Annotated in this window: 41 protein-coding genes and 1 tRNA gene; 20 read left to right on the top strand and 22 right to left on the bottom strand. The window is 60.3% G+C overall.

All coding sequences use genetic code 11. The features are described from left to right. Positions 1-206: 206 nt before the first annotated feature. Entirely contained in the window at positions 207-1,496 is a 1,290-nt protein-coding gene (locus HYT87_16235) for an acyl-CoA dehydrogenase family protein (GenBank protein ID MBI2061288.1), read from the top strand. Between the two features lie 52 nt (positions 1,497-1,548). Beyond that, positions 1,549-1,986, top strand: coding sequence for a hypothetical protein (locus HYT87_16230; protein MBI2061287.1), 438 nt, complete (start codon positions 1,549-1,551; stop codon positions 1,984-1,986). Positions 1,987-2,205: 219 nt separating this feature from the next. On the opposite strand, the gene HYT87_16225 is transcribed toward HYT87_16230, so the two are convergent. After that, positions 2,206-4,044 carry a lipase maturation factor family protein gene (locus HYT87_16225; GenBank protein ID MBI2061286.1) on the bottom strand — a complete coding sequence of 613 codons (1,839 nt, stop codon included), beginning with the start codon at positions 4,042-4,044 and terminating at the stop codon, positions 2,206-2,208. A 51-nt stretch (positions 4,045-4,095) separates the two neighbouring features. Next, on the bottom strand, positions 4,096-5,409 hold the full coding sequence (locus tag HYT87_16220; protein ID MBI2061285.1) for a glycosyltransferase: 1,314 nt from the start codon (positions 5,407-5,409) through the stop codon (positions 4,096-4,098). A 107-nt stretch (positions 5,410-5,516) separates the two neighbouring features. On the opposite strand from HYT87_16220, the gene HYT87_16215 reads away from it, so the two are divergent. From HYT87_16215 to HYT87_16195, 5 genes are all read left to right on the top strand, one after another. Next, the gene (locus HYT87_16215) at positions 5,517-6,965 is read left to right on the top strand and encodes a GMC family oxidoreductase (protein MBI2061284.1); all 1,449 of its coding nucleotides are present in this window, start codon (positions 5,517-5,519) and stop codon (positions 6,963-6,965) included. Between the two features lie 106 nt (positions 6,966-7,071). Continuing rightward, entirely contained in the window at positions 7,072-7,704 is a 633-nt protein-coding gene (locus tag HYT87_16210; GenBank protein MBI2061283.1) for a hypothetical protein, read from the top strand. Next, positions 7,705-8,658 (top strand): hypothetical protein, encoded by a 954-nt coding sequence (locus HYT87_16205; GenBank protein MBI2061282.1) that lies wholly within the window; start codon positions 7,705-7,707, stop codon positions 8,656-8,658. It abuts the gene before it with no gap. Between the two features lie 27 nt (positions 8,659-8,685). Further along, the gene (locus tag HYT87_16200; protein MBI2061281.1) at positions 8,686-10,377 is read left to right on the top strand and encodes a hypothetical protein; all 1,692 of its coding nucleotides are present in this window, start codon (positions 8,686-8,688) and stop codon (positions 10,375-10,377) included. 25 nt (positions 10,378-10,402) lie between these two features. After that, positions 10,403-13,423: a carboxypeptidase regulatory-like domain-containing protein gene (locus HYT87_16195; GenBank protein ID MBI2061280.1), complete on the top strand. Its 3,021-nt coding sequence runs from the start codon at positions 10,403-10,405 to the stop codon at positions 13,421-13,423. 238 nt (positions 13,424-13,661) lie between these two features. Here HYT87_16195 and HYT87_16190 read toward each other — a convergent pair whose 3' ends face one another. From HYT87_16190 to HYT87_16095, 20 genes are all read right to left on the bottom strand, one after another. Further along, positions 13,662-14,567, bottom strand: coding sequence for an SMP-30/gluconolactonase/LRE family protein (locus tag HYT87_16190; GenBank protein MBI2061279.1), 906 nt, complete (start codon positions 14,565-14,567; stop codon positions 13,662-13,664). 32 nt (positions 14,568-14,599) lie between these two features. Continuing rightward, a complete protein-coding gene (locus HYT87_16185) occupies positions 14,600-15,436 on the bottom strand; it encodes a hypothetical protein (GenBank protein MBI2061278.1) in 837 nt (278 codons plus the stop codon). Between the two features lie 4 nt (positions 15,437-15,440). Next, positions 15,441-16,370 carry a thioredoxin-disulfide reductase gene (gene trxB, locus HYT87_16180; protein MBI2061277.1) on the bottom strand — a complete coding sequence of 310 codons (930 nt, stop codon included), beginning with the start codon at positions 16,368-16,370 and terminating at the stop codon, positions 15,441-15,443. A gap of 96 nt (positions 16,371-16,466) precedes the next feature. Next, positions 16,467-17,234 carry an HAD-IA family hydrolase gene (locus HYT87_16175; GenBank protein MBI2061276.1) on the bottom strand — a complete coding sequence of 256 codons (768 nt, stop codon included), beginning with the start codon at positions 17,232-17,234 and terminating at the stop codon, positions 16,467-16,469. Then, the gene (secG, locus tag HYT87_16170; protein MBI2061275.1) at positions 17,141-17,593 is read right to left on the bottom strand and encodes a preprotein translocase subunit SecG; all 453 of its coding nucleotides are present in this window, start codon (positions 17,591-17,593) and stop codon (positions 17,141-17,143) included. The genes HYT87_16175 and secG overlap by 94 nt, the downstream gene beginning before the upstream one ends. Then, on the bottom strand, positions 17,590-18,420 hold the full coding sequence (locus tag HYT87_16165; GenBank protein MBI2061274.1) for a triose-phosphate isomerase: 831 nt from the start codon (positions 18,418-18,420) through the stop codon (positions 17,590-17,592). Before HYT87_16165 ends, secG begins: the two co-directional genes overlap by 4 nt. Further along, entirely contained in the window at positions 18,362-19,603 is a 1,242-nt protein-coding gene (locus HYT87_16160; protein ID MBI2061273.1) for a phosphoglycerate kinase, read from the bottom strand. Before HYT87_16160 ends, HYT87_16165 begins: the two co-directional genes overlap by 59 nt. Next, a complete protein-coding gene (gene gap, locus HYT87_16155; protein ID MBI2061272.1) occupies positions 19,581-20,594 on the bottom strand; it encodes a type I glyceraldehyde-3-phosphate dehydrogenase in 1,014 nt (337 codons plus the stop codon). Before gap ends, HYT87_16160 begins: the two co-directional genes overlap by 23 nt. A 55-nt stretch (positions 20,595-20,649) precedes the next feature. Continuing rightward, positions 20,650-21,003 (bottom strand): MerR family transcriptional regulator, encoded by a 354-nt coding sequence (locus HYT87_16150; protein ID MBI2061271.1) that lies wholly within the window; start codon positions 21,001-21,003, stop codon positions 20,650-20,652. Continuing rightward, positions 20,990-21,271, bottom strand: a complete 282-nt coding sequence (locus tag HYT87_16145) for an integration host factor subunit alpha (protein ID MBI2061270.1) — start codon at positions 21,269-21,271, stop codon at positions 20,990-20,992. The genes HYT87_16150 and HYT87_16145 overlap by 14 nt, the downstream gene beginning before the upstream one ends. 65 nt (positions 21,272-21,336) lie before the next feature. After that, positions 21,337-23,427 (bottom strand): phenylalanine--tRNA ligase subunit beta, encoded by a 2,091-nt coding sequence (gene pheT / locus HYT87_16140; protein ID MBI2061269.1) that lies wholly within the window; start codon positions 23,425-23,427, stop codon positions 21,337-21,339. After that, on the bottom strand, positions 23,424-24,434 hold the full coding sequence (gene pheS, locus HYT87_16135) for a phenylalanine--tRNA ligase subunit alpha (GenBank protein ID MBI2061268.1): 1,011 nt from the start codon (positions 24,432-24,434) through the stop codon (positions 23,424-23,426). The genes pheT and pheS overlap by 4 nt, the downstream gene beginning before the upstream one ends. A 23-nt stretch (positions 24,435-24,457) precedes the next feature. Beyond that, on the bottom strand, positions 24,458-24,844 hold the full coding sequence (gene rplT, locus HYT87_16130) for a 50S ribosomal protein L20 (protein ID MBI2061267.1): 387 nt from the start codon (positions 24,842-24,844) through the stop codon (positions 24,458-24,460). 51 nt (positions 24,845-24,895) lie between these two features. After that, the gene (gene rpmI, locus HYT87_16125; GenBank protein MBI2061266.1) at positions 24,896-25,093 is read right to left on the bottom strand and encodes a 50S ribosomal protein L35; all 198 of its coding nucleotides are present in this window, start codon (positions 25,091-25,093) and stop codon (positions 24,896-24,898) included. 31 nt (positions 25,094-25,124) lie between these two features. Further along, complete coding sequence (locus HYT87_16120) at positions 25,125-25,646, bottom strand: translation initiation factor IF-3 (GenBank protein MBI2061265.1); 522 nt, start codon at positions 25,644-25,646, stop codon at positions 25,125-25,127. Between the two features lie 69 nt (positions 25,647-25,715). Continuing rightward, complete coding sequence (gene thrS / locus HYT87_16115; protein ID MBI2061264.1) at positions 25,716-27,479, bottom strand: threonine--tRNA ligase; 1,764 nt, start codon at positions 27,477-27,479, stop codon at positions 25,716-25,718. 81 nt (positions 27,480-27,560) lie between these two features. Then, positions 27,561-27,634 (bottom strand) — tRNA-Val (locus tag HYT87_16110). A 169-nt stretch (positions 27,635-27,803) separates the two neighbouring features. Then, positions 27,804-28,178, bottom strand: coding sequence for a DUF423 domain-containing protein (locus HYT87_16105; protein MBI2061263.1), 375 nt, complete (start codon positions 28,176-28,178; stop codon positions 27,804-27,806). 2 nt (positions 28,179-28,180) lie between these two features. Then, positions 28,181-29,074 (bottom strand): endonuclease/exonuclease/phosphatase family protein, encoded by an 894-nt coding sequence (locus HYT87_16100; GenBank protein ID MBI2061262.1) that lies wholly within the window; start codon positions 29,072-29,074, stop codon positions 28,181-28,183. 62 nt (positions 29,075-29,136) lie between these two features. Beyond that, complete coding sequence (locus tag HYT87_16095; protein MBI2061261.1) at positions 29,137-29,328, bottom strand: hypothetical protein; 192 nt, start codon at positions 29,326-29,328, stop codon at positions 29,137-29,139. Between the two features lie 66 nt (positions 29,329-29,394). On the opposite strand from HYT87_16095, the gene HYT87_16090 reads away from it, so the two are divergent. The 13 genes from HYT87_16090 to HYT87_16030 all read left to right on the top strand — a co-directional run bounded on the left by HYT87_16090 (position 29,395) and on the right by HYT87_16030 (position 41,066). After that, the gene (locus HYT87_16090) at positions 29,395-30,759 is read left to right on the top strand and encodes a M20/M25/M40 family metallo-hydrolase (GenBank protein MBI2061260.1); all 1,365 of its coding nucleotides are present in this window, start codon (positions 29,395-29,397) and stop codon (positions 30,757-30,759) included. Positions 30,760-30,774: 15 nt separating this feature from the next. Then, positions 30,775-31,728, top strand: coding sequence for a VIT1/CCC1 transporter family protein (locus tag HYT87_16085; GenBank protein ID MBI2061259.1), 954 nt, complete (start codon positions 30,775-30,777; stop codon positions 31,726-31,728). A gap of 46 nt (positions 31,729-31,774) precedes the next feature. Beyond that, positions 31,775-32,170: a hypothetical protein gene (locus tag HYT87_16080; GenBank protein MBI2061258.1), complete on the top strand. Its 396-nt coding sequence runs from the start codon at positions 31,775-31,777 to the stop codon at positions 32,168-32,170. Positions 32,171-32,480: 310 nt separating this feature from the next. After that, complete coding sequence (locus HYT87_16075; protein ID MBI2061257.1) at positions 32,481-32,609, top strand: type II toxin-antitoxin system RelE/ParE family toxin; 129 nt, start codon at positions 32,481-32,483, stop codon at positions 32,607-32,609. 41 nt (positions 32,610-32,650) lie between these two features. Beyond that, on the top strand, positions 32,651-33,604 hold the full coding sequence (locus HYT87_16070) for an alpha/beta hydrolase (GenBank protein MBI2061256.1): 954 nt from the start codon (positions 32,651-32,653) through the stop codon (positions 33,602-33,604). Beyond that, the gene (locus HYT87_16065; GenBank protein MBI2061255.1) at positions 33,586-35,445 is read left to right on the top strand and encodes a hypothetical protein; all 1,860 of its coding nucleotides are present in this window, start codon (positions 33,586-33,588) and stop codon (positions 35,443-35,445) included. The genes HYT87_16070 and HYT87_16065 overlap by 19 nt, the downstream gene beginning before the upstream one ends. Before the next feature lie 166 nt (positions 35,446-35,611). Then, positions 35,612-36,418: an SDR family oxidoreductase gene (locus HYT87_16060; protein ID MBI2061254.1), complete on the top strand. Its 807-nt coding sequence runs from the start codon at positions 35,612-35,614 to the stop codon at positions 36,416-36,418. A gap of 20 nt (positions 36,419-36,438) precedes the next feature. Beyond that, positions 36,439-37,686: a molybdopterin molybdotransferase MoeA gene (locus tag HYT87_16055; protein ID MBI2061253.1), complete on the top strand. Its 1,248-nt coding sequence runs from the start codon at positions 36,439-36,441 to the stop codon at positions 37,684-37,686. A gap of 63 nt (positions 37,687-37,749) precedes the next feature. Further along, on the top strand, positions 37,750-38,514 hold the full coding sequence (surE, locus tag HYT87_16050) for a 5'/3'-nucleotidase SurE (protein MBI2061252.1): 765 nt from the start codon (positions 37,750-37,752) through the stop codon (positions 38,512-38,514). Further along, positions 38,511-39,167: a protein-L-isoaspartate(D-aspartate) O-methyltransferase gene (locus tag HYT87_16045; GenBank protein ID MBI2061251.1), complete on the top strand. Its 657-nt coding sequence runs from the start codon at positions 38,511-38,513 to the stop codon at positions 39,165-39,167. The genes surE and HYT87_16045 overlap by 4 nt, the downstream gene beginning before the upstream one ends. A gap of 1 nt (position 39,168) precedes the next feature. After that, positions 39,169-39,372, top strand: coding sequence for a hypothetical protein (locus HYT87_16040; protein ID MBI2061250.1), 204 nt, complete (start codon positions 39,169-39,171; stop codon positions 39,370-39,372). 147 nt (positions 39,373-39,519) lie between these two features. After that, positions 39,520-40,110, top strand: coding sequence for a DedA family protein (locus HYT87_16035; protein MBI2061249.1), 591 nt, complete (start codon positions 39,520-39,522; stop codon positions 40,108-40,110). Positions 40,111-40,220: 110 nt separating this feature from the next. Then, positions 40,221-41,066 (top strand): transposase, encoded by an 846-nt coding sequence (locus tag HYT87_16030; protein ID MBI2061248.1) that lies wholly within the window; start codon positions 40,221-40,223, stop codon positions 41,064-41,066. The last annotated feature ends 153 nt before the right edge of the window (positions 41,067-41,219 follow it).

Below are 41,219 nucleotides of genomic sequence, written 5' to 3'. Positions count from 1 at the left end.
GGGCCGGAGCGCAATATCTAGTGGGCATGGCGCGACCCACCTCAAGAGGGCGCGCCCCATTTTCATCGTTCGCGGGTGGCCATTCGGCCATGACGACTGTCCCCAGTCTCCCTCACATGATTTGTGGAACGAAAAGGCGGCTCATTGAAATCCGCCGTGAGTCGTAGCAAACAACCGCTCGGTTGACTAGGCGGATCGGGTGGGACATGATCCCGGCCATGATCGATTTGACGCTCGACCCGGCGATGGAGACGTCGCGGGAGATGATCAAGTGGCTGGGGAAGGAAAAGCTCCGGCCGATCGGCATCGAATGCGATCGAAACGAAGCCCCCCCCCCGCCCGATCATCCTTTTTTCAAGGAGTTCATGGACATGGGGTTGGGCGCCGCGATGTCGCGCGAGTTTCTGAAGCCTGAAGATAAGGATGGAGAGAAGCCCAAAGCACCCTCCGCTGCCGTCCCTGGCGCTACGGGTACGACCAGCCATCCTGGCGTCGAGAAGAAGGTGAAGAACGCCGCCCGTCTCCGGATGATCATTCTCGAAGAGGCAGCGTACTGGGACCACGGGATGGCCGCGTCGTTTCCGGGTCCCGGCTTGGCCACGCCTCCGATCATGTCGATGGGCACGGACGAACAGAAGAAGCGTTTCCTGGCGACCTATGAAGATCAGACGACGCCCAAGTGGGGCGCCTTCGGCCTCACCGAAGCCGGAGCGGGATCGGACGTCGCTGCCATCAAGACGACGTGCCGGAAGGACGGGAAGGAATGGATCCTGAACGGCGAAAAAGTTTTCATCACGAACGGAGCGCGCGCGGAGTGGACAGTGGTTTTCGCCACGATCGATAAAACGAAGGGCCGCGAAGGCCACCGCGCGTTCATGGTCGAGAAGGGCCGGCCCGGATTTCGAGTCGGCAAGATCGAGAAGAAGATGGGCATCCGGTCATCCGAAACGGCGAGCCTCGTCCTTGAGGATTGCCGCGTGCCGGAGGAAAACCTGCTCGGCGGCGAGGGGTACTATCAAGGGAAGGCCGGCTTCAAAGGCGCGATGGGATTCTTCGATCTCACGCGCCCCGGAGTGGGCATCCTGGCCATCGGGGTGGGTCGTGCCGCCTACGAACATGCCCGCGATTTCGTGAAAGAGAATTACATGACGGGCCGGCCCCTCCCCCGCTACAGGAAAATCCAGGAGAAGCTGAACCACATGCGCCGGCGGCTCGACGTCGGCCGCCTCCTCTGCTGGAAAGCGAGTTGGATGGCGGACCACGGAAAGCCGAACAACGTGGAGGCTTCCACTGCGAAGGCCTCATGCGCCCCGATCTCGCTGGAAGTCACACGGATGGGATTGGAGATCATGGCCGATGCGGGAGTGCGACAGGATTATCTGGCCGAAAAGTTTTTCCGCGACATCAAGATTTTCGACATTTTCGAGGGAACGGGGCAGGTTCAGCGGATCGTGATCGCGAAACGCCTTTTGGGTCTGCCGAGCTCGCAAGGGTAGGAATCGCAAGTCGTAAGTCGTGAGTGGCAAGTCGAGAGGCGCGAGGAGTAATGTGAGAGGGGACCCGCTTCGATTCCTGCTCCTGCTACTCACCATTCACTACTCACTACTTGCCACCGCCGCCTGCGAGAATCCCCGCGTGGCCTCGCTGAAGCAGCGGGCCGACGAGTACCACCAGAAAATCATCGCGGGCGATCCAAAGAGCGGCGAGTTCAACCTCCCCGACCCCAACCTCGATCCCAAGCTGCGCGACACCATTCTTCAGATGACGTTTCAAGCGTTGAAAGTAGCGTTTCAGCTGACCGGCCGGCCGACCGCCGCGAGGATCCTATCAGCCGAAATCTCCAAGGACGATCCCACGCAGGCCAAGCTTCTTGTGGAATGGACCCACAAGAAAACCGACGGCACCACCTCCAACGTGAAGAGCCACGAGACGTGGAAACTCCTCGGCGGCACCTGGTACCTCGGCGACGTCCAAAACGAATCGTAGCCGAGGCCGCCAGCCCGTTTCCACCAAGCCGTCACCCATACTATACACCAAGAGCGTCTAACAGAATGCGTAGGGGAGGGTCTTCAGACCCTCCCGACAAGAGGGAGCATCTGAAGATGCTCCCCTACGAATCCGCATTCTGTTAGACGCTAAGGGGCGGCCGCCTCTTAGTGTCTACAAAGGATGGACGGCGGCCGGTGCGCTGTTCCCTGGCGTGCTTCAACGAAGCGATAGGACCGGCGAGTACGTGCCCATGTATTCGCGGTGCCACCAGTCGCCCGTGCGGTGATGATCGTCGGGGGTTGTGAACCGATAGCGATACAAGGTGGCCCTCACGAAGGCAGGTGGGCGATCGGGGAACGGATTCTTGCCCAGAAGCTCAAGGACCTCCGGCGACCCCTGAAGCAGCCGGAACATGAAATTCGCGAACCACGGCTCTCGATCGTAGGTTGAGAGCGCCGCAAACCACATCTGCCAATCCAAGCGGGGCTGGTGAGGCTGGACGAAGTCCGGTCGATGGTGAACGTCACCCGGCTTCCATTTGAACTCATATTCTTTCCACGACTCCTGGTCGTCGCTTCCCTCGATGATGATTTCGTCGCGCTGTGTGGTCATCACGGCAAAGAGGCCATAGCCGTTGATGGATCGAAAGGGCGCCGTGATTCCGTAGAGCGACCGAATCGACGCCGGTATTCGCCGCGGTCGCTCGAAGAGACTCCAGACCAGACTTCCACTCAGCACGAGGATGGCCATGGAGGCCGCGATCAGGACCATCCGATTCATCAGGCTCGGCCTGAGCGAAGCCGCCGCGCTCGTCCCCTTCTGGAAGTTCTCCTTCCACCGGCGAGGAACGAAGCGGTCAAGCCGGGCATCGTCCAGCAGAAGAACGGCCAGTGCAAACGACAGGAGATTGAAGAACGTGTAGTTCCCGGTGGCGCAGATGAGGATTTGGAGCGACGAGAACGCGAGAAACGCGAGCAGCCTCGGGCGTCTCGGAAGAAAAACCAGGAACGGCGCGCCCATTTCGACGACGAACATCGAAAAAACGGAGAACTTCTGGAAGCCCGAGGGAATCTGGTGGGCGAGCCAGCTCGTCCACGTGGGAAGCGGCTGCGTCTCGTAGTGGAAATGGAGGGCCGTGAGATCGCGCCATGTCGAATCTCCGCTCATGAGCTTCACGATCCCCGAAGAGAACATGAGCCGAAAGAGGAGCCATCGGAGGAGGAAAAGTACCCAGCGTGAAGGCGCGTGCTCGCGCCCCGGTTTTGGCCGCCACCCACCGGGGGCGAACAAGATGGCCAGAAAACCGGTTTCGAGAAGCAGGTTGTCCCATTGGAACGACAAGAAATCACCGCCGACTGAAACGAGCGAGAGATAGAAGACCCAGAGTGGAAGGAGGACCGTCGCAGGCGCCACGCCGATGATGAGAAGCGCGGAGAGACCCGATCCACCCCAGCACAGAAAGCGCAGGAACGCATCGTTCGGCCAGATCCAGAATAGGGTGGGGACAAGGTCAAACCGTGCCCCGCCATAGTGGCTCCGCACCGCTTCAAGATATCGTTCCGCGGGCAGGATGCCCTCGCGCCCCATGAGGCCGAGCACCTGATCAGCCAGTGAGAGGAATGCGATCAGGTAGACGATCCCGAGAAGCCGGAGAAACACCCATCGGGTCCAATGGTACGATGCCGGCTGCTCCATCCGGCCCCAGAGAATGCGCGTGAGCCTGCTGAAGAATGGGCGGTGGGCGGCGACGAATGCGTAGACAGCCTCCGATGCAGCCGCCACACCGGGAACGCCCTGATAGGCCCGGAGGGGCCACCCCTTTCCAGGTGAGTGAGCCAGCGCGCGAAAGACAGCTTCCGCGCCGCCGAAGGTTCTGCCGTCGGGCTCGATCAGGCGAACGGATGTCTCAAAGTCGCACTTCGGGATGTTCGGAAATCGTTCAGCCACCTGCTGGTAGGGCGCGTACTCAATGTGATCCTGCGTGAAATGCCTCCACCGCGCGATCCAGTGTCGGCAGAAGCCGCAATCGCCGTCGTAAACCAGCAGAGGCTTCACGCCGCCTCCCGCCCTATCGAGGCCAAGCCTCTATAGTTACCCGCCGGATCACTATAGAGGCTTAACCTCGATAGACGCCTGCCTATTGCATGGCCGGATCCGGAAGGCCCACCATTTGCACTGTAGCAGGAGGTCATCCCTGAAGTATCGCATAACAATCGAGTCGGGGGCCCGCAAGGCAGCCAGGGCCGAATCGGGATCATGAAAGAGCTTCAGGCCGAACGAGCCGCCGACTTCCGCTCCGTCCACGCGCGGACCCTCGTGTATCACCCGGTGATCGATAATCCGGCTCCCAGGACACGTAACGTTTCGCAATCCTTTCGAACGGGATTCAAGGGCGAGATCGTTGTCCCACACATGAACGTACCGCGGATCGAAGATGTTCAATCGGGCAAGCACGTTTCTCCGCAGGAACGGATAGGCCCCGCCTTCGGAATCGAATGGGCCTCCTGGAAGATTCGCCTGATCCGGGGGCACGCCTTGACGGTATGGCAGCGGGCCGTGTTTTCCGACCCACGGGTGTTTCCGGCTCGAATAGGGGACACACGAGCCGAGCCGGTCCACTGCACCGTCCGATTCCAATACAAGCGGGAAGGCCGTCCCGATTCGAGAATCCGATTGAAGCGCAGCGACGAGCGCTTCCGCCCAGCCGGGCGTGACCTCGGTGTCGTCCGCCAAGGCCCCGATGATGGAACCGCGCACGAGGCCGAACGCCAGCCGGTACGCATCGAGGGTCGATCGATGCCCGCGTGACAGAATCACGCCCAACTCCGGAAACCCATTCCGCATCGAGGCCAGGTACGGGAGGGTGCCATCCGTGCTGCCGTTGTCGACCACGAGAATTTCGAAAGGCACGTGTGTATGGAGTCGGACGCTATCGAGGAGTCTTCGGATTGAATCGACGCGATTCCACGTGGACACGCAAACAGAAAGGACCGGGTTCGACGAGCGCGAGAGTTGGTGGTCAAAGGGAACCGGCGGAGCCGTTCGATCCGAGACGACCGCGTGGACGAGCCGGTCTCGATGGGGGGAGTCTACGCCGAGAAGATTGCTGAGTTCGGTTTCCGCGTAGAGGAGGAAGAAATCGTCGGGCCATGCATCGAGGTACTTTCGAAGGACCGGTTGGAGCGATGCCGCTCGCACGGGATCGGTCGAAATCTCAAGGTGGCAGTAGAGGTACAGCCGCTCCAAAGGGGTCAGCCTGCTCCCCCCCTCCCCCTGGCGATTCGCCGATTCCCGGCCGAGCTGTTCCATCGCTCGTGCCCACTCCCGGGGGTCGCCTGCGCTCCGGTATACCGCCTCCATATGCGCATCATGGAGGGCTTGCATTTCGACCGCCGCCATCGCGGCATCCGGGTACACCATGGCTCTATCGTCTCCATCGGCAGTTTCCAGACCAACCTGAAGCCGAGGGCTTCGACCACACCCCCCAATCCTTGCGTGGATCGGAACCATGTTGTATTGCAGATGCCATGGGAGGATCACCCGACGCGGTCATCATCGGTTCCGGGTTTGGCGGTTCGATCACGGCGCTCCGGCTTGCCGAGGCAGGGCGAAAAGTGGTCGTCCTGGAATGGGGGGCTCGGAACACGGCCAAGGATTTCCGCCAAAGCTGGGACCCGCGGTACCTCCAAACCCTCTACAATGTGATTCCTTCCTCCGACTTCGAGGCGCTCTTCCGCTATGCGCGCACCCTCGGCGGCGGATCGGTCATGTTCTCGGGCATGATGCTCCGCTCGCCGAAAGAGGTCTTCGAATTCGTGGACGAGACCGGCTACAAGCCGTGGCCGGACGAGATCACTCGTTCCGTCATGAATCCCTACTATGAGAAAGTCGAGTCGATGATGTCCATCACGCAGGCCCGATGGGATGAAGTGCCTGCCGGTGGAACCTTTTTTGCCCGACTCATCCAAGCGGCCGGAAAGAAGGTGGACCGCGGGAGGTTTCCCTATGTGAACTGCGTGCAGTGCGGCTATTGCGAGGCCGGTTGCATCTACGACGCCAAGAGAAGTCTGACCCTGAACTACATTCCGGCCGCCGAGGCCCTCGGCGTTGAGTTCCGCGTGAATTGCAAGGCCACGCGGATCAATACCGCCGACCGCGGCTACCGCGTGGAATACCGCGACCCCTACGGAAGCCTTCAGGCAATCGACGCCCCGCTCGTGTGCATCGCCTGCAACGCCATTGAAGACGCCGCCCTCCTCCTCCGCTCGAACTCCGGTCTCGACAAGCTGTCCGATCAAGTCGGCCAGAACTTCTCGAGCAACGGCGACCTTGCGTGGCTGTGGCTCCTGCCCAAGCCCTATTACGACAACATGGCGATCTGGCGCGGGCGCAACAACGCCGTGATGCAAACCTTCGGCTGGTGGAATTCACACCTCATCCAAATGCACACCGGCTCCATCCCACCCGGCATCTTCGGCGGACTGGACCTCCGACGCGCGGGCGGCAGCCCCGAACTCGCTTGGGGGATCGACAGCAAGCACTTCGCCTACGACGTGTACCGAAACCGCCTGGTCCCCTGCGTGCTCACCGGGCTGGTCAAAGGTGAAGGAACGGTGCGAATCGACAACACAGGCAAAGCCATCGTCGACCTTCCGGTTACGCCCATCTTCCAGGCCTTCATGGACAAGGCGAGGGGCGTGGCGGAAGAAATCGCCCGCGCGGGCAACGCCGAGGTCTTGAACGCAGCGCCCCGCGGCTTCGAGCGGGGCGCCGCCCATCTGCTGTCCGCCTGTCGGATCGGGTATTCGCCGGAGACGGCCGTGTGCGACCCGAACGGCGAGGTGTTCGGCTACAAGGGACTTTTTGTGACGGACGGGGGAAGCGTCCCTTGCGGAACGGGCGTCAATTCCTCCCTGACGATCGCCGCGAACGCGGAGCGGATTGCCGAGTACATCGTACTGAACCACAAACTATGAGGGAAACGCTTCGTAGGGGAGGACCTTTAGGTCCTCCCAAGATGAGGGAGCAGCTAAAGCTGCTCCCCTACTCATCTCCGTCCTCAGTCCTCGGCACCTATCGAAGATGTTGACCTGGGACCGCCGCACTTGCCGCGTCATGCGGCCATCCGGGCCGCGCAACAAGGATGCAAGCACGGCGGTCTCTCCTGACCGCCGCAGTTTCCTGCTCGCCGTCGGCCAAGCCATGCTGCTTCCGCTGGTCGGCGCCTGCGCGAAAAGATCGGAGGATGAGCCGAACGTGTTCTTCGGTTCGTGCCAGAAACCGACGAACCACGAGGAGGAGACGCTTCTCGCCCTGGCGGACACCGTCATTCCGAGCGCAAAGGAGGACCCCCGCGGTCTGCCGGGCGCAGCCGAAGTCTGCCCGCTCGAACAGCTCTACGACCCCATGCTGCCTCTGGCGGCCGCCGCCCCCCTGATCGTCACATTCCTGGATGACCAGGCCAAGAAGAAATACGGAGCCGAGTACAAGACGCTAGGCCTTGAGGAACGCACCGAAGTCACGAAATCCATCGAGGCCACGTTGCCTCTCCTCGGCTACCTGTTCAAGTTCATCCGGGGAGTGTACTACACCAGTCCCGTCGCCTATGCCGCACTGGGCTTTCCCGGAAACAACCTCGGCTACATCAACCATCCGGACTTCAGCCTCCGCGAACCGCTCGGTGAGGAGATGACGCCGGACGGGAATATGCCGTGAATGGCAAATCGTGAGCCCGTGAATCGTGAACCCGTGAACCAGACGGAATCAGAGAACGGCCTGAAAACGAGTCTGATCGGGCTCACGGGCTCACGGGATCACGGGATCACGCGCTTGCTGCTCACTGCTTACTGCTTACTGTTCACCCTCGCCGGCTGCGCCGACGAGGACAAGCCCCGCGTGGGCGTCGAATGCTCGACGTGTCACGATTATGCCGCTCTCACGGCTGCCCGCGGCAGCGATGCGGATGGTCCGAGAGAATGGCTCGGTACTTCATCGAAGGGGCTGCTCGCCCGAACGTCACCTTTCACGGGATTGGAGGAGTATGTTCTCGATTGGCCGCGTCGCGGCCGGCACCCGGCCTTCACGCTGGAACCCGACACCTGCTTCACTTGCCATCCGGTCACCTCAACCGGCAGCCGACATTCACTCGATGCTTACCCGCCGGGTGTCACCGAGTCGAAGGGCGATTGCGCCTCGTCCTGCCACCTCTGGCTGCCGAATCAGGTACGCAGCTCGGCCCACCCGGACCTCGGTACGGGAGGAACGTATGATGGACCCGGCAGACCATACGAAATGCTGACTCAAACTCGGACGCGTCACACCGATGTGTTCGAGAAGGGCTATCCTGCCGACAAACCGCGCAAGAGCGGCGCCAAGGTCCAATTCATCGCACCGGGGTGCGTCGGCTGCCACTCCTTCCAGGATCCGCGCCACGGGACGATTGCGACCTGCACAGATTGTCACTCCTTCGCCACAAAGACGCCGGAGGCCGCAAGCGGCCAGGGACTCCACGAACTGCACTTGATGTTCATTCAATCCAAGCGCAGCAGCGCAATGCCCTCAAACTGTTCGGTGTGTCACGGCTATGAAAATGACCAGACCTTGTCGAACGCCATGTGCTACAACTGCCACGTCTCGGGGCACAATCCGACGACGGCCTTCTGGCCGTGAGGTCGTGAGCCCGTAAATCGTGAACCCGTGAACCCGAGGGAATCAGAAAGAAGCCCGAAAACGGACCTGATCGGGATCACGGGATCACGGGATCACGGGATCACGCGCCTCGCCCTCACCGCTTGCTGCCTGATGCTCACTGTCGCCGGGTGCGACAACAACAGCCCACTCTCCTCCGGCCTCTCGGCTTTCGATCAGATGTATCTCAATCGCCGACCACCTCTGGGGAAAATCTATCCCGTCACGCTGGCGGACGAGAACTTGGAGCGAAACATTCTGGCTTCGACCCTCCAAGGAACGATCAATCGCGATGAGGTCCGTCTCTATCTGATCGGCGGCGGCAAGGAAGGCGATCGACCGTGGGAAACCGACGAGGATGGCATGAGCGCTCGCTTCTGGATGAACGTCTATCGAGACCGATACGGGGTGAAATGGGAAGATTCGATCGATCTCAGTGGGGCGTTGTCCCTGTTCGGTTCCAGCGTGAGGCGGGTCTACCTGGTTTCGGCGAAGGAACCCTGGAGCCTTCACATCGCTCATGCGATGGCCGCCGTTGATCCCGGTGTGATTCTGTTCGATTCCATCGAGGACACGGCCGCCGCATACCTCCCGAGCGCGGAGAGGGTCGATCTGAGGGGCATGTTCAAATCAGAAAGCGAAGCGCTCGCCGAGGTCGAGCGGCGACTTAGGGGGCAAACTTTCCCGCGCCTCGCCGATCTCACGCCGACGGAATTCCGTCTTCGCGATTTTCTAATCCAGCAGGGAGTGATGACCGCATACGCGCGGCCCCTCATGGAACAGTGGGAAAAGGTGCGGTCCCTCTTTAATCTCCTGCCCGCGGTCACCCCCATCTACGGCTACATCGCCCTCAATGGCGTGGAGGAGTTTCTGGCGGTGAAGGCCATCTCCGAAGCCGGCTTGTTCCTGGTGCCTTCCGATACGACGAGCAATCTCTCCGTTCACTCGGCTGTGGTTCCGTCCCAACCGCCTTCCGTGCCACACGCTGCGGTCGGAGGTTCCGGCTCGATCTGCTCCTCGGGCAAGGCCCGATTTGTTGTCGCCATCAGTGATGCGGACAACGTGTCCATCCCTTTCAACCGGTATGTCCGCCCCGACTACTGGGAGAGCCCGTTGCGCGGAGCCCTGCCCGTCGGTTGGAGCATCGGCCTCTCGCTCCTCGCGCTGGGGCCCGCCGCCATGGATTACTATCTCAGCGGCGTAACCCCGAATGACGAATGGGTTTCGATGATGGGAATCGGCTACGCCCTCCCGGCGTATCATCGGTCCGCGGAGGAGTTCATGAGGAAAAGCTTTGAAACCGCAGGACGGCTCGGCCTGACATCCACGTGGTTCCTGGACGTTCCGCTCCTGACGGCGAGTGATCCGACATGGAAGACCATCGCCGCCGTTGAAGCCGGCACGGCCAATAAAGGTTTCCTCGTCGGTTATGTCGAATTCCCCGGCTCGAAAAGCTTTCAGTACGGCGACGGCAAGTGGGCACTGGCCGTGGCCAGCCAGTACGAAGACACGCCCGCCACCTTCGCCGACCGCATCAACGCCGTCCTCAACGGGTCTTCGGCCCGCGGCGATCCCATCACATTCCTCAGCGCCTCCGTTTGGGGCAACACGTATGAAGGCCTCGCGCAAACCCTTCCATCTCTCGAATCCTCCGGTGCCCGTTTCCTCCTCCCCTCCGAAGCCTTTGCGTGCCTGAATTGATTTTTCGCGGCGGAGGACTAACATGGTGTCCATCGTGAAAGCCGCAGCGGTCTTGTTCTGCATCGTATCGTTGTCGTTTGCTTGTCAATCCCAGGAGAAAAAGAAGACCCCGGTTCTCGATACCACGGCGTTGCTCGTAGAAGGTGAAACGCGCGCGGGGAAGATCACGGACGAGGCGGCGCTGATCAAAGGCCCCGCGGGGGAATCGGAGCTGGGAGACTACAGAATTTACAACGATAAAGTCGCGTTCGTCATTCACAATGAGCAGCCGTCGGACGGGTACATCCACAACGGCGGCGCGATCATCGATGCGGATCTCATCCGATCCGGCGGCGAGCCGGGGCAGGACATGATCAAGGAGTATTCCCCGATTTTCGGGCTGATGCGGCTGCAAGACGTGGACACGGTCACGGTGGTCGATCCGGGAGGATTCGAGAAACCCGCCGTCATCGAGGCGGAAGGTCGAGATGGCACGGTCGAATTCGGCGCCGCCCTCGCGGGAGCCGGGGGGGGGACGGCAAGCTCGGTGATCGCTGCTCTTGATCTGGGTCGGGACAACGGCCTCAAAATCCGTACCCGATACACGCTGGGTCCTTCATCGAATGCCATTCGAATCGAAACGTTTGTAAAGAACGACAGCGACGAACACTGGCCGAGGCCGTTGGACGTGGCCGAATTCCTCACCACAGTCAGCTCGCTCCTCTCAGCCCCGGATCGGCTCGCCATCCGCCGCGCTCTCGCCACCTTCGGCTCGAATGAAACGCTGCGCAAGACGGCGGGCGACGCCATTATCTTCAGCGATCACGCCGCCGATCCCTACATGCTCGGTGTCGGATTCAACCGGAAGGAGATCACCGACGCCGTCAATCTCGGCCTTCTCCTGACGACCGGGGTTGAGACCCCCCAGAATTCCACCAAGATGCTCGGCGCCGTGGGGGAACGTCACGAAGTCGCCTACGGCCTCTTTTTGCCGGACGATCAGACGATCGCGCTTCTCGCGGGTCCGGGTCTCACCGGAGACTTCATGATTTTCGGCGCCTACGAAGCCGAAATCGAGCTGGACCCCGGACAGGAAACAAGCTTCGTCCGATACCTGGCGGTTGGGCGGGACGTGGCGGAGTTGAACGGCGCGCGGCTGGACCTCAGCGGCATCGAGGGAATCGGAACCATTTCCGGTAATGTGAAAACCGACACCGGCGCGTCCGTCGAAGGCGCCCGTGTTCACGCCCTCGACGGTTCGGGAAATTACGATTCGATGGCCGTAACGCGTTCGGGGGGCTCGTACTCCATGAGACTCCCGGCGGGCGAATGGACGCTCTCGGCCACGGGCGAGAGCGAGGGGGAGAACATCATGTATCCTTCCGGCTACCCATTCATGTCGAGGATCGCGGACGGCTACGCGAAGGGCGCCGAAGTCAAAGTCAGTCTGCCCGCGGAGGGGAGCGTGGGACAGGAACTCACGGTGGGAGAGACGACATCCTTCAATGGAACAATCAAAGACAGTTCGGGAACGCTGCTCCCCGGAAAGATTTCGTTTCTGTACGACAAGATGCCGGATCCTTCGGATGAAGAGGCCCGGCAGCTCGCGCGACTCTGGGTGCAAACGCCCTACCGGAACACCAAGAAAGTCATATGGACGAGCGACGGCCAGTTCGAAGGGCAGATCGAACCCGGCAAGTACCGGGTGACCGCCTCGCTCGGATTCGAGTACGACATCCACACGATTCCCGTCACCTTCGCGGCGGGAGAAAAGCGAGACCTCAACTTCGTGCTCAGGCGTGCGGTAGATCTCAAGGACATCTCCGGAAAAGTCGCCTACGTCTCCATCGATTCACACCGACACGCCGGGCCGAGCAATCACGGCGAAGCGCGAGCGGAGGATTCCATCATCACCAATCTGGCTGAGGGACTATGGTCCTTCGCTTCGAGCGACCACGACATCGTGACGGACTATCGCCCGCTCATCCAGGAACTTGGGCTCCAGGACAAGGTCGTGGCGTTCAACAGCGTGGAAATCTCGACCGCGGGCGTGACCGATGCGGACGGCAAGGTCAAGCCGTTCAGCGGCCACTTCAATCCTTTTCCCGTTCTGCTGGGCGGCGGCATCAACAAGGGCGCGCCGATTTGGTGGGCCCCCTCACGCACGCCCGGCCTGATCGACGGAACGCCCGCATCGATCTTCAAGTACGCCCGCGAGAAACTTCTCGCCAAGGTCATCCAGATCAATCACGGCGGCGATGACGGCTACTTCTGCTGGCGGGGCTACGATCCCGCGACCCACACGGCTGCCGACCCTCTCTACTCGGACAACTACGAACTCATGGAGATCATCAACGGAAAAGGCAAGGACAACTGGCTGAGCGAGCTCACCATCTGGTACGGCCAACTGAACTTTGGGGGAAAAACCGTTGGAGTGGCCGTCAGCGATTCCCACCACCGGCTCAACGGCGAGCCGGGATATGGCCGTACCTACGTCGGCGTACCGGTCTCGGTCAACGCGCCCAAACTGTTCACGGACGAAGAGTTGATCAAGCGGCTCACCTGCGAGGGCGTGGAGGCTGGAAAGGAGCCCTGCCGGAATTACATCGTTTCGGGAGGGCCTTTTATCAGGGTCAGACTCGTGCATGGCCAGTTCATCGATGTCTCCAAGGGGATCGGGGATACACTTAAGGCCAAGTTCGCGCGACTCCAATTCGAGATCCATGCCCCCACTTGGATGGGCAAGTTGGATTTCCGAATCAATGAAAATGGCAAGACCCTCTACACGTCGAAATCGAAAGAAATGAGCCAGTGCGCGCAATCGGCCACAGGCACGAAGCGATTCGATTGTGACGTGACGGTCTCGCCTTCCGCCGACGCCTGGTACAACATCGAGACAAGGGTGGAAGAAGGACTGGAATCTGCCAACACCCTCGATCCGGTCTATCCCGGCGCGATCGCCTTCGCCGTCACCGGCCCGCTTTACTTGGATGTAGATTCCAACGGCTGGACCCCGCCCAACACCGCACCCGAAATCCGCCGCCGCGACGGCAAGAACTGCGACTGAGCCACCCAGCCGATCAGGGATTGCGAGGAAACAAGCTACTCAATCGCACGAAGAGGGCGGCCAAGACCGATCGGGTAGGGGAGGACCTTTAGGTCCTCCCAAGAGAAGAGGGAGCAGCTAAAGCTGCTCCCCTACCAAGATAGGAGATCCTTCGTAGGGGGCGGCTGCCCGCTCCGCCCAAGCGGCTGCGAAGGCCGGATGCCGGCCCAACATGTGAACTTTGTTTTCTCGCAATCCCTTAGGGAATCGACGCGCTCTTCACACCGAGCGGGAGTTCGTAGACGCCGCCGCCGAAGAGCTGGGTGACAAAAAGTGAGGTTTCGCTGAAGCCCTTGCCGCGCCCGAAGGCGAGGCTGGCGACGCCTTGGATGCCGGAGGCCACGACCACGGGGTCGGGCGATTTCGGATCGATCCGATAAATCTTCCCAATAATATTGGCGGCCACGTATACTCGCCCTTTCTCATCCATCGCCAAACCGTCATTCGTCGCCAAGTCCGGCAACTTCGCCAGCAGGGCCGGAGCGCCCGGAGAATCGGAAGAGGCCATCGGCACCCGCCACACGCGCGAATCCGGCGCGAGGCTCCCCGCCTCGGAAAAACTTTGAGCGACAAACAGCTCTGAGGCGTCGAGCGAGAAGACCATTCCATTCGGCGCAGCAAGTCCCTTGAGGAAAACAGATGCCGTCCCTCCATCCTTCGGGACCGAATAGATCACATCGCCCATGTCGTCCGATACCAACAGGCTGCCGTCCTTCCGCACAAGAATGAAATTCGGGTCGGGGATATCGGTGGTCAGCGTCGAGACCGCACCCTCCTCGCTCACCCTTAAAACCGCGCCGTCCTTCGCCCGTGGCTCCGGCCCGCCGAAGGTATCGCCGCTTTCCGCCACGAGGATGGAGCCGGAGCCGTCATGGGCTATCCCGATCGGCCCCTTGAGGCTCACAATCTTGTTTGTCGTGCCCTCCGGCTTGATTTCCCACAGCGCCTTGTCTGCCGTGACGAGAAGTCGGCCTTTGGAATCGAAGGCGATCCCCTCAGAACTCTTGAACACTCCCTCGATCAGTGGCCGCGCCGCGACCGGGAGGGATATTTCCGCCTCTTCGGAATCACCGCCGCCGCAACCGGAGAGAACCGTCGCGCTCAACCAAGCGATTCCAATTATTCTTCGGAGTCGGTTCATGCCAACTGGACGAACGGATAGGAGCCCAGAACCTTCAGCGTTGTGGAAGCCCGGGTCAGGTCGCGGAGCGAGGCATCCACCGCCGGATCGCCCTGGCGCCCCTGCATTTCCGCGAGAAACATGTACTCGCCGGGCGCCTCCGGAATCGGAATGGAGAGGACGCGCGTGAGGTTTAGATGTCGTTTCCCCGGAATCATCAGGGCGCGGGCCAGAGATTGAGGTCGGTGTTTGAGCGTAAACACCATCGACGTCCGGAACTTGCGGGACTTGTCACTCCCGCCCCGCAATGGACTCCGTCCCACCAATACGAACGTCGTTGGGGCCGGCCGTCCGATGGAAGGATTCAAGACTTTCAGCCGGAACATCGCCGCCGTATCCCGGCTGGCCAGCGCTGCGGAGCGGACATTCTGCGCGGCTTTCTTCGCGGCAAGAGCCGTGCTTGAAACCTCGACCACTTTCACGTCTCGCGCGTGCCGATCCAGCCATTCCTGCGCCCGGTAAATCCCCTGCGGATGCGAATAGACGATCCGGATGCTCTTGGCGGTTCCCCTGGCCAGGAGCGCCAGACGGACATGAAGATCGACTTCGCAAACGATGCGCGATTCGGAGGAGCCGATGGACCCTCGGCACAGTTCGGAAATGGTTTCATGAATCGTACCGCCTTGGGAGCTTTCGATGGGAGCCACCACGAAGTCCGCATCGCCGTCATAGTATTTCCGAAAGGCGATCCGGATGCGGGAGACCGGACGATACGCGGCCCCGTCACGAAACAGACGCCGCGCGGCAATCGATGAAAAACTTCCGTCAGGCCCCAGGTAAACAACTCGGGGCAAGAGCCTATTCAAGCGACTCCAGATAACGTTCGGCGTCGATGGCGGACATGCAGCCCATGCCGGCGGCGGTCACGGCTTGACGGTAGCGGCGGTCGACCACGTCGCCCGCCGCGAAGACACCGGGAATTTTCGTCGCGCTCGTGCCATTCACCGTCTTGAGGTAGCCGACTTCATCCATGTCGAGGACACCTTTGAACAGCTCGGAGTTCGGCTTGTGACCGATGGCGACGAAGAGGCCCTCGCAAGGTGTCTCCGTCAGTTCTTTCGTGACGATATTTCGAAGCACCACCCCGCCAACCTTGCCGCCTTGGTCCTTAATGTCCTCCACCACGCTGTTCCAGGCGAATGTGATCTTGGGATTTTTCGATGCCCGATCCTGCATGATTTTCGATGCGCGGAGTTTGTCCCGGCGATGGACCACAACGACCGAGCTGCCGAACCGCGTCAGGAAGATCGCCTCTTCCATCGCCGAATCCCCCCCCCCAACCACCACGATGGGCTTGTTCTTGAAGAACGCGCCATCGCAGGTGGCACAGGTGGACACGCCCCGACCGATCAGCTTCTTTTCTTTGTCCAGTCCGATCATCTTGGCCGAGGCGCCGGTGGCAATGATAAGACTCTCGCACCGTGTTTCGCCCTCGCCGCCGATCACTCGAAACGGTCGGGCCTTGAGATCCACTGCGGTGATCTCGTCCATCACGATCTCGGTTCCGAAGCGTTTGGCCTGCGCCCGCATTGTGGTCATCAAGTCGGGACCCTGGACGCCGTGCTCGAAGCCGGGGAAGTTCTCCACTTCGGTCGTGGTCGCCAGTTGGCCGCCCGGCTGAAGCCCTTCGATCACCAGCGGCTTGAGATTTGCCCGGGCCGTGTAGATCGCCGCCGTCAGCCCGGCGCACCCGGACCCAAGAATTAGGACTTTACGCTCCGTGTCCATAGGTGTAGGTGTGCCTCCTCGTAGCGGAGCATCCTTGGATGCTCCCTCTTTGCGGGAGGGTCTGAAGACCCTCCCCTACGCAGATGTCCGAACGCATCAGGCGAGATACTGTGGCAGATCGGTTATTTTTTCAAGGAGGACGTCCGGGCAGCGTGCGCGGATGTCTTCGGGGTGGCCGAGACCGTAGGTTACTCCGCAGGTGAAGACGCCGGCGCCGGCGCCCGTTTCCAAGTCGATCGTGCTGTCCCCGACAAAGGCGGTGGAGGCCGGAACCGCACCGATTCGTTCCATGGCCTCCAGCAGAGCTTTGGGGTCCGGTTTCTTGTACGGCAGACTTTCGCCTCCAAAGATTTGCTGGAAATAGCCGGCGATGTTCAGCCCCTCAAGAATCTTCTTTGAAAGGACTTCCGGCTTGTTGGACAGGACGGCCAGCTTCTTCTTCTGAAAATGCGTCAGCACGTCCAAGACCCCTTCGTAGAGGCGGGTGTGATCCAGGAGGTGATCCGAATAGAACTGGATAAAGATCGAGCGGCCGGTCTCAAACATGGCCGGATTCACGTTCTCCAAGTCGATGCCGATGGCTTTCAGACTGTCCTGGAGCAGTGGGCCAGCACCGCGCCCGATGAAGGTGTAGATTGTTTCGTGGTCGAGCTTACGGTAGCCGAAATGCTCGAGCGTGTGGTTCACGGCGATGGCAATGTCCTCCCGCGAATCGATGAGAGTCCCGTCCAGGTCGAAGACAATCGTGTCAACGACGCGGGGACCGCCTCCTACCGCGGTGCCGATGGCGGTGGGGCGACGGGGGCTTGGGCGGGTGGCGCTGGAGCTGCCGGCGCCTGGGATCCTTCCACGGCGGGCGGCGATGCCTCGGGGGTAGCCGACGGCGGTGCTGCTGCGGGCGGATTCACCGCCGAAGGTGAAGTGGGTACTGGCAAGGCCTCGGGGGCCGTAACGGGAGGCGGAGTCTTCACGTCTTGCATCACGCTGCCGCCCCCGCCCCGACCCATTCGGATCGCCAGCGTCACGGAAGTGAGAATGAACACGGCCGCCGCGCCGGCGGTAACCTTCTCCAGAAAGCTGGTGGCTCCCTTTCCGCCGAAGATCGCCGTGGCCGTCTCACTGAAGGTCACGCTGAACCCGGAGCTTCGGCCGGGCTGAAGGAGAATGCTCAGAACCAGCACCAGCGCGCTGAGAATGTGGATCGTAATCAAGATGGCCGTCATGTCAGTGCCTCCGCTGTCATAATAATTTTCAGAAAACTCTCCGCTTTCAAACTGGCGCCCCCTACCAGTGCTCCATCGATGTCCGCCTGTCCGAGAAATGGCCCCGCATTCTCCGGCGTCACGCTCCCGCCGTATTGAATGGGAACGGTCTCGGCGGCCGCTCCCATCAGGCTCTGGAGCGTGCGTCGAATCAAGCCGTGGACTTCCTGCGCTTCCTCCGGTTTCGGAGTCACGCCCGTTCCGATGGCCCAGACAGGCTCATAGGCCATGACGAAGCGCACGACCGGCCCCGCTTGGGCAATGCCGGCCAATCCTTCTCGTACCTGGGACTCCACTTTGGCCAGAGTATTCCCTTTCTTGCGTTCCTCCAAGGTCTCCCCGACGCACAGGATGGGACAAAGCCCATGCTTCACCGCGGAGGCAACCTTTTTCGAGGCCGTCTCATTGGTTTCCCCGAAAAACTGGCGACGTTCCGAGTGGCCGATGATGACATACTGGCATCCCACCTCCATCAACATCGGCGCCGATACTTCACCGGTGTAGGCGCCCTTCTCCTCCCAGTGCATATCCTGCGCCCCAAGCCCGATGCGGCTGCCGGCAAGGATCTGTCCCACCGGTTTCAGCCCCGGGAAGGGGGGATGTACGGTCACGCGGGTTTTTCCCTGGGCGGGAAGTTCTTTCTTGAGATGCTCGGCCAATGCGAGACCTTCCTGAAGGGTCGGAACCATTTTCCAGTTTCCCGAGATGAGGGGAGTTCGCTTCTTAATTTCAGTTCGCCCGGGCGGTGGCCGCCGGTCCGTCGGTTTCCGAATCCCTTTTCGCCGCATCGGCAAGCGCCACCAGCCCCGGAAGGGCGGCCCCTTCGAGAAACTCCATCGCCGCGCCGCCTCCCGTGGACAAGTGCGTGAACCACGCCATGACGCCCGCCTGACGGACGCCCGCCAGGGTGTCGCCACCGCCGCCCACCGTGTAGGCCATGCACTCTGCGATCCGGCGCGCCAGGGTGATCGTCCCCTTGGAGTACGCCTGCGTTTCAAAAATGCCCATGGGACCGTTCCAAAAAATCGTCCGCGCCCGTGCGATATGCCGGCAGAAGAGGTCGATCGACTTGGGTCCGATATCCACACCCGTCATTCCGTTCGGAATATCCGCGCCGCGCGTCACTTCGGCCTTCTCCTCGTCCTCGATCTTCGCCGTGACCAGATGATCCACCGGGAAAAGGACATTGACGCCCAGTTGGCGGCAGTGGTGGATGATCTCCTCGGCCACGGCCAGCTTGTCGGCCTCCACCAGCGACTTCCCCACGGAAATGCCCTGGGCCTTGAGGAACGTGTAGGCCATGGCGCCGCCAACGATGATCGTGTCCACTTTGTCCGCCAGGTTGTAGATTAGCCCGATCTTGTCGGACACCTTCGCGCCGCCCAGAACGGCGAGATACGGGCGGTCCGGCTCCTGGAGAAGACGGCTGAGCTTGAAAAGTTCGCGCTTGAGAAGAAAGCCTCCCACCGATTTCTTCACCACTTTGGGGATGCCTACCACGGAGGCATGGGGTCGGTGGACGACTCCGAAGGCATCGTTCACAAATATCTCGCCGAACTTGGCGAGCGAATCGACAAACTTCGGATCGTTTTTCTTTTCGCCCGGATGGAATCTCAAATTCTCCAAGAGCAGGACTTGGTCGGGCTTGAGCGCCATGGCTTGCTGGAGCGCCGCCGCCCCCCCGGGTTCATCCGAGAGGATGACCTCCGTGCCCAAGAGGCGGGACAGCATTTCGGCCGCCGGCATCAGGCTCAGTTTCGGGTCCGGCCCATCCTTCGGCCTCCCACGATGCGAACAAATCGTCAGCTTGCAACGCCGATTCAGGATGTAGCGGATGCTGTCCAGCGCGGCGGTGATGCGCGTATCGTCTGTGACCCGTCCGCTCGAATCGACGGGAACGTTGAGGTCCGCGCGCAGGAGGACGCGGTTCGCCTTCAGGTCGATTTCGTCAAGATATTTGATGAGCGACATATTCGGTCAGATCCGTCATCCGGTTAGAGAATCCCCACTCGTTGTCGTACCACGCGAGCACTTTCACCATCCGCTTGCCGATCACGGCGGTGGATCCGGCATCCACCACGGCCGATCGCGCATCCCCGTTGAAATCGACGGAAACAAGCGGTTCGGTCTCGAAGCCCATGATGCCCTTCAGATCCTTCTCGGAAGCGGCCTTCATCGCCGCGTTCACCTGCTCCACGGAGGTGTCTTTCTCCGTCTCGACGACGAGGTCCACCACCGAAACGTTCTGGGTCGGGACCCGGATGGACAGACCGTCCAGCTTCCCCGACAACTCCGGAATCACGAGGTGGATGGCCTTGGCGGCCCCTGTGCTCGTGGGAATCATCGAGGCGGCGGCCGCGCGTGCCCGCCGAAGATCCTTGTGCGGAAGATCCAGCAGACGCTGGTCGTTGGTGTAGGAATGGACGGTGGTCATAAGGCCCCGAACGATTCCGAAATTTTTGAGGAGCGTCCAAGCCACGGGCGCGAGACAGTTCGTGGTGCAGGAGGCGTTGGATACGACGTGATGTTTCTTGGGATCGAACGTTTTGTGGTTCACGCCCATGACAAACGTTGCGTCCGGATTTTTCGCCGGGGCCGAGATGATGACCTTTTTCGCGCCGGCTTTCAGGTGCGCCTCTGCCTTTTCGCGCTCGGTGAACAGGCCGGTGCTCTCCAGCACAATGTCCGCGCCCAGATCCTTCCATGGAATTTTCGCGGGGTCTCTTTCCGCCGTAATCACGGCTTTCTGGTCGTTGAATACGAGGGCCTTTCCCTCCGCGCGAATGTCTCCCGGAAACCGTCCGTGAATCGAATCGTATTTGAGCAGGTGGGCGAGGGTCGCGGTATCGTACAGATCGTTGATCGCCACGACCTCCAGTTCGCGCTTCTGGGCGGTGAGGACCCGCACCACGCACCGGCCGATCCGGCCAAACCCGTTGATACCGATCTTTGTCTTTCCCATGATGTGTGACTCCTCCGAACCCTCCCGCCGTTTTCGGCGGGATTGTTCCATCCTTCTATGATTCTTTCAAGATTTCAATGATGGAGGTCAGTTCTCTCCGGATCGTGCGAAGGCCTTCGCGAACGGACTCCGGAAGATGGTCGGTGCCCACCGGCTTCGCGCGACGGTGCAGCGATTTCTTGGCTCCCTCGATCGTGTAGCCCTGTTCGTAGAGAAGTTCCTTGATGTGGAGGATCAAATCCACGTCCGGGCGCCGATAGAGCCTTTGCCGGCTTCCGCTCTTCTGCGGCGCCAATTGCTCGAACTCCGTTTCCCAGTATCTCAACACGTAAGGCTCCAGTCCTGTGTACCGGCTGATTTCACCGATCCTGTAGTAAACCTTGTCCGGTAGCCGCTTAGGAGGCACGATTCAGCGATTTGCGGAGGACGTGGCTGGCCTTGAATACCACCACGCGATGCGGCGGCAGGATGATGGTTTCCGCGGTCTTGGGGTTGCGTCCCTTCCGGGCCTTCTTGTGCCGGACCTCGAAACTTCCAAAACCGGAAATCTTCACCTTCTCGCCGGTTTCCAGCGATTTCTTGATCACATCCAGCGTCCTTTCCACAATCCGCCCGGACTCGCTCCGCGGAATCCCGACGGTCTGGTGGATGCCCTCGATCAGGTCCGCCTTGGTCAACGTATTTCCCACGAATTCACCTCCTTTAGCAGCCTCAAGTTCCCGGGCGGCTTCGCCCCGGAACACTATTCACGGCTTCCCGTGTATAGCCCGGAATTGGTTTCACGTAAACCCGCGCCCTTCGATTTCAGGGCCTCCGCCAAAAGGCCCAGGGCCTGATGGATTTCCTCGTCGGTGAACGTCCGATCCTGACGGGAAAACGTAAGCCGGAGCGCCAGGCTCTTCTTGCCCGGCGCCACCTGGGATCCCCGGTATTCATCGTAGGGCTCGATGCTCTCCAAGAAAGGAACCGACTGCCCCCGGATCTCCGCCAGCAGACCGTCGCACGTCACATGCTCATCCACCACCAAGGCAAGGTCACGGACGACGGACGGGAACCTTGAGAACGAAGCGATGTGGCGAACAGGATGCCAGGCGCCGAGGAGCGCCCTCACGTCCAACTCCGCCACCCAAGCCTCCGCATCGAGGTCCAGCGCGCCTAGCACGTTCTTCCGGATGAGTCCCATCGATCCCAATAGCGTGTCGCTCGAAAACACCCCGATGCTCTCCTCCGGCGCATAGAGTTCGGACGGTTTGTCGCGGAAGGCAACCGAAGGGACACCCAGCCCGTCGAGGAGCGTTTCGATTCCGCCCTTGAGTTCGAGAAACGATTCGCGCGGGGCCCCGCCCACATGGGCGAGTCCTGCGCACGCTATGGGCGATTCTTCAACCATTCGATTCGATTTCTTATATAAGTAGACGGAGCCGATTTCAAACAGCTTCACCGATTTCCGGCCGTGGCGAAGGTTGTAGGCCATCACCCCGATGAGCGAGGGCAGGAGCGAGGGACGGACGTATCCCTGCTCTTCGCTGAGCGGATTGAGAATTTCGATGGGCTCCATGTCCGGGGGCGCCGTGCGCCCGGCGAGCACTTCCAGAGTGTGCCGCGAAGAAAAGGAGGGCGTGATGATTTCCTGAAACCCGGAGGCCGCGAGCCTCTGACGGATCTCACGCTCCAAGGCCCGATCGACGCCGGGACCTGCGGATCTTACCCGCGTGGGGGGGAGCTCCGAGGGAATGTGCTCGTATCCACAGATTCGGATCGCCTCCTCCACAAGGTCGATTTCCTTGTCCAGGTCCACCCGCCAGGGAGGAGGGGTGACGTCCAGCGTGTTTGGGGATCGCCGGCGGACCTTCATGCCGAGCTGACCGAACATTTTCTCACAGGGTTTCGCCTGTAGCTTGACGCCGGTGTGCCGCTCCACGGCGGCGACGTCGAAACGAAGCCGTTTGCGCTTGATCGGCTTGGGGTACACATCCAGCGCTCCCGGACAAATCTCTCCGCCGGCATTTTCCTGGAGGAGCGCCGCCGCCCGATCGAGAGCGACCGGAACCCCTTCCACATCGACTCCGCGCTCGAATCGGAAGGAGGATTCCGTGAGGATCTTCAGCCGCTTCGCCGTTCGACGAATGGTGGCCGGATCGAAGTACGCGCTCTCCAGGAAAACATCCCGGGTGGTGGCTCGGATCTCCGTATTCATCCCGCCCATGATGCCGCCCAGCGCCACGGGCCGTTCCGCATCACAGATCAACACGTCCCCATCCGCCAACTCACGCTGTTGGCCGTCGAGCGTAATAAAGTTGCCGGGACCGCCCTGCCTCCGCACGATGATCTTTCCTCCTTCGATCAGCGCCAGATCGAAGGCGTGAAGAGGCTGGCCCATCTCCAGAAGGATGTAGTTCGTCACGTCCACAACATTATTGATGGGACGAAGCCCCATCTTCTGCAGGCGGTAGGCGATGAGCGGGGAGGATGGACCGATGCTGACATTCAGGATCACCCGGCCGGTGTACCTCGGACATTCCCGCGGGCAGGCAATCTTGACGGAGGCCCGGCCGGCGGTCCGGACGGAGCCTTCTTTCAGTTTCACCGGTGTCGTGGCCGGCCTGCCCCGTCCGAACAGAACCCTCAGCTCCCGGCCCAGACCCGCCACCGAAAGACAGTCGGGCCTGTTCGGGGTTACATTGACGTCCAGGAGCGCATCGCTTTGTTTCTCCTCGTCGATGGGGAGGACGCTGTCGACTTCAAGCCCCGCCAGGGTCAGGCGGCGAGCCGCCTCCTCCGGCTCGATCTCAAGCCCGGACACTTCTTTGAGCCAGCTCCAGAGGACTTTCAAAATTGCTCCAAAAACCGCAGGTCGTTCTCGTAGAACAACCGGATATTGCTGATGCCATGGCGGAGCATCGCGATCCGCTCGATGCCCATGCCGAAGGCGAAGCCGGAGAGTTTGGACGGATCGTAGCCCACGTTGAGGAGGACTTTGGGGTGAACCATCCCGGCGCCCAGAATCTCCAGCCATCCTGAGCCTCCGCACACCTTGCAGCCCTGGCCGCGGCACATGACACACTGCATGTCCACCTCCGCCCCCGGCTCCACGAACGGGAAGTAGCTGGGGCGGAAGCGAATCGGAAGTCCTTTTCCAAAAATCTCCTCGACAAAAAGCTGCAACACCCCTTTGAGATGGCCCATGTGGATGCCGCGGTCCACCATGAGGCCCTCAACCTGATGGAAGATAGGGGAATGGGTGATGTCGGAATCCTTCCTGTACACCTTGCCGGGCGCGATGATCTGGATGGGCGGTCGTTCCGCCAGCATCGTTCGAATCTGAACGGGGGATGTGTGCGTTCGGAGAAGCAGATCTTCGCTCAGGTAGAACGTATCCTGCATGTCTCTCGCGGGATGGTTTTTCGGGATGTTGAGCGCTTCGAAGTTGTTGTAGTCCGTTTCGATCTCGGGGCCGGTCCGGATTTGAAATCCCATCCGTACGAACACATCGCAAACGGCTTCCAGAGTCTGGGTGAGCGGATGCAGGCGGCCCAGCGCCGGGCGACGGCCGGGAAACGTCGTGTCCAGCCGCTTTTCGGTCTGTCCGCCGCCCTTTTCAAGATCGCGGGATTTGCCTTCGAGTTGGCCCTCCAGCTCCTGCTTGGTCTCATTGAGAAGACGGCCCATGGCGGGACGGTCTTCGACGGGACATTCGGCAAGCGCTTTGGTGAGAAGGGTGAGTTCGCCGCCCTTGCGGCCGAAGAATTTTACGCGGACGAGTTCCAGTTCCTCTTTCGTTCGAGCGGCGGAGATGGCACCCGCGGCCTCGTCCCGAAGCTTCTGGATGCGCTCCCGCATCGAGGGAGAGGGGGGCAGACCGGTCAGGCCTGTCCGGCGGGGGCGGGATTCGGCAGTTGGAGGGCTTGCCGGGCCGACTCGGCCAGCTTCGTGAAGCCGACCGGATCGTTCACCGCAAGCTCCGACAGCATCTTCCGATTGACGGCGATGCCTTTCTTTCTCAGTCCGCTCACGAGCTGGCTGTACGTAAGGTGCTGTTCACGGGCGCCGGCGTTGATCCGCTGAATCCAGAGCGCGCGAAAGTCACGCTTCTTGAGACGGCGAGACCGGTATTCATACCGCCACGCCCGGTGGACCGTCTCCTTGGCCGCCTTGTAGATACGGTTCCGCCGTCCCCAGAAACCCTTGGCGCGCGCCAGGATCTTCTTGCGGCGTCTCCGCGTTTTGTATCCACCTCTCGCTCTCGGCATGGAAAATCTCCTTTAGAACTCAGCGTTTGACGGGTCTTGCCTATCAGAAAGTCAGGCGTAGGGCAAGAGCTTGCGGACGCGGGAGAAATCGCGCTCCGAAACCAAGGCGGATTTGCGATGGTGCCGTTTCGATTTGCGGGTCTTCCCGCTGAAGATGTGGCTCGTGTACGCGTGGTCGCGTTTCAGTCGACCGCTTCCCGTCGCCCGCAGGCGCTTTTTCGCGCCCCGGTGCGTTTTCATTTTCGGCATGAAGTCCTCCTGTTTCTTTGCCCGCGGAAGATCAGGCGGCCGGTTCGGGCGAAGGGGTCTGTCCGGCCGGCTTCGCCACTTCTTTCCGCACTTCACGAATATGCGGCGCCAGCACCAGATTGATCTGCTTCCCCTCCTGTTTGGGCGGGCTGTCCACAATGCTGATGTCATGCACCTTCTGGATGACCCGGTTCACCATGTCAAACCCGAACTCGGGGCGAATGATCTCCCGGCCGCGGAAATATACCGTAATCTTGGTCTTATGGCCAGCCATGAGGAACCGCCTGACGTGGCCGACCTTGATATCCAGATCGTGCGCTCCGATCTTCAGACCGAATTTCATTTCTTTCAGCGTGAGATGCCGCTGATGGCGCAGCTGCTCCTTCTCTTTCTGCTTGAGTTGATACCGATATCGACCGTAATCCATGATGCGGCAGACGGGCGGATGGACCCCCGGCGCGACCTCCACTAAATCGTAACCCCTGTTGTCCGCCTCTCGGAGCGCGTCGGACAGCGCGAGAATTCCGAGTTGCTTGCCGGTTTCATCGATCACCCGGACGAGGCTGGCACGGATGTGCCGATTGGCACGCGGTTCTTTGGATTGGATGGTGGACCTCCTTTTTTAGTGTTTGGGAACGGCGGAACGGATGCGCTCCACGAGCTCGACGGCGGCGATCTCCCCAAGATCCTTTCCGCCGCGTTCGCGGAGTCGCACGACCTGCCGCTCCTCTTCTTTTTTGCCGATAACGGCCATGTATGGAATTTTCAAGAGCTGGGCATGTCGGATCTTGTAGCCCAGCGTGTCGCCCGAGAACGCGCTCTCGGCCCTTACATCGGCCTCGCGCAGGGACTGGAGAATGCCGGACGCGTATTTTTCATTGTCGGGGTGAACGGTGATGACACTGACTTGCACGGGCGCGAGCCACACCGGAAACGCCCCGGCGTAGTGCTCCACGAGCACGCCGAAAAATCGTTCCACCGATCCCATGAGAGCGCGGTGAACCATGATCGGCCGGTGCAGGGCGCCATCGGCTCCGTCATATTCCAAGCCGAACCGCTCCGGCAGGTTGAAATCGACCTGGACCGTGGAGCATTGCCATGAGCGGCCCAAGGCGTCCTTCACCTCCACACTAATTTTCGGCCCGTAAAAAGCGCCGCCGCCTTCATCGAGCACCCATTTCGCGCCGGTTTTTTCGAGCACGGCTTTCAGCGCGCTTTCCGCCTGTTCCCACAACTCCGGCTTGCCCACGGCCTTCTCGGGCTTGGTGGAGAGCGTAACGACGAACTGCTCGAATCCGAACGTCCGCAGGAACTCCATGATGAGGTTGTAAACGGCAATGACTTCATCCTGAAGTTGCTCGGGCGCGACAAAGATGTGCGAATCGTCGATGGTAAAGCCGCGCACGCGCATGAGGCCGTGGAGGACGCCCGATTTCTCAAACCGATAGACCGTTCCCAATTCGGCCAGGCGGAGCGGCAGTTCGCGGTAGGAGCGTTTGGACGTCCGGTAAATCATGATATGGCCGGGGCAGTTCATCGGTTTGACGCGATACGGTTTTCCCTCGATCTCGATCGGCGCGTACATATTTTCCGCGAAGGCTTCGAGGTGGCCGCTGAGGCGGTAGATTTCCTCGCTCGCAATGTGGGCCGTATAGGCAAATTGGTAGCCACGGCGCAGGTGAAACTTCTGCCAGAAATCTTCGATGATCATCCGCACCATCGCTCCCGCCGGATGCCAGTGGATCAATCCCGCGCCAACTTCCTCGTGGATGCTGTACAGGTTCAGTTCCTTGCCGAGCTTCCGGTGGTCGCGCTTCTTGGCCTCTTCGAGCACGTGCAGGTGGTGGTCGAGCTCCTTCTGAGTGAGAAAAGCCGTGCCATAAATGCGTTGGAGCATCTTGCGCTTTTCGTCGCCCCGCCAATAAGCCCCTGCCACGCTCAGGAGTTTGAACGCCTTGATCTCGCCCGTCCGGGCCATGTGCGGTCCCCGGCAAAGATCGGTAAATTCGCCCTGCTCGTAGACGGAGACGGTATCGTCCGGCAGATCCTGGATGATCTCGACTTTATAGTCCTGGCCCCGGGATTGGAAGAAGGCGACGGCATCCTTCCTCGACCATTCCTTGCGGACGATGGGGTGGTCGCGCGAGATGATTTCTTTCATGCGCGATTCGATGTTCGCGAGGTCGTCATCCGTCAATGCGCGCGGGAGATCGAGATCATAGTAGAAGCCGTTCTCGATGGTCGGTCCGATTCCCAGCTTCGCCTCTGGAAAGATCGAAAGGACGGCTTGGGCCATGGCGTGGGCCGTGCTGTGGCGGAGGGTATCGACTTGCGACCCGCCCTGCACATCGCCCTCCCAAACCGGCTTCTTCGATGGGCCGGCCATCAATCTGAGATTTGAAATTTGAGATTTGAGATCTCAAATGGGTGGGCGGTCCGCTGAGCGGACCATTGCCCACGCTCAGCGTGGGCGATAGAGGACTTGAACCTCTGACCCCTTGCGTGTCGAGCAAGTGCTCTAGCCAACTGAGCTAATCGCCCCAAGAAAAAATCCCGGACCGCAGCATCCCGGAGGTCAGGGTCTCAGATCAAACACGAAAGGATTCCAACACAGAGAAATTCATGGCCGCTGTCAGAGGAGCGGCACGGCGGGCTCGAAACTCACGACGGATTGCATATTTGATTATTCTCCACGCTTACCGTTTTGATGTCAACTACGGTTCAAACCCACCCCAAGCGCCAGGGTCGCCCAGCCCGCCAGCAGGAGCACTCCGCCGATGGGAGTGACCGCTCCCCAAGTCTTCGCGCCTGTGGCAACGAGCACGTAGAGGCTCCCGGAGAAGAGAATCGTACCGGCGATAAACATCCAGCCTGAAAGGGCCACGAGTCGATGCGGGAACTGAGTCGCGGCCCAGGCGACGGCGAGCAAGGCGAGTGAGTGATACATCTGATAGCGGGCGGCCTTCTCGAAAATCTCCAGCATCTCGGGCGCAAGCCTTCCCTTCAGCGTGTGCGCCCCGAACGCTCCCGCCGCCACGCTCAGAAATCCAAATGCCGCTCCCACACATGCAAAAATCCTTGCCACCCTCACCACTCCAGCGTTGCGGCGATGGGGAAATGGTCGGAAGGAAATCGCTGGTTCGGCCCGTACGCGTTCAGATCCACGGTCCAATCCTTGCATCTCCAATTCGCCCCGGCAAGAAAAATATGGTCGATCCGTCCGGGCACGTCGTAGGCCGGAACGGGGGAGAGATTGGTGTCAATGGACCACTGCGCGGCAATGTCGAAGGCGTTGATGAAACGGAAACCGGTTCCGCTCACTCCCTCAACCAGCGTCTTGTAGGCCGGATCGAAGGTCTGCGAGTTGAAATCCCCCGTCACAACGGTTGGATGTTTCGCCGCCAGCGGCGCGATCCGTTCAAGAAGGAGCGGCGCGCTCAGGTCCTGGCTCGGCGAGTTGTTGTCGAAATGCGTGGTGACGAAATACAGCTCGCGGCCGTCCGATATCTGTTTCAGTCGCGCCCAGATGACCAGGCGGAAAAGTTGGCCGCCCTTGGCGAAACCGAGGGACCACGGCTCATCGGGGGTTGGACTGAGCCAGAAGCTGCCCGTTTCGCTCACTTCGAAGCGCGCGGTGCGATAGAGGATCGCGGCGTCCGGGTAGTCCTTTAGCGCCTGCTCATTGTGGAAGTAGATCGCCTCGTAGCCGGGAGCGACGGCAAGAATCTCTTCCACTTCCTTAGCGAGCACGAGTTCCTGGAGCCCGATGAGATCCGGATCGTGTCGCTGAAAAATATCCGCGAAGTATTGAAGCCGGTCGGCCCATGGATCGTAATCCGCATTGCAGAACGAACACAGCACGTTGAACGTCATCACCTTGAGCGGCGCCGGATCCCCGGGATTTTCGCCGCCGGCGCATCCGATCAAGCACACCGCCGTGACCGACAATCGCCGTAGGATTGTTCCGATCTTTCTCATCATGGCGTGCAAGGATACCACGGGTCTAACTCCCGGGCATGAGTATTGCCAAACGGAGACAACGACTAAGCGCCGCCGGCAAGGGTCTGGACCGCCAACTGCCGGAGGCGGTCGAACTGGGTGAAGTCGGCCATGGTCACATTGCCGAGGATTTGTTCTTTGGTGAACTCCGCCACCGCTGCGGCCACGTCGGTGTCGCGCACCGTGGTAAGGGCGCCGGTCTCGCCGGTGAAACTGCCCTCCAGGTTCTTGACCACGGCCTGAAGTACGTCCTTTCAGGCCGCCGTCTTGACAAGGGGCAAGTCGGTACCTAGAAGAAGGGGATGGGCACGCCCTCAACCGACCTCGTGGAAAAGCTTGACTGGAAAGCGATCGAGCAGGAAACCGTCCAACATCTTCAAAGGCTGATCCGGTTCGAGAGCGTCAATCCGCCGGGGAATGAGGATGAACCGGCGCATTGGATAGAGGAGACTCTCCGCAAAGAGGGCTACGATCCGTTCTACGTTGAATCCGCGCCGCGGCGCGGCAACGTGATCGCGCGATATTCCACCGGCGGCAAGGAAAAGCCCATTCTTCTCAACGCCCATCTGGACGTGGTTCCCGCTTCGGCGCGCCACTGGAAGCATCCTCCCTTCTCCGGCGAAATCCACGAGGGCTGCGTGTGGGGTCGCGGCGCCCTCGACATGAAAGGCATGGCCGCGATGTGCATCTCGCTCATGCAAATTCTGCGGCGCCACAAAGTCCAGCTCTCCCGCGACATCATTTTCGCCGCCAGCGCTGATGAAGAAGTCGGTGGACTCTTCGGCGCCGGATTTCTCGTCGACAAACACCCGAAACAAATCGAAGCCGAATACTCTCTCAGCGAAGTGGGCGGATTCACTCTTTACCTCGGCCAGCGCATCTTCTACCCGATCCAGGTGGCTGAGCGTGGCATCTGTTGGATGAAGATCCGCACAAAGGGCGATCCCGGCCACGGTTCGATGCCGCATGACAATCAGGCCGTGGTGAAACTCGCCCGCGTTATTGAACGGCTCAACTCCACGCCGTTCCCGTCACACCAAGTTCCCGTCTTTCAGCAATTCCTCAAGACCGTGGCCTCAGCGCATGGATTCCCGCTCTCGATCGCCTTCAGCCTCTTCGCCGATCCGACGTTCGGACCCTTTCTCGCAAGGAATCTCGTCCCGAAGGCCCAGCGCAAAGCCATGCAGGCCGGTTACGCCCACAGCGCATCCGTGACGGTGCTGAAAGCCGGAATGAAAACAAACGTCATCCCCGATGAAGCCGAAGCCGAGGTGGATGGGCGCGTGCTCCCGGGCCACACCATCGGCCAATTCATTGAAGAGTTCCGGGCCATCGCGAAGGAAGACCTCGACATCGAGCCGATCATCACTGGCGAAGGGATCACGATGCCCTCGAACACACCGCTCTTCGCCACGCTTGCCGATTCGGTGCGGAAACATCATCCCGAGGGGATCCCCGTGCCCTACATGATTCCCGGCATGACGGACGCGCGGCACTTCTCCCGTCTCGGCATAACGACCTACGGATTTTCCCCGATGAAGCTCCCGAAGGATTTTTCGTTCAATCAACTCTTCCACGGGCACGACGAACGAATTCCCATCGAAGCACTCACGTTCGGCGTGCGCGTCCTCTCGGATGCCATCCTGCGTTTCGCCGGGCAGGATTGAGCCCTTCGGTATTCCGTGAACACCGCTGAAACCGCCATCGGCCGCGATCTCGTTCTCGACGAGCTCTTCGATCTCACCCTTTACACCGAACTCCACAAGACGAACGAGGGCCATCTCAAGAAGATCCTCGGCGACCTGATCCCGATCGAGCAGGGTCATCTCGCCCTCTGGCAGAAGTTTTTCAAGCTCGATCTGAAATCGCTCAATCCGATGCGGCGACTGAAACTGCGCTTGATCGTCTGGACCTGCCGCCTCTTCGGACCGACGGCGGTTCACCTCGTCCTGGAAGCCATCGAAATCTACGGCATCCGGAAATATCTCTCCCTCTGGGAACGCTACAAAGATGAACCGCTGGGAGAAACCGTGAAAGAAGTTCTTCGCGATGAATTCGAGCACGAGGACGCCATCGTCTCTCAATTCACCGAGCGCAAGATCGACCCGGAAAAGGTCCGGAGTATCTTTCTCGGATTCAACGACGGCTTGGTGGAAATCACCGGCGCGGTCAGCGGTTTCTTCGCGGCGTTCCAACACGCGAGTCTCGTGCTGATGGCGAGTTCCAGCGTGGCGGTGGCGGGGGCGCTCTCCATGGCCGCGGGCGCTTTTGTCGCCACCAGCTCCGAGAAGGAAATGAAGGACATCGAAGCGGGCAAAGCGAAGTTTCTCTCCGGTTCGGCGCACCCGATGGGAACCGGCGCGCGTCCGCTCGGAACCGCCGTCCTGGTCGGCCTCAGCTACCTGCTGGGATCACTGGTCCCCGTCCTGCCCGTCCTCTTCGGATCGCGCTCGGTCACGGCCTCTCTCATCAGCTCGGCGGGCTTGATCATTGTGGTATCACTCCTCCTGGCTTTTCTCTCCGGCATGAACCTCAGAAAGCGCGTGGCGACGAATCTCGCCCTCATCGCCGGCGCCGTTTCCATCACCTACCTCATCGGCCTCGCCGCCAAGCGCCTCTGGGGCATCGCGGTCTGAACCGCTCGTCTTTACCAATCCAAGGGCAAGCGATACAATTCATCCCATGAGCAAGCCGATCCTGCCCGTCATACTTACCTCCACGGACATGAAGAAAAAGCGCGTGGAGGCCTTCTTCGATACAGGTTCCTTCTTCACGATCATCCGGCGCGACGTCGTTCCATCCGGCCGGGCGACTCTCCCTTACAAGAAGGCCAAGCGATTGGGCACGGCAGGCCGGCGGGGAGGCGTGATCATCTCGGGCGAAACCGTTCTGGTGATTGAAATCGGGAAGAGAATGATCAGTTCGAGGGCCATCATTTCTCCGGACATCAAGCGGGAGATGATCATCGGAGCCGGCGCCATGCAGGAATGGGACATCTCGGTCCGGAACCGCAATGGCAAGACGAAAGTCCTCGTCGGCCGCGACCTCCGCGACCCCGAAATCACCGAAGTCGACTGACCAGCGGAAGTGTCGACGCCCGCGCCGCGCCCCAATGTCTGCTCATCTTCATCCGCAGCAAAATCCAGACTCGCAATAATTGGGGTCCTTTGCCTTGTTCACATCGCCTCCGGATGTGGCAGTGGCACCGGAGAGAAGGAGATCGAATCGAGAGATGTTGCCGCTTGTACATGCCCTGACTCAGAATACGTGGATTGCATGCCAAATGTCTTGCCGGAATTTGAGGACTACTGTTCGGGTCGGTGCGGTGAGGCCTTCTACAAGGAATGTCCCAAGAGCATCGTTGAATGAGAAGCATTGGGGAAGTCTGATGGGGCACCGAAGACTCCGAGTTGGAGACTACAGAATAGTGTACCGGGTTGTGGGCAACGAAGTGAGGGTCCTAGGGATCATGCACCGATCTTTCGTCCTCGAAGCGATCCGGCGGCGGGTGGAGTAGCTTCGGTTGCCGTCAGGCGTGAAAAACGATAGATAGAACGAATGCGTGCTTGGCGCGTCATCCCCGCGACAGTGCTGACTCTCTTCCTGTCCGCTGAAGCATCTCTCGCGGAAACTGCAATCTCAGAGACATCCGGTGACCTAATCCCCTGCGTGGATGTGTTCTCCCAAAGGAAATACGATCCGCCGGGGAAATCGTTTCGCCGCGTTCTGAATGTCGTCTTCCATCCCGAGAAGGGGTTGAAAGGCGATCTCTACCTTCCGGAGGGCGCGGGACCGCACCCCATCGTTCTCTTCATTCATGGAGGCGGATGGGTCGCGGGGAGCCGTCGGATGCTCAACGCCGTGTCATTCGGGGAACACCTCGCTTGCCGCGACTACGCCATGTTCGACATCGATTACGAACTCGCCCCAATAAACAAGTCGCCGGGACTCGAACAGGACTGCAAATGCGCGATCCGGTGGCTCAAGGGAATGTCCCCCCAGCTCGGGCTGGACAAGAAAAAGTTTTACGTCACCGGCGGAAGCGCGGGCGGACACCTCACGGGAATGGTCGCCGTCACCGCCAAAGAATCCCGCTTCGATCCTGCATGCTCAAGCTTCCCCAATGAGGACCTCGCCGTCGCCGGCGCTATTCCCTTCTACGGAGTGTTCGATTTCAATCTTTTCGTGGATCAAGTCGCCACGGTGAAAGGCATGGCGGAGGCGTTCCTCGGCCCGAATCCTACGCGCGAGGATCTGGCCCGGGTTTCTCCGGTCACCTATGTTTCCGCCGATTCCCCGCCGTTCCTCCTGATTCACGGGAAAGCCGACTTGCTTCCGCACGGGCAATCGATCCGGATGCACGAGGCGCTGACGGCGGCTGGCGTGAGCAGCGAGCTGCTGCTGATCGAAGGGGCGACACACGCCTTCGACGTGGTTTTCAACACGGAGTGGACCAAGAAGGCTGTGGAAGCCATGGATCGCACACTCGATAAATGGAGTGGCAAGAAATGACGGATACCGGAAGTCACTATAGAGGCTTAGCCTCTATAGTTGGGCTGCTCCTGGCCTGTGCCTGCACGTCGGAACCGGCGACGGACCATCTGGTCAAGGCGCAGGAATTCCTGAAGAAGGGATACTACCGCCCCGCTGTCGTCGAGTTCGATCAGGCCCGGCTCACGGCCTCCACGGATGAGGGGCGCTGCATCGCCGAGTACGGTTTCGGGCTGGCGGTGCTCCACGGATTCGGGTCGGACATTTTCACGTCGATCACCGATCTGGGAGGGCTGACGGAGCCGATCACGGGGATGATGCCGCCTGCGGCTTTACCATCCCGCGCAAAGGTCTCTTCCCACGCAGTCTCACGCCGGTCGAGCGGCCCTCCGGTATCGGAACGCGGCAATCCCGACGCGATCATCAACAACATGATCGATCCCTTCTTCTCCGAATACATCGATCCTGCGGCCTCCGCCCTCGAAACCGCGGCGAAGGGGGGATGCCACTACCTCACCGGCCCGGAAGGGGTCCCGATCGCCACCGGACTCGAATCCACCGCCTGGATCGGCACGGACTTCACGCCGGCCTATGCCAAGCTGCTCGGCGGAACATTGCGCCTGATGCAGGGAATGGTTGCTTTCATCTCGGCTCACGACATCACGACGGATCTGTACGCGCTCCAGGACACGCTGGATATCATTCCGCAAACCGATCTCATCGGCGTGGTGCGTTACCTCGGGCTCGTCATGACCACCTCGAAAACTTTCCTCGGATTCAGCGCCTCCCGCGCGGGCCACCTCGTGGAGGCCCCCGGACTCCTCACCGGCGGACTCGATCTGCTGGCCTCCGGGCTGGAAGAATTTCTCTCCGGAGCCGAGGGCGCGGACGCGAGGGACGACGTACTCGGCTACGTCGACAAGAACGGCAACCGCAAGCTCGATTTTGGGGATGAGATATGGGTCGGCATTGTCCGCGCAGAGCCGCCGCTCGAAATCCTCGGCACGAAAATCACGAACTACCCGGCCGAACTTTCACGCGGGGATTTCGGTAGCACCGCCGGCCTGCTGCTCACCATCTTGGGCGACCCTATTCCCGGAAACGCCATTCGCGTGATCCGTCGCGTTCGCGAGAGCATCCAGGGCTCCACCAACCTCCTCAACCTGGCCGAACTCAACTCGATCGTCCCCCTCGGTCTCTCGCCGTTCCCGAGTACAATGGCGGTCGACCTCTCCAAGCTTTTCACCGGCAATCGCTCCACCTCGAAACCTCTGCGCGAGATGGGGCCCGTCTGGGGCGCATACAATCCTCCCGGCGGCGAGGGAACGGCTTTGGGCGACCCGCATCCGATCTTCCTCATCGAGGGCGAACTTCCCGCCAACGCGGACAAGAAAGCCATCCGCCAGGAAGTCGACTCCAATGATGCGGAAGTCTACTGCCACACCTGCAAACCGGGCGGGCACTTCAGTTCGCAGATCTATGGTGCGGCGGCAGGACTCTTCACACCGGATGCCGAGGTCTCGGCACGATTGAAAACGCCGATTGAACCGCTGGCGGAGGACTGCATCACGCCGGCGAGAACCGTGCTGGCCACCACGCTCATCTCCACGCCGATTCCCACGCCATACGCGTACTGGCAGGATCCCACGATGAACGGATCGCTCTTCGTGGATCTCGCCCCGATCACATCTGAACTATGCGCGACCGCCGACAAGGCGTTCGTCGGTTCCGACCCGGAAAAAAATCCCGTTCCGCTCAGTCGCGCCATTCCGGCGTCGAACTACTCGCTGAACAAAGCGATGGCGGCCTTCTTCGGCGATCTGTCGTCGCTCATCGGAGCGGCTACTTTCCTCCCTCAGTAGCGATTGCCAAGTTTTCACATGTCGTGCTGAACCCGTTTCAGCACCTCAAGCATGGTGACCCTGAATCAAATTCAGGGTGACATGCTGTTGACCCCACACCACCTGTCCATATTTTTTTTCTTGAATTTCCCGAAAATGCGAGTATCCTTCGTGCCCCTATAACCCCATGTCGAAAATCTTTCGAGAAGACTTGCTGAAGGACAAGGTCGCCTTGGTTTCGGGAGGCGGATCGGGGATCGGACTGGCCATTGCCAAAGAACTGGGCAGTTTGGGGGCGAGAATCATCATATGCGGTCGGAAAGACGAGAAGCTGAGAAAAGGGCTCAAATCAATACAAGATATTGGAATAACAGCAGATTCATTCATATGCGACATCCGCGAAGTGCCCCAAGTTGAGGCACTTGTCGATTTTGCACTTGAAAAAGCCGGAAAGATCGATATACTTGTCAACAATGCAGGCGGCCAATTCCCTTCGCCGGCAATCGCATACTCACCGAAGGGTTGGAACGCCGTTATCAACACAAACCTGAACGGCACATGGTACATGACACAAACAGTGGCGAAAAAGTGGATGGTAGACCACGGTGGCGGCAAGGTCATCAATATCGTCGCTTGTATGTGGAAGGGATTTCCAGCACTTGCCCACACCGGAGCCGCCCGGGCCGCCGTTGTAAATCTTACCAAGAGTCTTGCCGTTGAATGGGCCCAGTTCAAGATCCTCGTCAACTCCGTGGCCCCTGGCATCATCGATAGCAGCGGACTCGAAGTGTACTCCAGCGAACTTATCAAAGATTCGTGGCGGCGCGTTCCAATAAAAAGGTTGGGAACGTCCGAAGAGGTTGCCTGGGCGGTGGCGTATCTGGCCTCGCCCGCAGGCGACTACTACACAGGAGCCACCCTGTGCATCGATGGAGGGCACGCCCACTGGGGTGACATGTGGCCGATTCCAGACCCCGAACCCGAAAAGAAATAATCCGGCCGAAAGGAAAAGCCATGACCCCAGAGAAGCATCTCATCGTCGACTACCGCACGGCGCAGTCGCTCATTCTCAAGCGCCTCAAACCGGCGCGGAAGACCGAGGCCCTCGAATTGCCGTACTGCTTGGACCGGGTCACGCCTGAGGCGCTCGTCTCCCCCGCGGCTCTCCCTTTGTTCGATTCGGCCCAAGTCGACGGCTTTGCCATCCGCGCGGAGGATACCTCCACAGCAGCGTCCGATTCCGCCGTCGTCATGAAAATAATCGACCAGCCGGGCCGGGGTCGCGCTTCGAAGAAAACGCTCCGCGCGCGGGAAACGGTTCGCGTGTGGAAGGGTTGCCCGCTGCCCAAGGGCGCGAATGCGGTGGTCCCACTCGAAAACGCGTCCTCCCCCCGACACAACGGCAAGGTGGACGGCTCCAAGCTCCAGGTCTTCCGTCGAGTCAATCCCGGCGATCATCTGATGGTGGAAGGGTCGGATCTCAAGAAAGGCGACCTCATGGTGAAGGAAGGCAGTTTTCTGAATCCCCGATCGATCGGCCTCGCGGCGGCCGTCGGCATCGAGAAGATCCGCGTCAACGCGCTTCCCACCGTCGGTGTTCTTATCCTCGGTGAAGAGTGGGCCGATGCCGGCGAAAAAATCCGACCGGGGAAAATTTACAACGCCTCGGGCCCCCTGGTCATCACGTCGCTCTTGGAGCTGGGAATTGAGCCGATTTATCTCGGCACGTGCGGTTCGTCCATCCGGACGATTCGCAAGCGGATCGCCGGCGGCCTGAAAAAATCCGATCTTCTCATCGTGCTCGGCGCGCCCGAGCTTCACAAATCCGGTGAGCTGCAGATGCTTCTGGACTCGTCCGGAGAGTTGGTCATTCGCGGGACGCGCACCAAGCCCGGCGAGGGGCTCCTGTTCGGCTTCCTGCGCAAGAAGCCGGTTTTCATTCTTCCCGGCGACTCGGCCGGTGCACTCGCCGATTTCGAAGTCTTCGTGCGGCCCGCCCTCCTCCAGTGGCTGGGAGCCAAAGACCTGTTCCGGCTGCCCGTGGGCGCGCTGCTCCAGGAGTCGATTGCCGATGCCCGTGGCGTGGCGAAGTTCATCCGCGCCTTCACCTGGGTGGAGAACCGAGCTTTCTACACGATCCCCTCCGGCCAATCCGGACCCGCCTACCACCACGCCCTCGCGCGCGCGAATTCCCTGATCGTGCTGGAGGAAGACGTCGACAAGAAGGATATCGGCGACGAAGTCGACGTCCTCCTGTTCTGACCCCGCCGAGCCGCCCCTCCCGTCGTAGAATTCATCGGGCACTCGGGCTATAACTTTTCTGAAATGAAGCCTCGCGTTTTGGTGACGAATGACGACGGCGCGGAAGCACCGGGAATTCAACTGCTGACCCGGGCTTTGGAAGAGTTCTTCGACGTCATCGTCGTCGCCCCCTCCAAAGAATGGAGCACGACGAGCCACACGCTCACGATCATGAAACCGATCGAGGTTCATGAACCTGCCCCGAACCGCTTCGTCGTGGAAGGAACACCTACGGACTGCGTCCACCTCGCATTGAAACAGATTCTGGAGCCAAAGCCGGACTTGGTCATCTCCGGTATCAATCGCGGAGCCAATATGGGAGAGGACACCAGCTACTCGGGGACCGTCGCCGCGGCCATGGAAGCCTCCCTTTGCGGCGCCAAGAGCTTCGCCGTCTCTTGCGTCGATTGGATGAATCCACGCTATGAGGCGGCGGCCGCGTTCGCGGTGAAATTCGCCCGGCGGCTGGCCAACAAGAAGTTCCCTCCGCGAACCTTCTTCAATGTCAATGCCCCGAGCGGCACGTCCGATGAGGTTCATCGAGCCCGTTGGACAAAGCTGGGCCGACGTGTGTATCCGCTGGATGTCCGCCCCGTGGCCCCCGCCGCCGTTCCTTCCGGCAACTCCAGCCGGTTTTATTCGATAGGCGGAGTGGAGCTCCAGTTCAAGGATTTGCCGGGCACGGACTTCCACGCCGTCCGGCGCGGCTTCATTTCCGTCACCCCGCTCCATTTCGATCTGACCTGCCACGCACTGATTCCGCGCCTCAAGAAGTGGGACCTGGAATGAAACGCGTTTCGGACTACCCCCGGCTCCGTAAACAGATGATCGACAAGCAGCTCGTCGGCCGGGGCATCCGAGATCCCCGCGTACTCGCCGCCTTCATGCGAGTTCAACGCCACCGTTTCGTTCCGGAGGGCCTCCAGATGGACGCGTACGACGACAAGCCGCTCCCGATCGGGGAAGGCCAGACCATCTCTCAGCCCTTCATCGTGGCCGCGATGGTGGAAGCGCTCCAACTCGCGGGCAAGGAGAAAGTCCTGGAAATCGGCACGGGATCGGGCTACATGACGGCCATCCTCGCCGAACTCTGCGAAAAGGTGTTTTCCATCGAACGGATTCACGATCATGCGATTCGCGCCCGAAAACGGCTGGAGGAACTCGGCTACACGAACATCGCGATCCGGGCCGGCGACGGCACGCATGGGTGGCGAACGGAGGGGCCGTTCGATGCCATCATCGTGTCCGCCTCAAGCCCGGTGGTCCCTCCGCCCCTCGTCGAGCAGATCAATCGAGGCGGGAAAATGATCCTACCCCTCGGCGACGACCACGAACAGAGACTCACGCTCGTGCAACGCATCGAGGACGGCGGGACCGGCCAGGAAGATCTCGGCGGCTGCCGTTTCGTAAGACTGATCGGAGAACACGGATGGAAAATGTGACGTGACAATTTCCCAGAAGCAGCTCGAATACGTCGTGGAGGTCTCTAAGATTGCGGGACTCGGCATCACCTCAGCCTTTGCGGCGGATTGGGTCTTCGGTGAAGGCCTACCCTTGAGAGATTTCCTCGGCGTGAGTTTCGGAATTGCCGCGCTCCTCCTGGGCTTCTGGTTGACCAAAGATCTGGAAGACGATAAACTCAGGTAAGTGGATCAAACAACGCGACTCCTGATTGTAACTCTTTTCTTCCTTCTGGTCTGGGGGGGATTCTCTCTCTGGGTGGGCCGCACATACGCCCGCCAAAAGAAGTCCTAGCCCCCTATCGAAAACGTTTCCCTCCCGACCGACCGGGGTATTCTCTTCAAACTCTACCGGTGGGTCCTTTCCTGGGCCGAGCATCCCGCGGGATCGTGGGCTCTTTTTCTGATCGCCGTCGCCGAATCCAGTTTCTTCCCCATTCCGCCGGACGTGCTTCAGATCGCTCTCGGGCTCAGCAAACCGCGGCGCTCGTTCATCTACGCCTCGATCAGTTCCGCCGGCTCGGTGCTCGGCGGAATCGCAGGCTATTTCATCGGGTATTTCCTTTTCGAAACGGTGGGAAGGCGGATCATCGATTTCTACCACCTCCAGGCCACCTTTGAACAGGTCGGCGGCTACTACCGAGCACAGGCCTTCTGGTGGATTTTCATTGCGGCGTTCACTCCCATTCCTTACAAGGTCTTCACCGTGGCCGCGGGCGTCTATCATGCCTACGTGCCGCTCTGGGTGCTCCTTGCGGCCTCCGCTGTCGGCCGCCCCGCGCGGTTCTTCCTCGTCGGGGCGTTGATTTACAAGTTCGGGCCTCCGATCAAGTCGTTCATCGACAAGTACCTCAACTTGCTCACCATCGTCTTCACGGTCCTCCTCGTCGGCGGTTTTCTTCTGATCAAGTATTTGGCCGGCTGACCGTAGGGTTCGGGGCACCCTCCGACTTAGCTCGACTTTTGCCATTCTTTGAAAGGTTTGTGTTGGTCATGATGCGTAATTGTATGGTCCCACTTTGAAAGGAGGCAGCGATGCAAAACGGAAACGTTGCAGGTCTTGACCTGCACAAGAGATTTTCGCAGGTTTGCGTGATGAGTCAAGAAGGAGAGGAGATTCTGAACCGATCGTTCAAGCACACGTTCGAGGGTTTGATTGAGATGAGCCAGGCCCTTGGAGGATGTTCGACGGTGGCGATGGAGGCCTGCTGGGGGTGGGAGGCGATGAGTGATTTTCTTGACGGGTTGGGCAAGCACGGGATGATCTTCGAGGGATCGGACTTGTTTGGGGTCTCGGGCCGAAAAGGGTTGGAGGAAAGGCTTTCTCTTTTCTCCGAGGGATACCGGGGGGTGATCGAGAGGGCCCTCAAGGTGGTCGCCGTGTTGAATGAGCTGATGGTGGAGATTGAGGCGAGGGCAAAGAAGAGGGCGAAGGAGGACACGATCGCCACGCTTCTCCAGACCATCCCCGGGATCGGATGGTGGAGTGCGATCTTGATTCGCTACGAGATCGACGACGTGGAGCGATTTCCCCGTCCCGGCAAGCTGGTGTCGTACTGCGGGATTTGTCCGAGTGTGCATGGGACGGGCGGGCCGGAGAAGTATCGGTACGGTCGGATGACCAAACAGGGAAATGCGTATCTTCGGCACATCTTCATGGAGGACGCGATCCCCGCCAAGACCTCTCATAAGCCTTGGAGCCTGGTGTATGAGCGGGTGAAGGCGGCTAAGGGAGGCAACGTGGCCAAGGGGGCGGTGGCGCACCGGATGGTGGAGGCGGTCTACTGGGTGTGGAAGAAGCGGCAAGCTTTTCATCCGCGAGACATGTTGGATCAGGGGGTTAGTTCCAAGGAGAGTTCCGCTCCCCTACTGGCCTCGTAGAAGGCCGCACGCGTAATTGGGACCTCAGTGGATTCGAATTGAATCATGTCGAGCTTTGACGGCGAAGAGATAGATGAGACCCTGATTCAAACGACCGGGAGGAAGAAGAAAAAGGAGAAACGTATAGGTTGACAAGGCAGCCGCTTTCAGAGA

The sequence above is a fragment of the Nitrospirota bacterium genome (genome assembly GCA_016180645.1).
GTDB lineage: Bacteria > JACPQY01 > JACPQY01 > JACPQY01 > JACPQY01 > JACPAV01.
This window is presented reverse-complemented; position numbering and strand designations above follow the sequence as displayed.

Excerpts from the sequence above, each read along its gene's own strand:
- HYT87_16235 (MBI2061288.1), top strand. The coding sequence starts at position 207 with ATGATCCCGGCCATGATCGATTTGACGCTCGACCCGGCGATGGAGACG.
- HYT87_16220 (MBI2061285.1), bottom strand. The coding sequence starts at position 5,409 with ATGGTGTACCCGGATGCCGCGATGGCGGCGGTCGAAATGCAAGCCCTC.
- HYT87_16215 (MBI2061284.1), top strand. The coding sequence starts at position 5,517 with ATGGGAGGATCACCCGACGCGGTCATCATCGGTTCCGGGTTTGGCGGT.
- HYT87_16210 (MBI2061283.1), top strand. The coding sequence starts at position 7,072 with ATGTTGACCTGGGACCGCCGCACTTGCCGCGTCATGCGGCCATCCGGG.
- HYT87_16205 (MBI2061282.1), top strand. The coding sequence starts at position 7,705 with ATGGCAAATCGTGAGCCCGTGAATCGTGAACCCGTGAACCAGACGGAA.
- trxB (MBI2061277.1), bottom strand. The coding sequence starts at position 16,370 with ATGGACACGGAGCGTAAAGTCCTAATTCTTGGGTCCGGGTGCGCCGGG.
- secG (MBI2061275.1), bottom strand. The coding sequence starts at position 17,593 with ATGACGGCCATCTTGATTACGATCCACATTCTCAGCGCGCTGGTGCTG.
- HYT87_16165 (MBI2061274.1), bottom strand. The coding sequence starts at position 18,420 with ATGCGGCGAAAAGGGATTCGGAAACCGACGGACCGGCGGCCACCGCCC.
- HYT87_16160 (MBI2061273.1), bottom strand. The coding sequence starts at position 19,603 with ATGTCGCTCATCAAATATCTTGACGAAATCGACCTGAAGGCGAACCGC.
- gap (MBI2061272.1), bottom strand. The coding sequence starts at position 20,594 with ATGGGAAAGACAAAGATCGGTATCAACGGGTTTGGCCGGATCGGCCGG.
- pheS (MBI2061268.1), bottom strand. The coding sequence starts at position 24,434 with ATGCGGGAGCGCATCCAGAAGCTTCGGGACGAGGCCGCGGGTGCCATC.
- rplT (MBI2061267.1), bottom strand. The coding sequence starts at position 24,844 with ATGCCGAGAGCGAGAGGTGGATACAAAACGCGGAGACGCCGCAAGAAG.
- rpmI (MBI2061266.1), bottom strand. The coding sequence starts at position 25,093 with ATGCCGAAAATGAAAACGCACCGGGGCGCGAAAAAGCGCCTGCGGGCG.
- thrS (MBI2061264.1), bottom strand. The coding sequence starts at position 27,479 with ATGGCCGGCCCATCGAAGAAGCCGGTTTGGGAGGGCGATGTGCAGGGC.
- HYT87_16100 (MBI2061262.1), bottom strand. The coding sequence starts at position 29,074 with ATGATGAGAAAGATCGGAACAATCCTACGGCGATTGTCGGTCACGGCG.
- HYT87_16090 (MBI2061260.1), top strand. The coding sequence starts at position 29,395 with ATGGGCACGCCCTCAACCGACCTCGTGGAAAAGCTTGACTGGAAAGCG.
- HYT87_16080 (MBI2061258.1), top strand. The coding sequence starts at position 31,775 with ATGAGCAAGCCGATCCTGCCCGTCATACTTACCTCCACGGACATGAAG.
- HYT87_16075 (MBI2061257.1), top strand. The coding sequence starts at position 32,481 with ATGGGGCACCGAAGACTCCGAGTTGGAGACTACAGAATAGTGTACCGG.
- HYT87_16070 (MBI2061256.1), top strand. The coding sequence starts at position 32,651 with ATGCGTGCTTGGCGCGTCATCCCCGCGACAGTGCTGACTCTCTTCCTG.
- HYT87_16065 (MBI2061255.1), top strand. The coding sequence starts at position 33,586 with ATGGAGTGGCAAGAAATGACGGATACCGGAAGTCACTATAGAGGCTTA.
- HYT87_16060 (MBI2061254.1), top strand. The coding sequence starts at position 35,612 with ATGTCGAAAATCTTTCGAGAAGACTTGCTGAAGGACAAGGTCGCCTTG.
- HYT87_16055 (MBI2061253.1), top strand. The coding sequence starts at position 36,439 with ATGACCCCAGAGAAGCATCTCATCGTCGACTACCGCACGGCGCAGTCG.
- surE (MBI2061252.1), top strand. The coding sequence starts at position 37,750 with ATGAAGCCTCGCGTTTTGGTGACGAATGACGACGGCGCGGAAGCACCG.
- HYT87_16045 (MBI2061251.1), top strand. The coding sequence starts at position 38,511 with ATGAAACGCGTTTCGGACTACCCCCGGCTCCGTAAACAGATGATCGAC.
- HYT87_16030 (MBI2061248.1), top strand. The coding sequence starts at position 40,221 with ATGCAAAACGGAAACGTTGCAGGTCTTGACCTGCACAAGAGATTTTCG.